Raw genomic sequence first — 55583 nt, forward strand, 5'->3', positions numbered from 1 at the left:
CCACTGGACCACCCTCACCAACGCCAAAAACACCTACGACCCCACCCACACCCTCACCCCCGGCCAAAACATCTTCCCCTAACACACAAAAAACAAGCTGAAGAAGAGAAAACGAGACCCGGGATTCGGAAAAATGGACACCAGTCCGTCAATCCGAGCCGGAAACCCGGGCCCTGGGAAGAGAAGAAGAGCACGCACCGCACGAAGACTAAAAGCGCGAATGAGCCGGGCACTTCACGTGCTTCCGGCTCATCGCGCTATCCGTCCGAACTCGCGGCCCCGTACAGGCGCCGGAGCCTCACGCCCCTCGACGTAGGCGGCCCACTGTTCACGTTCCATGGCGATCGCGCGCTCGTCCGCGGGCCATGCGTGGTAGAGGTCGGGGCGACGGTGAAGTCGGCATCGCGGCACTGGAATTAGTGGGATACGCCGTCGACGGTGGTGAGCCCCTTGCGCGGACCGTCGTACCAGTCAAGCTCGACGTACACGGGCTCGAAGCCCACTACTCCGGCGCCCCGGTCGATCCGGCATCCCGGAGGCGCCCGCCGGTGCTCCCTGGCATTATGCGGTCCGCGGCCGGGAACCAGCACCGGCTGCAACGGGCAGGTGTCGTGGGGTGGGTGAGGGCGCGATGGGTGTCGGGACGGGGCCGGTCATCAAGCCGGGCAGGCGGGCGGCGCGGCTCCGGGCGGCGGGGCGGGTGCTGATCGTGCTGGCGGGGCTGGTGCCCGTCGTGGCCGGGTTCCTTCTCTTCGTGCGCACGTACGACGTGACGGTGGCGTACCGGACGGCCCCGGCGTGCGGGACGTCGGCGGCCGGGGCGAGTGCGGACTGCCTGCGGCTGGAGAGCGGGCGGGTCGTGAAGAAGAAGGTGGACACCGACCGGGAGAACGACCTCAGTTCGTACAAGTTGGTCGTCGCGCGCGAGACCGCGGGCGGCGACGAGTACGACGTGGGCGAGCCCTTCTTCCAGGACGTGGAGGTCGGTACTGCGATCGACGTGGGGGTCTGGAAGGGCGAGGTCGTGCAGATCTCGTACCGCGGCCACCGGGCGGTGAAGCCTCAGCTGCCCTGGCTGCCCGTCCTCGGGGTGGCGCTGCTGATCAGCGTCGGCAGTGCGGCGGTCGTCCACGGTCTGCACCGGTCCCGGGAGGGTCTCAGGGACGTGGTGCAGGTCGGGAGCATCGTGTTCACCGTCGGGTCGTTCGCCGGTTCCCTCGTCCTCATCGGGGCGTTCCAGTGGTCGTTCCCCGTGACGATCACCGTCGCCGTACTGGCCTGGTTGAGCACCGTCGCGGCCTGTGCGGTGGTCGGCCGCCTGTCCTTCGGGCCGGCCCGGGCCGGTGCGTGACCGGAGGGTTCGGGAATCGGCTTGCACTGACGCAGGATTGTCAGGTTATCGCCATGGGAAGGGAGCAGGCCACAGACCGTTCCCTCCGGGAGGACCCCCGTGCACCGCACCACCGTCAGAACCGCCACCGCCCTGCTCGCCACCGTACTCGCCGGTGCGGTGCTGGGGGCCGCGCCCGCCGGGGCCCGTCCGGCGGGCGACAACCGTCCGGCGGGCGACAAGCCGTCGACACGTCAGGTGGAGGTGTCCGCCGAGGACGGCGGCATCTCCCGGGCCCAGGCCCCGGCCGTCTCCCCCTATCTCGCTGACCGCGCCCAGGGCGTGGCCCCGATGCGGGGCGACGGCGACGTGACGGCGCTGGTCCGCAACGGGGAGCCGGCCGCCAAGCTGGACGTGGTGGTGATCGGCGACGGGTACACCGCGCAGGAGCAGGACAAGTTCCGCGCGGACGCGGCCCAGAAGTGGCGCGAGATGACCGCCGTGGAGCCCTACGCCAGCTACCGCGCGCTGTTCAACGTCTGGGCGGTGTCCGCGATATCGCCGGAGTCCGGGGTGACCGGGGATCCGGACCAGGGGACGGTGCGGCACACCGCGCTGGGCTCGTACTTCTGGTGCGACGGCGTGGAGCGGCTGCTCTGCGTGGACGAGAAGGCGGTCGAGTCGTACGCGGCGAAGGCCCCGCAGGCGGACCTGGTGCTCGTGGTGGCCAACAGCGCGAAGTACGGCGGTGCCGGCTACAACGACGTCAAGTCCCCGCTCGGCTACGAGGGGATCGCCACCGTGGCGGGCGGCAACGCGAGGTCCGGGCAGATCGCGGTGCACGAGACCGGGCACTCGCTGGGCAAGCTGGCCGACGAGTACGCGTACGACGGCCAGGGGACGTACCAGGGCAGTGAGCCCACCGAGGCCAATATCAGCACCCTGACCGCCGACCGGATGCGGCAGCAGGGCACCAAGTGGTCGCGCTGGCTGGGCCAGGCCTCGCCGGACGGCGGCACGGTCGGCGCGTACGAGGGCGGCGGCTACTACCCGACCGGGCTCTACCGGCCGACCGAGAACTCGATCATGCGCTCGCTCGGACGGGAGTTCAACCTGCCCGGGCGCGAGGCGATGATCGCGGGCTTCTACCGCCACGCCACGCCGCTCACCAGCCCCACCGCGAACGGCAGTCGGCTCACCGCCGCGGACCGCCTCACCGTCGATCTGCCGGTGGCCGGCACCCGGCTGCGCTGGTACCTGGACGGGAAGGAGCTGCCCCGGCTGGGCGGCCGCACCGCACTGGACCTGGACGGGCTCAAGCTGACCGGGCCGCGCTCCCGGCCGCACGTGCTCACCGCGGTCGCCACCGACCCGACCCCGGCCGTCGCGGACCCGGCACTGCGCGCGAAGCTGACCGCGAGCCTGTCCTGGACGGTGACGCGCTAAGCGCGTTAAAGGCGCCGGAACGCGCCGGGAGGCGCTAACACGACAGGATGCCGCCGTCCCGCCCGCTGGTCGACAGGGGCGGGACGGCGGCGGCGCGTTCGCCCCTGCCAGCGCGGCCCGCCCCTACTCCTCCTCGTCGAGCCTGGCGAGGCGGGTCGTCACATCGTCGGCGAAGCGGGCGAGGAGCCGGACGAGGTCGTCTCGGTCCTGCCGGGGCCAGTCGCCGAGGGCGTCGGTGAACCAGCCGAGCAGGAAGGCGAGGTAGCGGTTGACGGCCTCGGCGCCGGCCTCGGTGGGTTCGATGAGGCGGGCCCGGGCGTCGTACGGGTCGGGGATGCGGCGGGCGAGGCCGTGCTTCTCCAGGATCTGGACCTGGCGGGTGATGTGCGGGCCGACGACCTGCATGCGGTCGGCGATCTCGCCGATCCGCAGGGGTCCGTCGGCCGTGCGCAGGGTGACGAGCACGCCCACCGCGGGCCGGTCGCGCCCCAGGCCCGCCTCCTCGACGGCGCGTTCGACGAGGCGGCCCCGGGTGAGGGCGGCGCTGAGCCGGGAGATCCGGGTCAGCGCGGCGAGGAGGTCGGGCCGCGGCTCCCCCGGTTCGCGGGTCTCGGGGGAATCGGAAGCCTTGAGGGGGTCGGACGCCTCGGGGAACCCGGGGTCCTCGACGGGCTCAGGAGCCGCGGCGGGCATGGCACCTCCATTTGCATACCTAAGTTAGGTATCTGTATCGTGGGGGGTGGCCACCGCCCGCGAGGGCGACGTGTGACCTCCATAAAGATACCTGAGGTACGTATCTTTCCGCTCGTCCAGGTGCGTACCACCGACGTGCCGGCGGGGATGCCCGCCGGGAAGGAAGTGAGAGGCCATGAACACCGTGTCACGCCCCGCCCGTCGCGTCCTCGTCTCCGGGGCCAGCATCGCGGGGCCCGCGCTCGCGTACTGGCTCGACCGGTACGGATTCGAGGTGACCGTCGTCGAGAAGGCCGCCGCCGTGCGCGGGGGCGGCTACGCCATCGACGTCCGCGGGCCCGCCCGCGAGGTCGTGGAGCGCATGGGGCTGCTGCCGCGCCTGCGCGCCGCCCACGTCGACAGCCAGCGGATCACCTTCGTTGATTCCGTCGGGCGGACCGTCGGCTCGCTGCGCCCGGAACAGCTGACCGGCGGCGCGGCCGGCCACGACCTGGAGGTCCGGCGCGGCGACCTGGCCGACGCCCTCCAGGAGCCGCTGCGCGGCCGGGTCGAGTTCCTCTTCGAGGACTCGATCGCCGCGCTGGAGGACGACGGGGAGGCCGTCCACGTGCGGTTCGACAGCGGCGCCAGCCGCAGCTTCGACCTCGTGGTCGGCGCGGACGGCCTGCACTCGAACACCCGCCGGCTGGTCCTCGGCCCCGAGGAGGCCTTCCACCGCTACCTCGGGCACGTCTTCGCCGGCTTCACGCTCCCGAACGAGTTCGGCCTCGTCCGCGAGGCCGTCGTCTGGAACGACGTCGGCCGCGGCGCGGTCCTCAACGCGCACGAACCCGCCGACCGGCTCCACGGCTTCCTCACCTTCACCCGCGACGACCCGCCCTTCGAGGCCTTCCGCGATCCGCGGGCCCAGCGCGAGCTGGTCGCCGCGCGGTTCCCGGAGCGGGTCTGGCACCTGCCGCGCCTGGTGGCGGCGATGCGGGACGCCGAGGACCTCTTCTTCGACGTCGTCAGCCAGATCCACCTGCCCAGCTGGTCGCACGGGCGGGTGGTCCTCGCGGGCGACGCCGCGCACGCCACGTCGTTCCTGTCCGGCCAGGGGTCCAGCCTCGCCCTGGTCGGCGCGTACGTCCTGGCCGGCGAACTGGCCGCGCGCTCCGACCACACCGCCGCCTTCGCGGCCTACGAGCGCCGGATGCGCCCCTTCGCCGAGCGCAACCAGGCGCTGGCCACCGGAGGCGGCACGTCGGTGGCGCCGAGGACACGGGAGCAGTTGGAGGCCCGCAACGCCGTGGTGCGCGATCCGGAATCCGCCGCGAGCGAGCTGGCGACGCCGAGTGCCCGGACGGCCCGGGCCGCCCACTCGGACCTGCGGCTGCCGGACTACGCCGGACGGCTGTGACGGTCAGGGCGATCGGACGACGGACCACCGGACCACCGGTGCCGGCCTCCCCAGAAACGGGGAGACCGGCACCGTCGGCCTCGGCCGTTACGGCAGCGGGATGCGCACCACCTGCGGGTCGTGGTCGCTGAGCTGCGTGCTGAACTCGCTGTTGATGTGCACGATGTCGTAGCTGTACGACGTGGCCGCGAGCGCGCCGGAGATCAGGATGTGGTCCAGCACCTGCGAGTTGCCCTCGTACACGTAGGTGTAGCGCTCGGGCAGCGGCAGGGTGCGCGGCAGGTCGGTGAGCGAGCCGCCGGCGGTGAGGATGTCGGCGGTCTGCGAGAACTCGAAGTCGTTGAGGTCGCCGAGCACGATGACCGAGGCGTTCGGGTCCACGGCCAGGATCTGGTCGGTGAAGCCCTTCACCGCCGTCGCCTGGGCGTGGCGCTGGGTCTCCGAGGGGTGGGCCGGCGGCTGGTAGCGGCCGAAGAGGGGCTGGTCGCCGCCCTTGGAGTTGAAGTGGTTGGCGATCACGAAGACCGGCTTGCCGTTCCAGCGGAACTCGCCGGCCAGCGGCTTGCGGCTGGAGTTGAACGCCGAGTTGGTCGGGTCGATCCGCCCGGGCGAGTAGGCGAGCTGCGGTGTGCCGCCCGCGTTCACCACGGAGTCGGCGGTGGTGGATCCGGCGCCGGGGCGGTCGGTGAAGGAGAGGCCGCGGTCGGTGCGGAACAGGAACACCTGGCGGATGTTGCCGCCGGGCTGCCCGCCGTCCTGGCCGTCCACCGGGTCGATCTCGCGGTAGGAGTAGGAGGGGCCGCCGGCCGCGGTGATGGCCGCGGTGAGCTTGGCCAGGGTCTGGGTGGCGCTGACCGTGCCGTCGTCGGTGGCGCCGCTGTTGTCCTGGATCTCCTCGAGGGCGACCAGGTCGGGCGAGCGCAGGTTGGTCACGATGCCCGCCGCGAGGCCGTCGAACTTGCTCTGCGGGTCGGAGGGGGCGAGGTTCTCCACGTTGAAGGTGGCCGCGGCGAGCTGCCCGGCCGTCGGTGCGGCGGTGGTCTCGGGCGCGATGCCGCCGGAGGTGACCGCCGGGGTCGCGGTGACCTGGAGGGTGAAGTTGCCGAAGGCGTAGTCGAGCACGCCGACGGTGGCGCCGGTCAGGGTGTCGCCGACGTTGGCGGTCGGGGTGGGCGCGAGCGCCTTCCCGAGGACGACCCGCTCCGGGTTGCCGTCGTTCGCCTGGAGCAGGATGCCGCCCCGGTTGGTGCGGGTGGTGCTGCCCGGCGGGACGACGGCGAGCTCGCCGTACTTGTTGGTCGGGCCGACCACGGCCGCGTTGTCGATCTCGACCCGCATGCCCTCCAGCGACCTCCAGAAGTCCAGGCCGTCGGTGCCGGGCTGGAAGTTCCCGGCCGCCTCGACGTCGCCGGAGGTGACGCTGGAGATGACCGCGGACGGGGGCACCCGCCCGCCCTGGCCGACCACGGTGGCGGCGGGCAGCGCGACGTTGTGGGCGACCACGGTGACGGTGGGCGCGGTCAGTTCGGTGATCGACAGGTTGGTGGTGCCGCCGGTGCCGCCCGGGCGGTACTGGGTGACGGTGGCGTTCACCGTCACCGAGTCGCCGACCGCGACCGAGGGCGCGCCGGCGGTGTAGACGTAGATGCCCTCGCTGGTGCCGGGGTCGTTGTCGGGCTGCGGGTCCTGGTACCAGAAGCCGTTGGGGCCGACGGCCGTCACCACACCGGGCACGGCGCTGACCGCGCTGCCCGCCAGCGGGGAGGTGCGGGCGGCGCCCTGGATGTCGTGGATGCGGGTGCCGGTGGGGTTGCCGCCGGTGCCGGTGGAGGAGGAGTTGCGCGGCACGGGCGCGGTGATCGCGAAGTCCGCCGCGTTGTTGTCGGTGTCGGTGGCGCCGCCGCCGGTGCGCAGGGCGGCGGTGGAGTTCGACAGGTTGCCGGTCGGCGTCCCCTCGGCGGAGCTCGCGCCGCTGCCGTAGCCGACCAGGTCCTTCACCCCGGACTGGCTCGCGCAGCCCGAAGTGCAGGTCAGCGCCGTGCCGTTGGTGACGAGGGCGACCTTTCCGGAGGTCGCGGACATGGCGATCGTGCCGGTGGCGTCCGGCGTCGGCAGCGCGGCGCCCGTACCGGCTCCGGCGGCCTCCTGGACGAGGAAGTAGCGGCCGGGCGCGATCGTCCCGGAGAGGGTGGTCCGCGACCAGCTCCCCCCGGCGGCCGAGGCGTACTGCACCGTCCAGCCGGTGACGGACACCGGCGCGGTGCCGCGGTTGTACAGCTCGACGAAGTCGTTGGCGTACGGGGCGCCGGAGTTGCCGCCACCGCCGTACACCTGGCTGATCACGATGTCGGGCGACGCGGCCTGCGCCACGCCGCCGGGCAGCGCCACCAGCGCCGCCACCACGGCCGCGGCGGAGGCCGCCGCGAGCGTCCGGCGCCGGAACCGCGGCGCTCTCGGGTTGATCCGGGGGTTCGGGGTGCTCCGCATGAGGCTGACTCCTGACCACCGTCCGGGCGCGCGGCCCGGCGGTTGTGACCACGGATGGGAAAGTGGGGCGCTGAGGTTCTAGCAGTGCCACCAGATCCCTACCGGTCGCGTCGGGCAACGGCCAGACGTACGGCGGAAGAACGTTTCTACGCGCGACAAGTGGGAGACTCTGCTCCGGATTCAGGCGGTCAACTGCCGTCTTTTGAACGTTTGTTGATTCACCGAAACAACAGGAACAACACGGAGCCCGGGTCCGGCAGCGCCCCCGCTGCCGGACCCGGGCCGGTCCTCGTCGTCCGTGTCGCCCTCGCCGCCCGTCCCGGCTCAGCCGGGGCGGTGCTGCGCCGCCCCCGGCACCGGCCGGGGCGGACGCCGGCGCAAGGGCGCCAGTTCGCGTTCCAGGGCCCGCACGTCCAGCGCTATCCGGGACGCGGTCTCGCGCGGGCCGGTGCCGGCGGGCAGCCGTCGCGACCACGAGCGGGGCTTGGCCGGGCCGTCCTGGACCATGTGGAAGTTGAGCCGCAGCACGTCGGCGACGTCGACCAGGCTCACCAGGATCCTGGTGTCCGCGAGGTCGATGCAGACTTCGTTCCCGATGCACGAGCAGGCCACCAGGCCCTCGATGGCCTCCTCCGCCAGATATCTGGCCAGGGGTACCGCCTTCCCCCGCACCAGAAACGGACGTTCCACCGGAGTCACCGGAACCGCCTCCTCCCCAGCAGCTGTACGGTGCTCGGCCGCGGCGCAAGCGCACCGCAACGGACCGGGCCCGGCCTATGCTCCACCACATCGGACCGGTTCGCCAACTCGGTGTCTCACCAAGTGAATTGGGAGAACGCACCGGACCGGCGCACCGGCGCACGCCCCAGCGCACCGGGCCGGCCCCGGCAGCCCGGCCACGACGGCGGGCGCACGGCCCCGGAACGCGCGTGTGCCCGCCCGCACGAGGCGGACGGGCACGGCGGCGCTGCGCGGAACCGGGCGGGCCGGGGCTCAGCGGCCGCCGCGGCCGTGCAGCACCAGGGAGCGGGTCAGCGCGAGCAGACCGCCGGTGCAGAGCGCGGTGCGGAGCATGTTGACCGGCACCCAGCTGTCCGCGAACTTGGCCCGCACGGCGGCGAAGTCGTGGATCTGCGACGGGTCGCCGGCCGCCGCCAGCTCGTTGTTCAGCGGGATATTGACACCCATGGTGACGATCAGCGCCACCACGTACAGCGCCGTCGCCAGGCCCGCCCAGAGCGCCGCCTGGCGCCGGCCGGCCTTGTGCAGCAGCCAGGCCGCCAGGCCGGTCGCCGCGAAGGCCCCGACGAAGACCAGGCCGAACAGCCCGTTCTCGATCGACTTGTTGATGTGCTGCATCGCCGTGACGTAGGTCCGGTCGTCCCCGGCCGCCAGGCCCGGCATCACCGACACGTCGAAGGCGAAGAACAGCCCCGCCATCAGGCCCATCGCCACGGTGGAACCCACCAGCAGCGGCCCCGCGGCCTTGCTCTGTCCGACAGCCCGCACCGAACTCCCCACCCCCGCACTCCCGATGGCCGACGGCGCCGTGTACGACAGCGGAACCGCGGTCTGATCCGAACGCATCCCAGGACCCTCTCAATCTTCCGGCCCCGCGGAGTGCGGCGCCGACGAACGTGGAACTCTCGACACCGCCCACCGTGCGGCGCGCCGCGCAACGGAACCGCGACAACCGGAACCCCGGCCCCCGGCAGGGCACTTGCAGCACCCGGCGGTGCCGCGCCCGGCCGGGGCCGGCCGGGGCCGGCGCACCTCACCGCCCCGGCGAACACGGCGAAGAGGCCGGCTCAGAGCACCGCGCCCAGCCCGCGCCGGTACCGCCGGTCCAGGACCGTCCGCCCGAGCAGCCGTACCGGGGCCGGGATGGTCGCCGAGACCGCCCGGACCGAGGCCGCGTCCGCGCCGTCGAACATCCAGGGCTGGAGGTAGGTCATCACCTGGGTCGGCGCGCTCCCGATGATCCGGCGCTCGACCCGCAGGTACTCGTCCACCGACAGGCCGGCCAGCGCCGGGAAGACCACCGGCTCCTCGTGCCGCAGGTGCTCGCGCACCAGGCTCTCGAACGCCCGGGCGGCCTCCGGGAGTTCGGCGCGCAGTCCGGAGCCGAGCACCCCGGCGACCCGGCGCATCGAGGCGTCCAGCGCCTCGTGGTCCTCCTCCAGGACCCCGCTGCCGTCGAAGCCCGCCACCCGGCCACGCAGGTACGGCCAGAGGATCTCGTCCTCGCTGTGGTGGTGCCAGTCGATCACCGAGCGCAGCCGCCCGAACCACTCCGCGAGCGCCGCGGCGGAGCCCGCCGAGCCGCGCTGCGCGGCGGCGGTCAGCCGTGCCGCGTCCCGGCGCATCGCGACGTGCATCAGGCCGAAGCCCTTGAGCTGCTCGGGCAGGGCGCGCAGCCCCTGCTCCGTCGACCAGACCGTTGTGCCGTCCGTCATGACCAGACCTCCAGTGTCCGTTCGGATTCCCTACCAGCGCCCGCCCGGAGACGGGCGGTCGGAGCCGCCCCGGACGGGTCGGCTCACGCGTTCCACACGCCCGAGGCGGCGGCCTCGCGGGCGTAGTCGGCGAAGTCCCGCGGCTCACGGCCCAACGCCCGCCGCACCCCGTCGCCCAGCGACGCGTTGCGGCCGTCCAGGATCACCGAGAACAGCTCCGCGAAGTCCGCCGGCAGCCCCGCCGCCTCCAGCACCCCCCGGTACGACTCCTCCGACACCGCCTCGAACCGCACCTCACGCCCCGTCGCCGCCGACAGCTCCACCGCCACGTCCGAGAACGACAGCAGCCGCGGCCCCGTCAGCTCGTACACCTCCCCCGCGTGCCCCGCCTCCGTCAACGCCGCCACCGCCACGTCCGCGATGTCCTCCGCGTCCACGAACGGCTCCACCGCACCACCCACCGGCAGCGCCAACTCCCCCGCCAGCACCGGCTCCAGGAAGAACGACTCACTGAAGTTCTGGTTGAACCACGCGCACCGCACCACCGTCCACGCGGCCCCCGACTCCATCACCGCCTTCTCCCCCGCCTCCGCGGCCTCCTCACCGCGCCCCGACAGCAGCACCAGCCGCCCCACCCCGCGCTCCGCCGCCAACCGCGAGAACGCCCCCACCGCCTCCACCGCACCCGGGAACGCCAGATCCGGGTAGTACGTCAGATACGCCGCACTCACACCCTCCAACGCCCCCTCCCACGTCCCCTCGTCGTGCCAGTCGAACGGCACCGCACCCGACCGCGACCCCACCCGCACCCCGTACCCCAGGGCCGTCAGCCGGTCCGCCACCCGGCGACCCGTCTTCCCCGTCCCACCGACCACCAGCACGACACCGGACTCGACCGCGAGATCCACCACACCAGCCATCACACACACCCTCATTCCAAGACTCGGAGGAATCACCGACGACCGGTCCTTCGGAGGCGCCGGTTGCGCCCGATCGGTTCGTCGTCGTGGCACCAATTCAAATCCCCCCTGGCCCGGCGATCCATAGCCGCCGCTCTCAGTTCCATGCGCGAGCGTCTACGCCACCGGTACGTCACCGACCAGCGGCGCTCCGCCCACCCACGGCCGTCGAGCCGTCCGCGGCCAGGGCTCCCCTGCCACCCACCACAACACACCCCACCCCCGGCAGAAAGCCCTTTCCAGCACCTCTCGACCCCTCCTCGACCGCGTGGGGCAATCACCGCGCGGTGCGTCCGCAAAGGGCCGAGGGGAAATCGGGGGGAACCGCGTCGGTCGGCCGGATCCGCATTCCCGTCACGCCGGGACCGCGGAATCCGTCGCCGTCGCCGATCGCCCCACGGTACGGGCCCGTACGAATATCGTCCGGGCCGGGCGGCCCTGTTCCGCCCCGGATGCGGCCCGCCGCCCCGCCGACCCCCCTTCGGCCCCGCTCGGGCGTCGAGGCCGCGCCGACCTGCCCGAATACCCCCGTGGCCCCGGGGCCGGGCGATTGGCTGGGACCTGTCGAATCCTTGAACCGGTCTACCCGACGGATCATCAGACTTGTTGTGAGTTAGGGAGATTGTCCGTGCACGGGCTCCCGTTCCATGGCTAGCATCGGAAATCCATTCTGTTCGAGCGCTAATCGCCTGGGAGGGGCGGCGCCGGACAGACCGACAGGAGACTTCTTCATGCGCGTGTCCAAGCACGTCCACCCCGTCAGCAGCCGCCCGACCGCGGCCGATGTCGCCCTGCCACCGGCACTGCCCTACCCCGACGGCTGGTCCGCACTCGCCTTCTCCGCCGAGCTCAGGCCCGGCACCGTCCTCACCCGCCAACTCGCGGGCGAGGACGTCGTGCTGTACCGGCTGCGCAACGGCCGCCTCCGCGCGATCCGCCCGTACTGCCCGCACCTCGGCGCCCACCTCGGCCTGGCCGCGGTCGAGGGCGACCACCTGGTCTGCCCCTTCCACCGCTTCGCCTTCGACGCCGAGGGCCGCTGCGTGCGCACCGGGTACGGCACCCCGCCGCCCAAGGCGGCACTGACGCCGCTGCCGGTGCGCGAGGTGAACGAGGCCGTCTTCGTCTGGCGCCACCACGACGGCCGGGAGCCGGACTGGGAGATCCCCGCCTGGCACCGGATCGACGACGGGCGGCAGCCCCTGCGGTACACCTCCTTCGAGATGCCCGGCTACGCCCAGGACGTCATGGAGAACTCCTTCGACCTGGGCCACTTCGTCACCCTGCACGGTTGGCCGCAGGGCGAGTTGGTGAAGCCCGTGGAGTTCGACGGCACCACCTTCCACATCTCGATGCTGGTCCGGGAGACCTTCCCGCTGCTCGGCCTGCGCGAGGTCCAGGTCGAGGTGGACGGGTACGGCCTCACCGCCCTGCACACCGACGTGCACACGCCCTCGCTGGGCCTGGAGATCTGCTCGCTGGTCATGGCCACCCAGGTCGCTCCCGGCCGGATGCAGCTGCGGCAGGCGAGCCGCTTCGTCATGTCGGAGCCGTCCGGACTGCCGCCGGTCGTCGCCCGGACAGTCAGCCGGGCGGTCACCAGGCTGCTGGCGGGCCCGATGTTCAAGCGCAACCTGGAGTTCACCGCGGCCGACTTCCCGATCTGGTCCACCAAGCGGTACATGTCGCCGCCGAAGCTCGCCCCGGGCGACGGGCCGATCGGCGCGATGCGGCACTGGGCCCGGCAGTTCTACCCGCCGGACCACCAGGCGCACCTCCCGGGGCCGGCCGCCCTCACCGACCGGGACGGGCCCGGCGCGAACGGGAGCAGCACGCCCGACGGCGCTGCGAACGGGCACGGCCCGAACGGGAGCGGCACGCCCGACGGTGACGCCGCCCCGAGCCGCACCCCGGCGGAGGCCCCCGGCACCGCCCCCAGCGGAGCCGCCCGGAGCTGAGCCGGCCCGGCCACCCGCCGCCCCTCTCCGCCCAGCTCCGTCGTCCTGACCTGGAAACGGGCGTACCGGCTCCGGAGAGCGAGAAACCTCCTCGGCGCCTGGCAGGGCACCCTGGGCAGCCAACAGACCTTCGTCAAGCCGGACTTCGCGATCACCATCGCCCAGGGCCGGACCAACGACCCGGTCGCGCAGATCCACAACAACGAGGCAGGAAGAAGCACCCCCTGTTCCGCGCACGGCGGGGCGGCCCCCACTCCTCGGGGGCCGCCCCGCCGCTTCCGGCTGCCCGGAAGCCCCCACCAGAGCGCCCGGAACCCCGCTCGACGGGCACTTGAGGAATCCGGCCGCCCCTCCGTGGCGCCGCTAGGGTGCGACGCATCCACCCCACCATCCCCCTGATTCGAACACGCTTCCGCACCAGCAGCGCACAGTTCACCGGACCCACGAATCCACGGGCTCACGATCCTCCGAGCCCCACTCACCCGCACGAGAGGAGAACCGCCATGCACCTCAGGGTCCTCGGCCCCCTCACCGCCGACCTCAACGGCATCTCCGTCGTCCCCACCGCCGCCAAGCAGCGCCAGATCCTCGCCCTCCTCGCGCTCTACCCGAACCGGATCCTGCCCACGGCCACCCTGATCGAGGAGATCTGGGGCGACGACCCGCCAAGACAGGCGCTCACCACGATGCAGACGTACATCCTGCAGCTGCGCCGCCGGATCACCCAGGCCCTCGGGCCGACCCCGCACGCCACCGCCAAGGACATCCTCACCACCCGGCACGGCGGCTACCAGCTCACCACCCACCCGGACAACCTGGACGTCCACACCTACAACCTGCTGACCACCCAGGGCCAGCACGCCTTCAACCACGGCCAGGACCACCAGGCCGCCACCCAGTTCCGCCAGGCCCTCGCGCTCTGGCACGGCCCGGCCCTGGTCGACGTCCGGCCCGGGCCGATCCTCACCATCGAGATCATGCGCCTGGAGGAGAGCCGGCTGATCACCCTGGAACGCCGCATCGACACCGACCTGCGGCTCGGCCGGCACAACGAGCTGATCCCCGAGCTCACCCACCTGACCCACCAGCACCCGCACCACGAGGGCCTGCACGCCCAGGCCATGGTCGCGCTCTACCGGGCCGGCCGGCAGACCAGCGCCCTGACCACCTACCACCACCTGCGGCACCGGCTGACCACCGAGCTCGGCATCCAGCCCTCGCCGCACCTCCAGCACCTCCAGCACGCGATCCTCACCCTGGACCCCACCCTCAACACGCCCACCACGGCCCACCCGACCACCTACAACCTGTACTCGGCCTGAGCCCCGTCCGGACGGCCGTCCCCGCCGACCTCTCCCAGCTCCCAGCCCTCACCCACAGGACGCGTCATGACCACCGCACCCGAGAAACCCCTCGCCCTGATCACCGGCGGTACCCGCGGCATCGGCCTCGCCATCGCCCGCGAACTCGGCAGCCGCGGCCACCGTGTCTTCATCTGCGCCCGCACCGCCCGGGACATCGACCAGGCCCTCGCCACCCTGCGCGACGAGGGCCACCAGGCCGACGGCCTCACCTGCGACGTCCGCGACCCCGTCCAGGTCGCCGAACTGATCCGGCACGCGGTGGCCGAGTACGGCCCTATCACCGTCCTGGTCAACAACGCCGGACGCACCGGCGGCGGGCCGACCGCGACCACCACCGACGACCTCTGGTACGACGTCATCGACACCAATCTGAACGCGGTCTTCCTGGTCACCCGGGAGACCCTCCGACACGGCCACATCACCAGCACCGCTCACCCGCGGATCATCAACATCGCGTCCACCGCCGGGAAGCAGGCCGTCACCCTGGGCGCCCCGTACACCGCGAGCAAGCACGCCGTGATCGGCTTCACCCGGGCGCTGGCCAAGGAGCTGGCGCCGACCGGCACCACCGTCAACGCCATCTGCCCGGGGTACGTCCAGACCCCGCACACCACCAGGATCCACCACGAGTACGCGACCGCCTACAACACCACCCCCGAGACCATCCACCAGCACTTCCAGCAGCACATCCCGCTCGGCCGCTACACCACGCCCGAGGAGGTCGCCTCGCTGGCCGGCTACCTCACCAGCCCCACCGCGGCCAGCATCACCGCCCAGGCACTGAACGTCTGCGGCGGGCTCGCCACCCAGTAACCCCGGCGCGATCCCGGCCGGCCACGGGAAGGATGAGGGCTCCGGTGCCCGCTGATCAGCCATGACGAACCGTCAGTTCTCCAGCGCACCCGTCACCTTGCTGGTGGCCGGCGCTCCCGCGCCCGAGCCCTGCCTGCCCGCCGGCCGTCCGCCCGGGCCGCTGGACGCCGGGGCGGTGCGCGCCGCGCTGGCCGGCGCCGCCCCCCGGCCCCGGCGGGCCCCCGAACGGCCCTCCCGGACACCGGAGTTCGTCCTGGTCGAGCTGCACCAGCGATACCCGCCGGAGGCGCTGCGCGCCGCGCTGCGCAGCGTCCTCGCCGACGACCCCGCCGGGCCCGCGGCGGACCTGCTCTGGCAGCGGACGGTGGACGGCCCGGACGGGCTCGACCGGGTGCTGGTGGAACTGGGGCGCAGCCTGGCCGACGGCCCCCGGCTGCGGGCCGTCCTGGTCGAGGAGGCGCGCGACGCCACCGGGGACGGCGGGCGCCACGACTCCGGGAGCGGTGCACCGGACGGCGGGCGGCGGCTGTTCGTCGGCGTCGCCCAAGGCCCGCTCGCCCGCGCCGCCGGGGTGCTGGAGGAGCTGCGCGAAGCACTGGCGCACCCGCCGGAGCCGGTCACCGTACCCACCAGCGCCCTCCAGCGGGAGCTGCTGCGCCAGGTGATCGGGGAGTCCGAGCCCGGCGGGCGGCACGTCGAGCAGCTGTCCTGGAACTGGCACGGGCCGCTGGACACCGAGCGCTTCACCGCGGCCTGGCAGTCCGTCTTCGACCACGAGACGGTGCTGCGCGCGGCCTTCGACTGGGACGAGCACGGCCCCGACGACCCCTGGATGGTGCTGCACGAGCACGCCGTCCCCGAGGTGACCCGGCACCGCCACGGCGCCGCCGAGTGGGAGGACCTGCTCGCCGCCGACCGCCGGCGCGGCTTCGACCTGCGCCGCCCCGCCCTGCTGCGCGCCACCCTCGTCGACGCGCCGCCGGACGCCGGGGAGGGGCCCGCCACCCGGGTCCTGCTCACCTACCACCACGCGATGCTGGACGGCTGGAGCGTACGGCTGCTGCTCCAGTCCTTCTACCGCGCCTACCTGACCGGCGGCGTGCTGGCCGGCGGCCAGCGCCGCCCCGACCTGCGCGACCACGCCCGCTGGCTGTCCGGCCAGAGCACCGACGCGGCACGGCAGTTCTGGTCCACCCGGCCCCCCGCCACCGCCGTCCTGCCGCTCGCCCCCGACCCGCGCCGGCGCGGCAGCGGCCGGGCCCGGCGCCGGCTCACCCCGTACGAGGCGGTCCGGCTGCGCGGCTGGGCGGCCGCCTGGGGCGCGGGCGAGAGCAGCGCCCTCCAGGCGGCCTGGGCGCTGCTGCTGTACCGCGCCGAGCAGACGGACCGGCCCCGCCGCCCGGCCCGCGCGGTGCGGGTCGGCTTCGCGGTGACCGTCTCCGGCCGGGGCATCCCGCTGGACGGCGTCGAGCGGCTGCCCGGCGCCCTGCGCAACCCGCTGCCGATCTCCGTCCGGGTGCAGCCGGGCACCACCGTGCCGCAGCTGCTCGCGGCGCTGCGCGACGGGGTGCTCGACCTCGCCGCGTACGAGTGGGTCTCCCCCGGCCAGGCCCACCGCTGGACGCCCGGCGCGCGCGGGCAGCGGCCGAACAGCCTGGTCGTCCTGGAGCACCAGCCCGCCGCGGCGCACCACCTGCGGCTGGAGACCGACCTGGCCGCGCACGGCATCCACGTGGAGGGCCCGGCCCCGGCCGGCACCCTCACCTCGTACCCGATCACGCTCGCCGCCCACTACGACGCCACCGGCGGGCTGGTCCTCACCACCACCCACGACCGTGCCCTGCTCGCCGACCGGGACGCCGCCGAACTCCTCGACCAGAGCGCCCACCTGCTGCGCAGCTTCCCCGACCTGCCGAGCGGGCTGGGCACCACCGAGGTGCTGCGCTCCACCCTGGCCGGACAGCCGGCGCCCCGGCTGGGCGAGCCGGCGGCCGGCGCCGCCGAGGGCACCGAGCCGGCCGCCCCGGCGGTGCGCCTGGACGTGCTGCGCCGGGCCGCCCACCCGGGCGCGGGCTGGGTCCTGCTGCTGCCCCCGCCCGACGCCCCGCACACCCGCTACCCCGGCGCCGCGCGCGACTGGCCCGGCCCGCAGGCCCTCGGGGTGCTGCGCCCCGCCGGGGACGACCCGCCCCCGGCCGCGTACCGCCCGGTGCTCGGCCCGCTGCTGGAGTCCCGCGCGCCGGTCGCCCTGGTCGCCCCGCCGGGACTCGGGGCCACGGCGTGCGGGATCGCCCGGCTGGGTTCGCCGGCGCACCCGCCGCTGGTGGTGCTGCTCGACGGGGGCGGCGACCTGGCGGCGGTGGCGGGCCTGCTGGGGGGCCTGCCGCGGCGCCGCTAGGGCCACCGCGCGGCTTGGATAGGGCCTAGGGTGGCGACCGTGGCCCGCTTCGTCCTGATCCGCCGTACGCCGCTGCCGCCCGCCGAGTGCTGGGAGCGGCTGACGGCCTGGCCCCGGCACGGGGACCGGGTGCCGTTCACCCGGGTCCGCGTGGTCCGGGGTTCCGGCCGGGAGGCGGGCGACGTCGTCCTGGCCCGGACGGCCCTCGGGCCGTTCCGTTTCGACGACCCGATGGAGCTCACCGAGCTGGTCGTTCCCGGCCCCGGCCGGGACGGGCGGTGCCGGCTGGTCAAGCGCGGCCACCCGGTGCACGGCTGGGCCGAGCTGCGGGTCCGGGCGGTGGGCGGCGGCAGCGCGGCGGTCTGGACGGAGGAGCTGACGGTCGCTGGCCTGCCCCGGACGCTCGGTCCGCTGATCGATCCAGTCCTGGCGCGGTCCGGGCGCCTGGTCTTCGGCCGGGTCCTGGACCACCTGCTGGGGCTGTAGCGGCCCGGCCGCTCAGGACGGCAGGAAGCGGGCGCCCGGGCCCGGGCTGCGGTAGACGGAGTCCGGGGGCAGGTGGGTGTGGCCGCCCGCGCATTCCAGCACGAGGGTGACCGGTTCGTCGCAGCCGTGCTCCTCGCCGCCGCCGTGCCGGACGACGACCGACGGGCCCTCCTCGTCGGCGAGGTACTTGTCGCCCCACTCCAGCAGGGCGATCACGGTGGGCCGCAGGTCCCTGCCCTTCTCGGTGAGGTGGTACTCGAAGCGCTGCCGGTCGCCGGGCTCCTGGTACGGCACGCGGCGCAGCACGCCCGCGGCGACGAGGCCGTCGAGTCGGGTAGACAGCAGGTTGCTGGCGATGCCGAGCCGGGTGCGGAACTCCCCGAAGCGGCCGACGCCGTCCAGCGCCTCCCGCACGATCAGCAGCGACCAGCGTTCGCCGACCGCCGCGAGGGCGCGCCCCATCGAACAGTTCACCGGGTCGATCCGCCGCCGCTGCTCCGCCATGGATCGATCCTAGCCCGTCCGACCCACCTGGGTTGACAATCCGCACTCAGCCCGGGCTAGGCTCCGGGCCACCTGAGTTGAGAAAGTAAATCCAGGAGGCGACGGCCATGCCGATGCTCGACGTCCACATCCCCGACGGCGCCCTGCGCCCCGAGGCGGAAGCGGCCCTGCTCAACCGCATCACCGAGATCCTGATCCACCACGAGGGCTTCGACCCCGCCGACCCGGTCACCCGCTCGGTGTCCTGGCTCTTCCTCCACCGGCCCGCCGCCGTCTACGTCGGCGGCGAGCTCGCGGACGCGCCGCGCTACAAGGTCGTCCCGTCGGTGCCCGAGGGCCAGCTCGACGCCCGCAAGCGCGCGGGCGTCATCGCCGACGTCACCGAGGCGATCCTGGACGCCGAGGACGGCGCCTGGCCGCGCGACCCCGGCCGGATCTGGGTGTTCCCCACCGAGATCCCCGAGGGCCACTGGGGCGGCTTCGGCAAGGTCAGGCCGCTCGCCGCGATCCTCGCCCGGCTCACCGGCAACGACCGCGCCCGGGCCCGCGACCTCGCCGCGCGGCGGATCGCCGAGAGCCGCGCCGAGCACGCCCGGCTGCCGTAGGGCGCACCCGACGCCCGGTGACCGACGCCGGTGACCGGCGCCGGGCCCCCGGGTCAGCCCCCGTCGCGGCGGCCGCGCCGCGGGTCGGCGGAGGCCCGGCGCCAGTCCAGGTACTGCTGGCGGACGTACGAGCGCGCGTCGTCGTCGGTGGCGGCGGTGACGCCGTCGTGCTCGCACAGGTAGCCGGCCGAGATCCGCGCCCACACCACCTGCTCGCGGTCCGCGTCACCGCCCGCCAGCGCGATCCGGTCGGCCTGGGCGGCGGCGCGCAGCAGGTGGGCACGCCGCTTGCGGGGCGGGCTCTTGGCGGTGCTCCGGCCGGCCGCCAGGTACGCCTCCTCCTCCGCGACGCCCGGGGCGGCCGCGTACGCCTCCGCCGCCGCGGGCACCGGCCCGGCCGGCACGCTCCGCACCGCCGGGGGCGGCGTCGGCGGCAGCCCGCGGGTGTGGAGCACGTCGTCGGCGAACTCCGGCCGGTCGACGGGCAGCCCGTGCCGGCCGAAGAGGGCGAACAGCTCGGCCAGGGCGCGCGGTTCGAGGCCGCGCGGCCGGTCGTCGTCGGTGACGTCGAACCGGCCGAGCAGCGGGCCCCAGAACCGGCCAGGCGGGTCCACCAGGCGCAGCCGGAGGGTGACCCGGTGGACGCTGGTCTCCTCCTCCTCGTCGAACTCCATGGCCAGGCCGCGGATCTCCGACCAGGCGTAGCGGCGCGGTACCAGCAGCCGGACCACGGTGAGGCCGTCCGCCTCCTCCCGCAGCCAGAAGGTGTGCGGCACTCCGACGGCCACCGCGCCGGCGACCACGGCGCCGACGAGCACGGCCGTCCCCGGGTCGGCCAGACCGGACTCCCCCAGCACGATCACCGTCACCAGGGCCAGCAGGCAGCCGACGCCGATGATGTCCACCCGCCGCCGCATGTACGACAGCCGTACCGTCCGCATCCCGCCCCCTGGTGTCCCCTGCGTGTGGGCTCCACGCTCCCGGCAGCGGCCGGGCCCGGGCAAGCACCGGCGGGCAGCTGTGACGGCCCCGTGACGAACCCGGCCCACCACGCTCCGGACAGCGCTACCGCCCGCGCAGCCGCCGGACGAGGTCGCGGGCGGCCTCGGGCCAGCTCGGGTGGTCGAAGGTGAAGCCCGCGTCGAGCAGCCGGGTCGGGACGACGCGGCGGCTCTTCAGCAGCAGTTCGGTGTCGGAGCGCAGCGCGAAGGCGCCCAGTTCGGCCATCCAGCGGGTGGCGGGCAGGGCCAGCGGCATGCCCCAGGCGGTGCGCAGCTCGCGCATGAACGCGCGTTGCGGCAGCGGGTTCGGGGCGGCGAGGTTGACCGGGCCGGTGAGGTCCTCGCGGGCGATCAGGAACTCGACGGCGCGGGCGAAGTCGCGCTCGTGGATCCAGGAGACGTACTGGGCGCCGCCCGCGACGGGGCCGCCGGCGCCGAGCCGGGCCAGCCAGGAGAGCGCGTCGAGGGATCCGCCGCGCTCGGGGCCGAGGACGGCGGCGGTACGCAGGGCGACCCGGCGGGTGTGCGGGGTGTCGGCCTCCGCCTGGGCACGCTCCCAGGCCTGGGCGACGTCGATGCTGTGCCGCCAGGCGGCCGGGGCGTCGGGCTCGCTGCCGCCGATCAGGCCGTCCAGCTCGCCGTTGGGGGCGTCGTGGCGGTGGGCGTAGACGGTGGCGGTGCTCATCTGGAGCCAGTGCGCGGGCGGGCGGCGGGCGGCCGCGACGGCCTCGCCGACGACCCGGGTCGACCGCACCCGCGAGTCCATCATCTCCTGCCGGTTCGCCTCGGTGGAGCGGCAGTTGACGCTGCGCCCGGCGAGGTTGAGCACGACGTCGGCCCCGTCGACCTCGGCCGCCCAGGCGCCGAGGGTCCGTCCGTCCCAGCCGACCTGCCGGGGCCCGGCGGGCCTGCGGCTCAGCACCACGACCTGGTGTCCGGCGGCGGTCAGGCTCCGGTCGAGCAGCGCCCCGAGTGCCCCCGATCCGCCGGGAATGACGACCTTCATGGCTTCCCCCTCCTGCCCCCGGTTCCTGGGAGCCCAGCCTAGCCCAAGCTTCTGAACGCGTTCAATTACACCGTCCGCGCCACCGCCCGGACGACTGAAACCACGGTGAAACCGCACTGAAGGCGGGCCCCGGCAAGCTCCGGGGCATCGAAAGCCGCACAGCCGTGTGACGAAGGAGAGACCCGCCATGACCACCACCCCCGTCCGGCTCACCCCCGAGGACGTCGAGAACCCCGTCGGCGCCTACGCCCGCTTCCGCGAGCAGACCGGGCTGCCCCGGGTCGTCCTGCCCGGCCTGGACACCCCGGTCCGGCTGGTCACCCGCTACGCCGACGTGAAGGCCGCGCTCACCGAGCCCCGGCTGGTCCGGGACCGGGCGGGGCTCGCCGCTCCGGCCGACGCCGGATCCGACCCGCAGGACGAGCTGCTGGCCGCCGCCTTCGACAGCTTCCCCGCCGAGTACGCCGGCTACCTCTCCGGCCACCTGGCGCTGTTCGACGGCGAGGAGCACGCCCGCCGCCGCGCGCCCCTGACCCGCGCCTTCACCGCCCGCCGGATCGCCGCCCTGCGCGGCTTCGTCGAGCGCACCGCCGCCGAGCTGCTGGCCGGCCTCGCCGCCCGGGACGAACCGGCCGACCTGCTGGGCGAGTTCGCCTACCCGCTGACCACGCAGGTGATCTGCGAGCTGGTCGGCGTCGAGGAGGCCGACCGGCCCCGGGTCTGCGGCTGGATCCGCGACTTCGCGTACGGCGACGGCAGCCGCACGGTCGAGGGCCTGGTCGGCATCGTCGACCACGTCAAGGAGCTGATCGCGCGCCGCCGCGCCGAACCCACCGGGGACCTCATCTCCACCCTGGCCCACGACACCCGCGAGGGCGAGCAGCCGCTGGACGAGGACGACCTGGTCGCGGCCGTCTTCCTGCTGATCAACACCGGCATCACCCCGCCCGCGCTGTTCCTCGCCCACGGCCTGCTCGCCCTGTTCGACCACCCCGACCAGCTGGCCCGGCTGCGCGCCGAGCCGCAGCTGCTGGAACGGGCGGTGCCCGAACTGCTGCGGTACATCACCCTGGTGCGGGTCGGCGCCACCCTGTACGCCGCCGAGGACTTCACCTTCGCCGGGACGGCGCTGCGCACCGGCGACCCGGTCACCGTCGCCCTGCTGGCCGCCGACCACGACCCGCGGGAGTACGGCGAGGCGCCCGAACGCCTCGACATCGCCCGGGAGTTCGGGCGCGGCGACGGCCACCTGGCGTTCGGCCACGGCGCGCACTACTGCCTGGGCGCGGCCCTCGGCCGGCTGGTCACCTCGGTGGTGCTGGACCAGGTGCTGATCCGGCGGCCGGAGGCGGCGCTCGGGGTCGCGCGGGACGGGCTGGAGTTCGGCCGCTGGCCGGCCGACGGCTTCCACCTGCTGCGGCTGCCGGTGCGGCTCTGAGCGGGCGGCGGCATGCCGGGGCCCGTTCTGGGTTCTGCGCTCAGCCGCCCACCAGCCGGCGCGCCTCGGCCGCCAGGGTGGACCGGTCAGGCGCCGCGTACGCGGCCACCGCCCGGCGGTACTCCGCCGGGTCGGCCCGCTCCGCGTCCGCCCGGGCCGCCGCCGAGCCCATGGTCGGCTGGAAGGTGCGCAGGCAGCGGAACCGCTCGGCCAGCACGACCAGCCGTACGCCCGTCCGGGTCCGCTCGGGATCGCCCTCACGGCCGCCCCGGTCCAGCGCCACCAGGCCGAGCGCGAGCAGCAGCGCCCCCGCGAGCGGGCCCTCCACCAACGCGGCCGGCCGGACCAGCAGTTCGACCAGCCGCCCCGGGAGGGAAGCCGCCAGGGCGGCCACCCGCTCCGACTCGCCGTACCGGGCGTGCGCGGCCACGCAGGCCGCCATCGGCTCCAGCGCCCAGGACGGCTCGGCGGGCGGCTCCGCAGCGCGGGCGAGCAGCTCGGCGGAGCGCCGCCACAGCGCCAGACCGGCATCCACCTCGCCCCGGGCGAGGGCCAGTTCGGCCCGCACGCCCAGCTCGGGGGCGGGCAGCTCAGCGGCCTCCGCGGGCTGGTGCCGCACCGCCAGCTCCAGCCAGTGCTCGGCGCCGTCCGGGTCCCTGGCCTGCAAGCTGCCGATCACCATGCCCCAGCGCAGGCCCAGCATGTCGTTCCAGTCGCCGAGCCGGTCCAGCTCCGCCATCGCCGCGCCGAGCAGCGGCAGGGCCTCGGCGCCCCGCTCCCCCTGTAGATGCAGCTCGCCGAGCCGGGCGAGCGCCAGCACCCGCAGCCAGGGCACCGGCAGCGTCTCGAAGGCCGCCAGCGTCCGCCGCGCCGAGGCGGTCGCCCGCTCCATCTCCTGCACGGCCTCCCAGCGGTAGCCGGCCACCGCCTCGGCCACACCGGCGAGCAGCGGTTCGGGGGCGGCGCACAGGGCCGCCAACAGCCCGCCATCCGGGTCGCCGTCCGCTCCGCCGTTCGGGCCGAGCACCTCGGGGACGGCCGCCATCACGGTGGCGATGGCCCGCACCGGGGTGTCCGGCGCGGCCGGGGGCAGCCGCCGCAGGGCGGCGAGCAGCCGCAGCGCACCGGTGCCGGTGCCGAGCCCGCCGCCTGCGGCGAGCAGGGTGTTGACGGTACTCAGGGCGGAGAGGGTGCGCACCGGCTCCAGCAGTTCGGGCCCGGGCCGCAGCCGGGAGACCGGGCCGCCGGTGTCCTCGGCGAGGGCGAGCAGCCGGACGTAGTTGCCCTCGGTGGTCCACAGCCCGGCGAGGACGGCGGCGATCGCGGCGACGGCGGGCCCGTCCCCGGCGGCGAGGGCCAGCCGCAGCGCCCGGACCAGGTTGTCCTGCTCGGCGCGGACCAGCCGCCACTCCGGTACGGCCGCCGGGCCGAACGGGCCGTCGTGGTGGTCGATGCCGAACTCCCGTGCCCAGAGCAGGAACCGGGCGGTGACGGCCTCGTCCTCCGCCGCCTTCGTCCGCTCGGCCGCGCCGAACTCGCGGACCGTCTCCAGCATCCGGAACCGTCCCCCACTCGGGGTGTCGGCCAGGCGCAGCAGCGACTGGTCGACCAGGTCCTCCAGGACGGTCAGGACGTCGGGGTCGTCGAGCAGTCGCCCGGCGGCGCGGGCGGTGAAGCCACCGGGGAAGACGGAGAGCGCGCGCAGGGCGGCCCGGCCCGGCGGGTCCAGCAGGTTCCAGCTCCAGTCGACCACGGCTTGCAGGGTGCGGTGGCGCTGCGGCGCGTCCCGGGGCCCGCCGCGCAGCAGGGCGAAGCGGTCGGCCAGCCGGTCGGCGATCTCGGGCACCGCCAGCACCCGTACCCGGGCCGCCGCCAGCTCCAGGGCCAGCGGGAGCCCGTCCAGCCGGGCGCACAGCGCGGCGACCGGGCCGGCCGGCAGCTCGACGTCCGGGCGGGCCGCCCGAGCCCGCTGGGTGAACAGCTCGACGGCGGACGCCCGGTCCAACTCCGGGAGCAGGTACACCGATTCGGCGGAGATCCCGAGCGGGGTGCGGCTGCTGGTGAGCACCCGCAGGTCAGGGCGGGCGGCCACCAGCGCGTGCACCAGGTCGGCGACACCGCGCACCACCTGCTCGCAGTTGTCCAGTACCAGCAGCACCGGCCCGGCGGCGAGCACACCGGCGATCCCCGCCCGGTCGCCGGCGCCGAGGGCGGCGGCCACCGCCCCGGCCACGTCCTGGTCGGCCGCCACTCCGGCCAGCGGCACCAGGTGCACCACCCGCTGCGCCGCCCCGCGCGCCACGGCGGCGACGACCCGGGTCTTGCCGAGCCCGCCGGGGCCGACCACCGACACCACCCGGGCGGCGCCCAGCAGTTCCGCCACGGCGGCGAGATCGGCCTCCCGGCCGACCAGCGGGTTCGGCTCGTGCGGCACCCCGCGCCGCACCGGAGCCGCCGCACCGTGCAGCAACTCCTGGTGCAGCAAGCGCAGTTCGGGCCCAGGGTCGGCTCCCAGGGCATCCCGCAGGCCGCGGCGGTAGCGGTCGTACCGGCCGAGCGCGGCCGCCGCCCCGGCCGTCCCGGCCTCGCAGCGCAGCAGCTCCAGCAGCACATCCTCGTCCCGCGGCTGCCCGGCGGCCTCCTCGGCGAGCGCTTCGACGGCCGCCGCGTGCCGCCCGGTGCGCGCCAGCGCGAGCGCCCGGGCCCGCCGCAACACCCGGTGGGTACGGGCCCGTTCGGCGCGCAGCGCGGACACCGGGTCCGTCCCCTCGGGCTCCGCGGGCGCGGTGTCCCCCTCCCAGAGCTCCAGCCCCGCCTCGGCCTCGGCGAGCGCCCCGGCGTGGTCCCCGGCCCGGGCCTTCTCGGCGCAGGCGGCGGCGTGCAGCAGCACCGCCGAGGCGTCCACCCGTTCCTCCCCGAGCCCCAGCCGGTACCCGGTCGGCGTGCTGACGATCAGCTCCGCCCCGAACTTCGCCCGGGCCCGCGACACCAGCACCTGCAGCGCCTTCTCCGGCCGTTCGGGCCGGCCCTCCGGCCACAGCCCGTCCACCAGCCGCCCCCGGCCGCACCCGGCCCGCACCTCCCCGGCCAACAGGGCGAGCAGCCCCCGCAGCCCGGGCGCGGTGACCTCCTCACCCCGGCAGGAGACCGTGGACAGCACGCGCAGCTCGATCGTCACCGCGCCAGGGTAGCGATCACCGGACCGTACGTCCGTTCTGATCCCCGGTCAGCGGACGTGAGCCTTGTCCCTCGTCCCTTGTCCCGCAAGTCGGCAGCGCCTACCCTCCCGAGCTATCGATCCGCTAGCTCGCGTCCCCGGGGCCGGTCGACCCCGGGCGGACGCCCGCGCGCTGTGCACTCGGCACAGCCCGCCGACCACGAGGAGCCACGATGACGGGGACCGACCACAGCACGGAGCACCACCGGGATGCCACCCGCGGCCACGCGCCCACCGGACAGGTGCCGGCGCAGGACGAACGACGGCTGCACAGCTCGTCGTTCGGCCGGGCAGCGGTCGCCTACGCCGAGCACCGCCCGGACTACGCGCACGCCGCGGTGCACTGGGCGCTCGAAGCCGCGCCCGGCCCACGGGTGCTCGACCTCGGCGCCGGAACGGGCAAGCTCACCGCCACGCTGGTCGCACTGGGCCACCAGGTCGTCGCTGTCGAACCCGACCCGGCGATGCTGGCCGAACTGCGCGGCACACTGCCGGACGTCCGCTCACTGGAGGGGAGCGCCGAGGCGATCCCGCTGCCGGACGGGTCGGTCGACGCCGTGGTGTCCGGCAACGCCATGCACTGGTTCGACATGGCCGCCGCAGGCCCCGAGATCGCCAGGGTCCTCGCGCCCGGCGGCGTCCTGGCCGGCCTGTGGAACGTCTTCGACGACGGCGTCGACTGGGTGGCCGGCCTCGCCAGGGTCACCGGCCCCGCCGCCATCGGCCCGCGCGACGTGCCCGGCAGCTGGCGCACCGAGACGGCCCGGATGCACCTGCCCGCGTCGGGCGGCGCCGACGCCTGGTTCGACTCACCGGAACAGGCGGAGTTCCCCCACGGCCAGCGGCGCACCGCCGACTCCCTCGCCGCGACCCTCGCCACCAAGGCCGGCGTCCTGGTCATGCCCGAGCAGGAACGCGACGCCCTCCTGGAGGCGACCCGCACCTACCTCGCCGCCCACCCGGAGACCGGCCACGGCGAGTTCACTCTCCCGATGCTGACCAGCGTCCTGCGCGTCCGCCGGATGTGACGCCCGTCCGACGCCCGCCGCCCCTACAGCGTCCCGGCGTCCGGCCGGTTCGACCGCCGTGCGGCTGGTCGCGGGCTGGTGGAGAGCCGTTCAATCGGCGTGGAGGGCGCGTTCCGTGATGTTGCGGGCCATGCCTCCGAAGACGGCGCTGTGGAACGGGGCGATGGCCCACCAGTAGGCGTGTCCGGCCAGGCCGTGCGGGTGGAACAGGGCCCGTTGCCGGTAGCGCGCCCCGCGCTCGCCGTCGGGTGTGACGGAGAGTTCGAGCCAGGCAAGCCCGGGCAGGCGCATCTCGGCCCTCAGCCGGAGCAGCCGACCGGGTTCGATCTCCTCCACCCGCCAGAAGTCGAGGGAGTCCCCGACCCGCAACCGGGCCGGGTCACGGCGGCCCCGGCGCAGTCCGACGCCGCCGACCGCGCGGTCGAGCCAACCGCGCAGGGCCCAGGCGAGGGGGAAGGAGTACCAACCGTTGTCACCACCGATGCCTTCGATGACCCGCCAGACGGCGGCGACCGACGCGGTGACGGTGCGTTCCCGGATGTCCTGGTAGAGGCTGCCGCCCGCCCAGTCGGGGTCCGTGGGCAGGGGGTCGCTCGGGGCGCCGGGCAGGGAGGCGGAGGACCAGCGGGTGGCGACGTCGGCGTCCTTGATGCGGCGCAGGGCGAGCGTGACGGCCCGGTCGAAGCCGGTCAGCCCGTTCGGCGGGTCCGGAATCCACCCGGCGATGTCGTGCTCGCCGCAGACGACCTCGTGGCGCAGGGACTCGACCAGGGGGCGGGCGATGGAGTTCGGCACCGGGGTCACCAGGCCGACCCAGTGGCTGGAGAGGCGGGGGGTGAGGACGGGCACGGGGACGATCAGGCGGCGGCGCAGTCCGGCCGCGCGCGCGTATCGCCGCATCATCTGCTGGTAGTCGAGGACGTCGGGGCCGCCGATGTCGAAGGTGCGGTTCACCTCGGGTGGCAAGTCGGCGGCGGCGGCGAGGTAGCCCAGGACGTCGCGGACGGCGATGGGCTGGATACGGGTCGACACCCAGCGAGGGGTGACCATCGCGGGCAGGCGTTCGGTGAGGTAGCGGAGCATTTCGAAGGAGGCGCTGCCGGAGCCGATGATCACGGCGGCGCGCAGCTCGGCGGTCGGGACGCCGCTGGAGCGCAGGATGCGTCCGACCTCGGCGCGGGACCTCAGGTGGGGTGACAGGTCCGCTTCCGGCACCGCGGTGGGCACGAGGCCGCCGAGGTAGACGATCCGGGTGACGCCGGCGGCCGCGGCGGCGGCCCCGAAGGCTCGCGCGGCTTCCCGGTCGGTGGTCTCGAAGGAGGGTCCGGTGCCGAGGGAGTGCACGAGGTAGTAGGCGGCGTCGACGCCGTCGAGGGCCGCCGTGAGGGTTTCGGGCCGGGTCACGTCGCCGGGGACGACGTCGACGTCGGCCCGCCACGGCTGGTCCCGCAGCCGGTCGGGGTCGCGCACCAGGCAACGCACGGAGTGCCCGCGCGCGAGCAGTTCGGGCACCAGACGGCCGCCGATGTAGCCGCTCGCGCCGGTCACCAGGCAGCGCTTCGAGTCGGGGCGCAAGGCGTTCATCTCGGCTCCTCGTCCGACGTCAAGGGTGTCGGGTCCGGCCGGTGCCCGGACCGACGGGACCAGGATCCCGCCTTGCTTCCGGAGCCCGCGACCGGGTGGACCGGCGGGCCCGGCGGCCGGTCCTGGCGTTCGCCCGCGCGGAGGACCGGCCGGCCGTGCTGGAACCGGGCCGTGAGGTCCTCGGGCGCGACGATCGGGGGCGGGTAGTCTCCGTCGAGGAGCCAGGGGCGGTGGATGGACGGCCCTGGCAGGTGGGCCAGTTCGGGCACCCATCGGCGTACGTAGTCGCCCGTGGGGTCGTAGCGGTCGGCCTGGCGCAGCGGGTTGAGCACCCGGTTGGGGCGGGTGTCGGTGCCGGTGCCCGCGACCCACTGCCAGTTGAGCTGGTTGACGGCGATGTCGCCGTCGACGAGCAGGGAGAGGAAGTGGGCGGCTCCGATCCGCCAGTCGAGGTAGAGCGACTTGGTGAGGAAGCTTGCCGTCAGCAGGCGGGCGCGGTTGTGCATCCAGCCCTCTTCGGCGAGCTGGCGCATGCCGGCGTCGATGATCGGGTAGCCGGTGCGGCCCTGCCGCCAGGCCTCGGCCTCGTGCTCGTCGTGGTGCCAGCGGTCGTCCCGGGCGCGGTAGTCGCGGTGTGCGGCGTCGGGGCGGGCGGCGAGCACCTGGTGGTGGAAGTCGCGCCAGGCGAGCTGCCGGACGAAGGCCTCCGCTCCGGGCCCGCCGCGCTGGAGCGCGCCTGCCGTGAGCTCGGTGGCCGACAGGCAGCCGAAGTGCAGGTACGGGGAGAGCCGGGAGGTGCCGTCGGCCGCCAGATCGTCATGGACGTCGGCGTACGCGTCGACGTCCCAGCGACGCCGGAGTTCCCGGCCCGCTCTCTCGCCACCGTGCGGCAGGGAAGGCGAGAGCGGGCCCCTGAACACGAGGTTCTCGCTGCCGATGCCGTCCGGCGTGCGGATCACCCGGGGCGCGGCCAGGACGCTGCGGTGGGGGGCCTGCCGCCAGGCGCGGTGGTACGGGGTGAAGACCGCGTAGTGGTCGCGGCCGGCCGGCGCGACACGCCCGGGTGGCAGGACGGTCACGGAGGCGTCGTGGACGTGCAGGCGGATGCCGAGCACGGCGCGCAGCCGTGCCTCGCGACGGTGGGCGAAGGCGGTGACGCCCGCGGCGACGTGGACCGTCCCGGCGCCGGCCTCGGCGGCCACCCTGGCGGTCTGCTCGGCGGTCGCGCCCCGGCGCACGGTCAGCCGGGAGCCGGCCCGGCGCAGCGAGGCGTCCAGGTCGGCGAGGCAGTCGGACAGGAATGCCAGCCGGTTGGGGGCGGCGAAGCCGGCGGCCTCGACGGCGGGATCGAGGACGAACAGCGGCACGACCTGGTCGGCCGCGGTGTGGGCGGCGTGCAGGACCGGGTTGTCGTGCAGCCGCAGGTCCTGGGTGAACAGGGCGATGGAGACGGTCACGGGCGGTGCCTCGCAGGGAGTGCGGTCGGGGTTGTCGGGTGTCGGCGCGTGGCAGGGGCGCGAACCCGCCGGTGCGGGCCGCGGACCCGGCCGGGCGGGGCCGTAGCGCGCCGGGCCGGGCCGTTGCGCGCCGAGCAGGCCCGGGACGGGCGACGGGACGGTGTGCCGGTGGTGGGGCTTCAGGCCGTGACGGCCTGCTCCAGGAGGTCGACGGCGTCCGCGAGGGTGCGAGGGCGGGCCGCGCCGGCCGGGGGCCGGTCGCGGACCCAACCGGGACCGGCGGCCACGACCAGGGCTCCGCCGCGGGCCCCGCGCGGGCCCCACACCCTGTCGCCGACCCTGCGCACCAGCTCGCGGTCCGCGGTGTGCTGGTCCTGGGACCAGATCATCACGGCCGACGGCCCGATCCGGTGGACGGCGTCGAGCAGGGCCCGGGGCGGGACGACCGCGCCCAGTATGCGAAAGGGGACCCCGCGCTCCGCGAGCGCCGCGGCCGTCGCCTCGATGGCGAGGGTGTGCAGTTCGAGGGGCGTCGCCGTCAGGAGGACGGGCCTCACCCGGCGGGCGGCGGGCCCGCCGACGGCCACGCCCCGGAGAGCGCTGGAGACGTGCCAGGACAGCAGGTGCTCGACCTCGACGTACTGCTCGCCGTCCGCCGCCCACTTGCGGCCCGCGGCGCGCAGCGCGGGCATCATGACCCCCGTCCACGCGTCGACCACCCCGAGCGCGTCCACCGCCTCCCTCAGGATCCGGGCGACCTCCGGCCCGTCCAGTCGCACCGCCGCCCTGGTCAGGCCCCGGCATTCGGGGCGCACGGTTCCGACCTGCGGGGCACGGCTTCCGCCCGGACCGTGCCCGAGCCGGCCGCCGCCCCGCGAGTCCGTTCGCGGCTCGGGGAGAGCGCGTCGCGGGCTGTCCTCGGGTACGGAGACGTCGCGCTCGGCCAGGGCCGCCCTCGCCGCCTCGCCCGGAGGCACCCCGCGTGCCGTCAGCCGGCACATCGACTCCAGGACGGCGATGTCCCGGGGGCTCCAGCGGCGGTGGTGTCCGGCCTCCCGACGGGCCGGGCCGATGCCGTAGCGGCGTTCCCAGGAGCGGACCGTCGTGGGTGACACACCCAGCCGCTGGGCCACCCGGCCGGTCGGAAGCCCGGCATCGTCCACCGGCTCGGGTGCCGGGTCCGGGTCTCCGGATCGCACTCCGATGCGCCGGCCGGGGTCTCGGCCGGCCGATGGGGTCACCATCCCGCGGTCCTCCCCGCGGCGAGCCCCGCGCGGCACACCGCCACGGCGGCGATGACCGGCTGCGGGCTCCGGCCCGACCGGGCCGTGTGCGGCTCGGCCCACCCCGGAGTGGAGATGCCCGCGCACCTCGACGCCTCGCGCTCGGGCGTCTGGGCGGGCGGGCTCGCGGGAGCGGGACGCTCCCGGGCGGGAAGCTGTCGGGCGATGGTCACGCGCACAGCCTCCCGGTCGACGGCGCACAGGTCCACCCGCCCTGGATGGAACACCGGCACGGACCGGACCACCGGAGGCCGCCGGCGGCAGGCGACTCCGTACACGGGTGCGGCAACCGCGCGGTGGAGCACCTCGGACGCGCCTTCGTCGCCGGGCGCCGGCAGGTCCAGGAGACGACCCGGGTCCGCGGCGGTCGGCACTTGCCTGCCGCGGGGATCCAGGCCGGAACGGGTTCGGATGAGCGAGGTCACGCGGCCACGGTGCAGCGGTTCAGCACCGATAGCCCATCCGCGTCGTTTGTGCAGCGTTTCCCGGCGGAACCGGACCTGCCGGACGATGGCGAAGCACGACCGCGTCAGCGAGTCCGGCACCCTCGCCGTCCCCGACCGCCGCCGCGCGACGGCCCGCACGACGGCCACCGCCGGCCCCGGCGGAGACGACACCACGGAGTCCCGTACCGCTCGCCCTCGAACGCCCGGCGGACACCACCGCGGTCCGCGATACCCCGGCGGTATCCCAGAACTCTAGGATACCGCCGGCAGCGGCCGACACCCAGCATCAGTACGGACGATCCCGCCGGCGCACGGGCGCCGCGTAAGTGGAGCCAGCTCTGGAGCCGTCCATGACCACCTTGTTCGAGTCCACCGTCCCCCAGCCGGAGCCCGCGGACCACCGGGCCGTCGCGGGCGAGCTGTTCGGGCGGGCACGTGAGACGGCCGAGCTGCTGCGGCTGCTCGCCGACCCCACCGTGCCGGGCGTGCTGCTGCACGGCCTTCCGGGCAGCGGCAAGACCCGGCTGGCGTCCGCGGTCGCCGAGCAGTACCGAGCGGCGGGCCCATCCGCCGGAACTCCCCGCCCGGCTTCGTTGCTGACTGTCGATCAGGTCGAGCCGGACGAGTACCCGGCACTGCTGGCCCGGTGCGCCTCGACCGGGGCGAAGCTGCTCGCGACCGGCCGCCTGCCAACCACCGGCGCCGACGTGGCGTACCGGGTGGACCCACTGGCCGTTCCGGTGGACTGGTCACCGATCGACCTGGACGCCTTCTGCCGCATCCCCTCGGTACAGGTCTTCACGGCCGCCCGGCGGGCCTGGAGCCCGTGCTTCACGGTGACCGCCCGGAACCAGCAGGCCGTAGGCCGGATCTGCGTGGAACTCCGCGGCCTGCCGGGTGCGCTGGTGGTCGCGGCCCGGATGGCGGCACTGGAGGGCATCGGCGCCGTGCTGGCCGCACTCGGCGGGGCGGGAGGAGACGGAGCCGCAGGAAGCGCCCCCGCAGGAGGGGGGCTTCCGGCCGACGGCGGGGTGGAGGCCGATCCGAACCGGCCGGTGGCCCCCTGCCCCGGGCCGCGCGTGCCGCCGGCGGGCCGGCCGGCGGACGGGGCGCCGGGACGAGCGGCGAGGCGACCGGCGGGGCGGAGCGGCCCGCTCGGCGCCGACGAGACGCGGCTGATGTCCTGCGCGCCGCTGTTCGCCGGCGGATTCGGACCCGAGGCGCTCCGGGCGGTATCCGGGATCACGCCGAGCGCCTTCCCGGCGGCGCTCGAAGCCCTGCTCGGCCGGCAGTCGCTGACGCTCGAGGACCGGCCGTCCGGCCGACTGGACGGTGCGGCCGAAACGCGACTTCACGTGCCGTTCGACGGCCTGCCCGAGGCCCGGCCCGCCGACGGCAGGCACACCGTCCTCATGCTCCGCCACGCGCGCTACTACGCCCGGCTCGCGGCCGGGGCCGGCCGTCGGCTGGCCGCCGGTGACCAGCCGACAGCCCTGCTCGCCCTGCGCGTCGAGGAGGCCAACCTCCGATCGGCGGTCGACACCCTGACCGACCACGGGTCCACTGCCGAGGCCCTCGACCTGATGGAGCGGCTGCTCGCCCACGCCCGCGTCGTCGGCCTCGGCCCGGCCTGGACCGACCGGGACACCGCGCTGCCCGGCTCCACCAGCGCCACGGGTGAACGGGCACGCGTCCGGCTGGCGCTGATCCGCGCCGAAGCCCGGCTGCTCGACGGCGACGACGAGTCGGCTACCGCCCTGCTGGGCGAAGCCGAGGCGGCCGCGGACGCGTCGGACCGATGTCGGACCGAACCCGATGCCCCCTCCACGGCGGCCCGTCTCCTGCGACTGCGGGGCCTGACCGGGTGCGACCGTGACCCTTCCCGAGCCCTCGCCGCACTCACTCGGGCGGCAGGGCTCCTCCGCGAAGCCGACGACGAACCGGCGGCCCTGCGCGTCGAGTTGGAGGCCGCCCTGGCCGAGCTTCGGCTCGGTCGAACCGGCCCCGGCAGCGCGCTGGCGGACCGGGTGCTGACCGCCGCGCGGCACCGGGGGGACGCGCTGCTGGCCGGCGCGGCCCTGCTCCACCTGGGTCTGCTCGCCGCCGCCGACGGCGATCCGTCCGCGTCCCGCGCCCGCTGCGTCGAGGGGCTGGCCCGGCTGCGCCCGCTCGGCGCCGTCGCCACGCTCGGCGCGCTGGTCGGCCTGGCCGCGAGTCCGCTGCGCCCCGCACCGGCCCGGGCGACCGACGCCGCCCGACTGCTGGGCAGTTTCTACCCGGGGCGGGCCGGCATTCCCGGCGACCCCGCGGATCCCGACCTGGCCACCGCCCGGCTGCTCCCCGGCATCCGCCGCCGGCTCACCGAGGACGAGTTCACCCACGCACTGGCGGCCGGCGCGGCCACCTCGCTCCCGGACCTGCTCCGCTCCCTCGGCGAGTCGGACTCCACCGGGACACCGTCGAAGCGGAAGTTGACGAACCGCCAGTTCCAGGTCTCGCTGCTGGTGGCCGACGGACTGAGCAACCACCAGATCGCACGTCGCCTGGGCATCTCGGAGTGGACCGTGGTCAACCACCTCCGCGAGGCGATGCGGCGGTTGCAGTGCTCCTCGCGGGTCGGTGTCGCCGGCTGGGTGCACCGCTCCGGCCGGCCGCCGGGCCCCGCTCACGGCGCGAGGCGGGGATGGCACGACGAACCGTTCGAAGCCTCCTGACCCGGCGGGAGCGCCCGCCGCCCGGGCCTCTGCCGAACCGGATTCCAGGTCGGCCGGTCCGGACACCCGCGCCCCGACCGCTCGGGGCGCCTAACGCAGCCCGGTGAGGGTCGCCACCCGGTCGAAGCGGCCGTCGATGGCCTCGTCCCCGTGGTGCACGACGAGCAGGGCGCGCCCCTCGGTCCGCTCCCGGAGCACCCGGAACACCAGCTCCCGGCCGCCGTCGTCGAGGTTCGCGAACGGCTCGTCAGCCAGGTACACGTCCGCGTCCTCGTGCAGGAGCACGGCGACCCCGACCCGCTGGCGCTGGCCGGACGACAGGTCCGAGGGCAGCTGGTCGGCCAGGGCGTCCAGACCCATCGCGGCGCGCAGCCGCTCGTCGGCGACCAGTTCGCGCACCGGCAGCGGAGGCAGGTGCACCGGAGCGGTCAGGCTCGCCACCCGGGGCGGCAGGGTGACCGCCCCGGCGTCGGGGGCGAGGGTCCCGGCCATGACGTGCAGGAGCGTGGTCTTGCCGCAACCGTTGGGGCCGCGGAGCAGCACGCGCTCACCGACGCGCAGGTCGAACTCGTCGATCGAGACCCTGGCCTCCTCGCCGTACCCGACCCGGACTCCGCGGACCCGCACCAGGGCCCCCTCGTCGTAGTACGGGGCCTGCCCGGAGTCCCGCAGGGACTCGATCCGCTTGAGGACCGCGCTGCTCCGGCGGGCCTGCGGAATCATGTTGACGAGGTCGAAGATCCCGGTCACCGCCCGCCACAGCGAGTTCACGAAGGCGAGGAAGCTGCCGAACGACATCCGCCCGGCGAAGACGAAGAAGGCTCCGATGATCATCGAGGCGGTGTCCGACAGGTTCATCACCAGGTCGCTGAGGGCTCGCTGCCGCTGTGACAGACGGAAGTTGACGAAGGTGAGGTCGAGGAACCCGCGCAACGCGTCCCGGTTCACCGCGCGGGTGCCCGGCAGCAGCGACGGCAGTCCGCGCAGGGCGGGGAAGGACTCCAGCGTGCGGGTCAGCGTGTTGATGTACCGCGCCTCCGCCTCGCGTTCGGGCCCGGTGTTCTGCTCGATCCGCCTGCCGAGCCGGTTGCTCACGAGCACCAGCGGCGGCACGATCACCAGCAGGATGAGGCTGGCCTGCCAGGACAGGTAGAACAGCACGCCGAGGAAGGCGACCGACGCGACCGCCTGTCGCGCGATGCGGAGGGAGACGTCGATGGCCGGCAGGACGCCCTGGGAGACGTCGTTGTGGATGCGGCTGACGTACGAGGCGTTTCCCGCCTTCGCCACCTCTCGGCCGTCCAGGCCGAGCGTGCGGCTCAGCAACTCCGTCTCCAGCACCAGTGTGAACGCGTTCTCGAGGCGCTTGCGCCAACAGGCGACGGCGTAGCCCGTGATGTTGAGGGTCAGTCCGAGCAGGAGGTACCCGAGGCCGAGGACGAGGAACCTGCGGAAGTCGGCGGTCAGGATCGCCTGGTCGAACAGGGCCTTGAGCAGCAGGGGGTGCAGCAGGGCCTCGAGCCCGCCCGTGGCGGCCTCGGCGACGAGGACCACCACGAACGGGGCCCGGTGGCCCCGCAGCGTACGCCACAGCCGGTTGTTCACCGCGCCGCCTCGTCCAGCAGGAAGTCGGCGGTGCCTCCGGTGTTCACGCGGTGGAGCACCCGCAGCAGCCCCGCCGACCCGGTCAGGTAGTCGCAGGAGCAGCGCAGCAGCCCCTCGCCGGGAAGACCCAGCAGGGTACGGCCGTCCTGGCGCGGCAGGCCGAAGCGCTCGGCGGGCTCGAACAGGAACACCCTCCGGACGGTGTCGAGCTGCGTCAGCGCCCTGTCGCGGTAGGAGCGGTCCCCGGTGAACTCGGCCGCGTCGAGCAGCGCGTCGGCGATCCCGGTCATGCCGAAGCCGTACCCGGGCAGCACCGAGTAGCGGACGTCCAGTCCGCGCAGGACGGTGCGCGCCGCGTCCAGGTCGCCGTAGCGCAGCAGCACCTGCGCCACGCCGGCGGACCCCACCTCGATGTACGGCTCCATCGTCCCTTCGTGCTCGAACATGACCGGGCCCCCGTCGTTCAGGGGCTTGGCGTGGGCCATCTCCCAGGAAAGCGCCTGCCGTCCGAGCCGCAGGTGGTGATCCTCTCCCGTGACCTGGTGCATGCGCAGCAGGAACATGGCGACGCCGGCCTGTCCGAAGCCGAGGCCGGTCAGCGGCCCCTCGGTGGCGAACTCGTTCACCCAGTGGGCTCGCCCGCCGTCGTGCCGCACCGTGTCGTGCAGGGCCTGCGCGCAGTCCCGTGCCGCGGCGAGGTCGCGCGGGTCGCGGCCCTGCAGGAAGAAGCGCAGGTTCGTCATCCCGACGCCGGCGAGGCCGTAGTAGAAGGTGTAGTCGCCCTTCTCCAGCGCGCGCCTGTTGGCCCGGGCCAACAGGCGCCTGGCCTCGGTCCCGAACCCGAGCGAGTCGGCCGCCCAGGCGATGCCGGCCAGGCCGTTCATGAGACCGTCCGGGTACTCCGCGCTGTCGATGCCGGCCAGTTCGCCGCCCAGCCAGTCGCGCCATTCGGGCCGGATCGCGATGCCGGAGGACTGCAGCGCCCACAGGACGCCGCTCGCCCCGAAGCCGAGGCTCAGCGGGTTGGTGACGTGAGCGAAGGGGTCCACGGGGAAGAGCGTGCCCCGGCCGGGGTCGGCGACGGCCTCGACGAACGCGGCCACTCCGTCCTCCGCCTCCACCAGTCCGAGCCGTTCCTCGACGACCGGCCGCGCCGGGAGGGCCTCGACCTGGTCGAGCAGCTCCGCCTCGTCCTCCAGGGCGTCCAGCACGTCGGTGAGGCCGATCCGGTCCCCGGCCAGGTCGGTGATCAACCGGTGGACGCGCTCCGGCCAGCCCAGGCCCTCGGTGATGTGGATCCGGTACAGGTCGAGGACGTCCTCGCGCAGGTAGGACATCGCCGCGATCGGGAAGACGAAGTACGCCATGGTGGACGCCAGGGCGTACCGGTCGCCCTCCGGCCCGAATTCCCTGAAGCCGTCGCGCGAGAGGCTGAACCCCGGTGTGTAGAGCTCGACGGGCTGCTCCAACTCCGTTTCGCCGCTCCCGCCGCGGCTGTCGGTCCCGGCCAGCCGGCAGGCCTCCAGGTCGACGATGGTCACCTCGTGGGTGTCCGGGTCGACGAGCAGGTTGGAGGCGGTGAAGTCGGCGAGGATCACCCCGCGGTCGTGCGCGGCCTGGATCGCGCGGGCCAGCCCGCGGAAGACGGCGAGGAAGATCCGCAGGTACTCCCGCGACTGCTCGATGTCGAACCCCGGCCGCGCGAGCGGGTTGCGTTCGAGCAGCACCGAGCGGAGGTCGGAGGCGTCGACGAACTCCTCGGCGATGAAGTGGTGCTCCCAGTGGCGGAACTTCGCGATCGGGGCCGGGTACGAGCCGATGTCCGCCAGCCGGTTCAGGAACATCCACTCGCGGTCGAGGATGTCCACGGCGTCGTGGTTCCGACGGGGGTTGATGTTGGTGTGCGGACGGGCCTCCTTGAGCAGCACCGGCCGGTCGTCGTGCGCCGTGTCCTCGGCCGTGTACACGCCGCCGCTGTTGGAGAACTGGATCGCCCCGGTCACCCGGAACCGGCCCCCGACCAGGCCGTCGTCCTCGTCCTCGTCCTCGGGCTTCCAGTCGTCGAAGGGCCAGGGCACCCAGTCGGGCCGGGCGTTCCCCACGCTCCGGTCGTCGGGGACGGGACCGTCCGGTCCGAGGATCCGCGGGTGCCGCCGGCCGAGGACGTCGACGGTGTGGGTGTCGAGGAACTGGCCGTAGCGGAAGTACAGCGCCCTGCTGTCCCGGTAGCGCAGGTCCGACAGGACGTAGGCGCCCTCGTAGCCCTCCAGGAGTCCGGCCAGGTCGGCCAGGACCTTCCTGAACTCGTCGTCACCGCGCGGGTAGACGGTGACGAACTTGCCGCCGCTCCCCCGGGACATGGCCTTGGAGTTGAGCATCTCGAAGACGTTGAGGTCGAGGGCTATCTTGAAATCGGTCCCGCGTTCCGTCAGATATCCGATCACCGAGGCGGCGACCTCGCGCACGTGACGGCAGCTCGCCGACACGTGGATCTTCCAGCCCTGCGCCGGCAGGTCCGGGCTGGACCGATGGCTCCACCAGATGCCGCTGCGGACGAACCGCGCCCTCAGCGGCTCGTCGAGCCCGGCGAGGAAGTGGTCCGCACTCGGTTCGTACGAGACGTCGAGCGGGTCGAAGAACAGCGTGTCGTTCCACGCGAAGAGGAAGCGGTAGACCCATCGTTCGTTGCGCATGTCAGCCTCTGTGATCGTCCGCGGGCAGCCGGTGGGAGCGGCGGGGTCCGTGCGGGGGCGCGGCGCACCCCCGCACGGACCCGTCGGGCTACGACTCGCCGGGCTTCGGCGGGGTGGTGCAGCAGCGGCCGGTGCTGCTCGTCAGGCTGACGATGGCCACGGCGCTCAACTTGACGCGGGCCTCCATGTTCTGGAGCTTGAGGACACTCATCAGGGTCGTCTCCTGGGAGATCACGTGCGCGGGACGCGCAACAAGGGTGGGATGCGCACCGGCCGGCAGCCGGCACGGGCCCGGACCGTGATGCCTCCGCGGCCCGGGTGATGGAGAGTCTCGTCGCGGCGCACCGGGTGCCGGTAGGGGCTGATAGTTGTCATGGCCTTCCGACCGGTTCGGCCGCAGACTGAAGAGTTGTCGTCCTTCCGGGCCTCGGGCACGACGGCGGCGGAGCCCGCGATTCGTCCTCGCGAGCCCCGCCCGGTGTCACGCTGTCACCTGCGTCGGCAGCAGTGCCTGTCGCGGCTGACGAGGGTGTGCCCCTCGGTGCCGCCGCGGCGTTCTGATCAGGGGTCCACCGTCACGGTGATGGTCTCGGGGTTGGCACTGTTGTCCTGGTACACCGGGTCACCGCTGTAGACGGCGGTGACGGTGTGGGTGCCCGCGGTGCGGAAGGCGGTGACCGTCCCGCCGGCGGCGCAGGTGCCGAGGGAGAGGATCAGGCGTCCCGTGCCGAGGGTCGTCCCGGTGGTGGTGTCGGTGAACGTGACGGTTCCGGTGGGCCTGGTCGTGGAGCCCGCGCCGGGGCAGACGATGTCGCTGAGCACGACCGGCGAGCCGGTCCGGGTGCGCTGGGGCAGCGCGGTCAGGGTCGTGGTGATCGGCTTGCCCACGGTGTAGCTGATGACCACCTGGCCGTTGTGGTTCGCCGTCCCGATAGTCGAGGCCGCATAGGACGTCCCGGTGCCCGACGGGGCCGCGAAGCTGCTTCCCCCACCGCCACCGCCGCCGCTCGCCTCCGTGCCGGTTCTGTTGACGGCACCGCTGCCGCCGCCCCCGCCGGCGAAGTACCCGCCGCCACCGCCCCCGCCCGCACCGGTGGCAGTGGCGGCACAGCCGCCGTCGATCGCTCCGCCGGCGCCGCCGGTGCCGATCGTGGTACCGGCGAACCCGCCTCCCGGCCCACCCGGTGTGGCGATACAGGACGGGACGGTGCCGGCGGCCCCGCCCGCACCACCCGTGGTCGTGCTGGTGCTGCCGCCGCCCCCGCCGTGCCCCGCCGCGGCCCCGGGGCCGGTGGCGCTTCCCGTGGTGCCGCCGGTGGCATCGGGCGTCGTCCCGCCGTTGCCGCCGTTGCCGCCCGTCAGGCCGCTCCCGGTGCCCCCGGCGGCTCCGCCGCCCCCGGCGACCACCAGGAAGGAGCCCGCGCTGACGCTGGAAGCCCCGCCCCCGCCCGGCCCTTCCGCCCCGAACCCGGTGGCCGAGATGCCCCCGCCCGGAGCGCCGCCGTTGAACCCGCCGGCACCCCCCGAACCCGTGCCGTTGCAGCCCTTGCCGCCCGTGCCGCCGACGTTGACGGTGACCGTCGTCGGCGCGGTGGTCTGGGGGAGAGTGGTGACGACCCGCGCCCCCGTCCCGCCCGTCCCCGTGACGGAACAGGAGGTGCCGGTGTTGTCGGCACCGCCCGCGCCGTCGGCGGTGATCGTGACCACCGCCTGGGCCGGGATGGTGAGGCTCTGCGGGGCGCCGGTGAAACCGAAGGTGACCACCGGGTCGGCCCCTCGGGTCCGCACCGGGGCGGTGGCCGGCGCGGACCCCGTGGCCGCGGCGGTCGCGGGGCTCAGCCCGGTCCCGGCCAGCGCCACGCACACCCCTGCCACGACCCCGGCCTGCCACCACCGCGCACGGGCCTGGGCGCCTGCCTCTCCCTCGGCGACGGGATGTCCTGGGGCACGGTGTCTGATCACTGCTGTCTCCCGATGTGACGGCTTGAGGTGAGACTTCGGGGTGCTGGATCACGCGCCCCGTGCAGCAGTGGTGTCCCTGCTCCGGAGCGTGATCAACAGGGACAGCGTGACGACCGGACGGCGCTTGTGCCCCGATTGCTCCGACAGCGGCATGCCACACACCATCACACTGGGCGGCACACGAACTCACTGAGCTGGTCACGGGCGGATGACGTCGCGGAGATCGCCGGCCGGGGCGGGCCTGGGCAGCTGGGTTCAGGCCCGGGTGGGGTGGGTGAGGGTGTGCCAGGCGCCGTAGCCGCCGAGGAGGTCGGAGACGTCGGGGTGGCCGTGGTGGCGCAGCAGGCTGGCGGCGATGGAGGAGCGGTGGCCGCTGGCGCAGTGGACGACGAGGGGGTGGTCGGTGGGGATCTCGTCGAGGCGGGTGGGGAGTTCGGTCAGGGGGATGTGGAGGGATCCTTCGATGGTGCCGGTTTCGCGTTCGCCGCAGGTGCGGACGTCGAGGACGGTGGGGGGCTGTTCGGTGGTGAGGGTGGTGCGGAGTTGGTCGGCGGTGAGGCGGCTGGCGGGGGTGAGGTGGTCGGCGAGGGCGGGCAGGGCGTTGTCGGGGTTGCGCAGGTAGCCGGCGATGTGGTCGAAGCCGATGCGGGCGAGGCGGGTGACGACCTCGTCCTCGCGGTCCTGCGGGGCGATGATCGCGATGGTGCTGTCGGGGGTGAGGACGGTGCCGGCCTGTTCGGCGAAGCGGCCGTCGAGGGGGACGTTGACGGCGCCGCGCAGGTGTCCCGCGCCGAAGTCCTGGGGGCTGCGGGCGTCGAGGACGACGGCGCCCGCGGTGCGGGCCTCCTTGAAGCCTTCGGGGCACAGGGGGCGGGTGGCGTTCGTGCGGTCGAGCAGCGGGCGGTCCTGCCGGTTAAGGGCGGCGTCGTGGCCGAAGTAGGCGGGGGCGGCGGACTGGCCGGCGGTGACGATGCGGACGAAGGTGTCCTGGTCCATCGGCTGGCAGGCGTAGTTGGTCAGTCGCTGCGCGCCGATGGTGGACTGGCGGTCGGTGGAGAGGTTCTTGCCGCAGGCCGAGCCGGCGCCGTGGGCGGGGAAGACGAGGGTCTCGTCGGGCAGAGCGAGCAGCTTGCGGTGCACGCTGTCGTAGAGCATCGCGCCGAGTTCGGCGGCGGTGACGCCGACCGAGGCGAGCAGGTCGGGGCGGCCGACGTCGCCGATGAACAGGGCGTCGCCGGTGAGCACGCCGTACGGGATGGTGTCGTCGGGCTGCTCGAAGACCAGGATGCTGATCGACTCGGGCGTGTGCCCGGGGGTCTCCAGGATCTGCAGGACGACATCGCCGAGTTCGATCCGCTCACCGTCGGTGAGGTGGCGGATGGGGTAGTCGGTCTCCGCGCGGCGTCCGTAGCCGATCCAGGCGCCGGTGCGGTCGGCGAGTTCGAGGTGGCCGGCGAGGAAGTCGGCGTGGAAGTGGGTGTTGATGACGCCGACGACGGTCAGGCCGCGTGCCGTGGCGTCGGCGAGGTACTCGTCGACATCCCGGCGGGGGTCGACGATCACGGCCTGGCCGGTGCGCTCGTCGGCGATCAGGTACGAGGCCTGGGAGAGGCAGTCGAGGTAGAACTGGGCGAACTATGTCAACCGATCCGGTAGGGAGATCGTATAGGCGAGGGAGAGGCTGGGGAAGGGGGGCAGGGTGCGGGCCAGGTACGCGATCAAGCCGCTGCCCAGGTATGCACAAGCAGTGCGGAGCATGCGGTTGACACCCCGGACAGGACTATGCTGACCTGCGAAAATGCCTCCCCCGATCTACTGTCAGGGCTGCCGCCTGGCGAACACAGGACGCTCTTGAGCAGCTCGCGCAGGAAAGCTGCGGGCAGGCCTCCGGGCGTCCCATGGCGACTCGGCATGGTCGACGAGTGCTCTCATGTGTCCGCGTGTACAGCAGGGTCTACTCATCCTGATGCTGACCTCTTGCTGACCTTGTCTGATCATGCGTCAGCTCGGGATTCCATTCCGGTTGCCGCGCATCGCGACCTCCCTGCCGACCGCCTTCCCGCCCCCGAGCCACAGCGCCGAGGCCGACGGACGGCATCAGCCCGGGAGTCGCCAACGTACTCCGGCACCGGCCGAACTCCGTTCCGCCGGCTCGGCCGGAGGAGCCATCGGCCTGGCCTGCGGGTTCGACACCGGTGGTGTAGGCGGAGGAAGGTAGGCGGTTGGCGGCCCTCGCCGGACAACGGTCGGCGCGAGGCCCGGCACGGCAGTGAGGAGCGGCAGTGAGCGATCGAAGCGCGATCGAGTGGACGGAAGCGACCTGGAACCCGACCACCGGATGCGACCGGGTCTCCGCCGGCTGCGACAACTGCTACGCCCTGACCCTGGCCAAGCGGCTGAAGGCCATGGGCGCCGCCAAGTACCAGACGGACGGTGACCCTCGAACGTCCGGACCCGGCTTCGGTCTTGCGCTGCATCCGGACGCGCTCGACGTCCCGAAGCGCTGGCACAGCCCCCGGGTCGTGTTCGTGAACTCGATGAGCGACCTCTTCCATGCCCGGGTGCCGCTCCCGTTCGTCCGGGACGTGTTCCAGGTGATCGCCGACACCCCCCAGCACACCTACCAGGTGCTGACGAAGCGCTCCGTGCGCCTTCGCCGGGCCGCCGGCCGACTGAAGTGGCCGGACAACTTGTGGATGGGAGTGTCGGTCGAGGACGAGAGCCAGCTGGATCGCATCGACGATCTGCGAGCCGTCCCGGCCGCGGTCCGGTTCCTCTCCCTGGAGCCGCTGCTCGGACCGCTGCCGGAACTGGACCTCGACGGCATCGGCTGGGTGATCGTCGGCGGCGAGTCGGGCCCCGGCCACCGCCCGATGGACCCCGCGTGGGTCGCCACCGTCCGCGACGCCTGCCAGGCGGCCGGCGTGCCGTTCTTCTTCAAGCAGTGGGGCGGCCGCAACCCCAAGGCTCGCGGCCGTGACCTCAACGGCCGTACCTGGGACGAGATGCCCGTACGGGGGCCGCTCGTGGCGCCCTGATCCAGTGCGCCGTGCACGCCCTCTGTTCGCGCCGTGACGATTGTGTGATCCTGCCTCCGGCAGCGACGGCTCACCGCACCGGGGAGACACATGGCGGCACCGAAGGACGTCATCTGGCCACGCGACCCGCACACCGCCGCCAAGCACGCCCTGCTGCGGCGCTACCTCCAGGCCTGGGCACCGATCATGCTCAGCCGCAACGAGATCATCACCTATGCCGAGGGCTTCGCGGGCCCCGGCGTCTACCGCGACGGCGAACCCGGCTCCCCTGTCGTCGCCCACCAGGTCTTCTCCGGAGCGCTTCGGCGCAGCCCCCGGCGCGTGAAGATGGTACTGGTCGAGGAGGACGCCCGGCGCAGGACCGAGCTGGAACGCCGCATCGAGGCGGCCGCAGGCACCCACGGGCCCCGGAGCGGCCGACTGGACGTGCACGTAGCACAGGGCCGGTGCCATCCCGACCTGCTGCAGCAGCTCGCCCTAGCCGGCAGTCTGAACCACCCCATGTTCGTCCTGCTCGACGGCTTCGGCGGTCCGGAGATCCCGTTCCCCCTCCTGCGACGGATCGCCACCCAGCGCCGCAGCGAGGTGATGGTCACCTTCCAACCCGCCTTCCTCGTCCGCTTCGCCGGCAAGGACGAACGCCACCGCGCGGCCGGCGACGCCTTCTTCGGCGACAGCGACTGGCACGGCGTTTTCCAGCAGCCCTCCTCCGCGAAGGCCGCCTACCTGCGCGACCGCTACCGCGAGTCCCTCGGACGCGCCGGGTTCCAGCACACCCTGGTCTTCGAGATGATCGACGAGGCCGGCCACCTCCTCTACCTGATCTTCGGCACCCGCCACGAGCGGGGCGTGGAGAAGATGAAGGAGGCCATGTGGGTCGTCGACACCACCTCCGGCGTGCGCTACCGCGACCCCAAGGACCCCAACCAGCAGGCCCTCGACCTCGAACTCGAACCCGACACCGGCCCCCTGCGCCGCATCCTGCTCGACCACCTGCGCACCGCCCCCGCCGCCCGCAGCGTCGACCAGCTCAAGAAGTACGCCCTCCTGGAGACCGTCTACCGCCCCACCCAGGTCATACCGCTCCTCAAGAGGATGCGCGACGACCGGGACATCGACGTCTCCCCGGGCCGGATCACCGGAGCCAGCACCGTCACCGCGCTCCGCCAGGCCGCCCTGTTCTGAAAAACGGTCTCGGCGCGGCCCGACGGCGTCGCCACGGTCTCCTGAGCCAGGGCCCGACGGCGTTGCGCCTGCCGCCCCCGCAGCCACGGAGGGACGGCGCCGACCCCGCTCTCCGGTCACGGTCGGGCTTACGGCCACTCTCGTACGCCTGCCCGGACCGGCTCCCGGACACACCCTGCCGTCCGGGTTTGCCGGTCCGGTGCCTGGCTAGCCGCTCTGGTATGGAAAACACACCCCTGCGCACCCGCCGGTGGTCCCGCCGACTGCGCCAAGCCCTGGACGCACCGGAGCACTGGGACCTCCTCGACGCTCCGGCCCGCCCTCTCGCCAAGGCGGTCGAGGCCCTCCCGCTCGGGCCCTACCGAGACGCGCTGCACGGCGTGTGGCTGGGCCACCCGCTCCACCCCGCGATGGTCCAGCTGCCGATCGGCTTCTGGACGTCCGCCGCAGTACTGGACTACCTCCCCGGCGGGCACCGGTCCGCCGACACCCTGGTGGCGGCCGGGCTGCTGACCGCCGGGCCCACCGCCCTCACCGGCTGGGTGGACTGGGCCCGGCTCGACCCGCCGCGCCGCCGCACCGGCCTGGTGCACGCGCTGGGCAACACCACCGGTGTGCTGCTCTACGCCGGCTCGCTCGTGGCCCGCTGCCGGGGGCACCGGGCCCGCGGCCGGCTGCTCGGCCTGGCCGGGGCGACCGTCGTCTCAGCCGCCGCCGCGCTCGGCGGGCACCTGGCCTACCGGCAGGCCGCCGGCCCCGACCGGGCCGCCGCCGTGCCTCGCCTGGCGCCCGCGGACTGGGTCTCCCTCGGCGCGGTGGAGGACTTCCCGGAGGGGAAGCCCGTGCGGGCGACGGCCGGCGAACTGGCCGTGGTCGTGGTCCGCGAGGGCGACCGCTGCCACGTGCTGGCCGAGCGCTGCGCCCACCTGTCCGGGCCGCTCTCCGAGGGCTCCCTCGTGGAGGGCTGTCTGCGCTGTCCCTGGCACGGCAGCACGTTCCGGCTCCGGGACGGCGAAGTGGTGCACGGCCCGGCCACCGCACCCCAGCCGGTCATGGAGGCCCGAGTACTTTCCGGGCATCTGGAGATCCGGCTCCCCGCAGCCGGCTGACCATCTTTCCCGGTCGGACCGCGCGAGGTCGCGGGCGGGCCCGGCTCAGCCTGTGCCGTCCGGGAGGGGTGAGCGAAGCGAGCTGCGTCCGGCCCGCCAGTGGTCGAGCAAGTGGTTCGCGAAGCGCCCGCCGACCACCCCGGCCGCGGCCACGCCGAACGCCACGTCCCTGGCGAACTCGGGCTCGGCCGCGACCAGTTCCTCGATGACCCCGCGGCGCACGAGTTGCTCGTGGACGGCGTCCGCCTCGACGTGCTCGCGGTAGAAGAGGGTGCCGTCCGGGCCGCCGCCGAGCCGTTCCAACGCCGCCGCCAAGCGGGCGGAGCCGGGCGAGGAAGTGATCTCGACGGTCGCGAAGTGCCCGACGGCCGCCCCGCGCATCGCCCGGTGCAGGCCGAAGAGCGTCATCAGGTTGACCACGGCCAGGGTCGGCGCCGGCACGAAGTCCAGGTAGTGCCCGTAGCCGGGGTCGAGGCCGAAGGCGGCCATCATCCGCTCGAAGAGCCGGGCGTGGGCCCGCTCCGGCCGTCCGGCGCCATACTCGTCGTAGAGGATCGCCGTCAGCACCGCCTGTGCGGGCCCATGGATCCTCGGCAGCATCCACAGCTGCGGGTCCGCCTCCTTGAGGTGGTAGACCGATCGGTGCACCAGGTACTCGCGGGCGTTCCGGCGCTCACCCTCGGCGAGCAGGAAGTGCGACGGGCCGGTGCCGTCGGGCGGCTCGGTGAGCAGTGCTTCGAACGCGTCCCGCAAGGGCGGCGCGGGCTCCGCCTCCGCACGCACCGCGGCCAGGAATGAACGCTCCAACCCCTGGCGGAATCTCAGGAGTTCGGGATCCCACTCCCAGTCGTCCAGGACCCCGGGCAGCCCGCGGTCGTGGAGCTCGTAGCAGAGGTGCAGGGCCAGCTGGTGGTCCTCGCCCCACGGCTCGTCGAACGGGCCGGGCGGTGTGGGCAGACAGCCCGCTCCGGGCGGTCCGGAGGTGAGCAGGGCCGTCAACGCCGCCGACAGCGGACCGCGCGACGCGGGCAGCGCATTCACCCTTCCTCCTGGCGGCCGTCGGCGCAGGCACAGAGCACCGCGAAGGCGATGGTCAGGGTCAGCGCCCAGCAGCCCGTGAAGACCCACAGAAACGGCGCCTCGGACGTCCCCAGGCCTGCCCCGAGCAGGCCCAGCAACAGCAGGGCGAGCGCCAGCACGGTCCGCGGCCGCACGCCGCGCAGCACGTCCCAGGCCCGGCCGCGCAAGCGGAACCCGACGACGCGAAGCCTCAGCTCCAGGACGTGGTCCCGGCGCAGCCCCCGCTCGATCCCGCGCAGCTCCACCCGCTCACGCCGATCCATCCGTCCGCCTCCTCACGCCGCCGTCCCCGTGGTCCGCCGCTGCGGCTACCCGGGTTCCGCGTTCGCTAACGCCCCGGCCCCACCCAAAGCCGGACGGCCAGCAGACAGGCTCAAGGGCGGGCGGCCTGAAGCCGCACGCCGGAACCGCGGCTCGCCTGGTCGGCCTCAGCCGACTCCCTCCGGCTCCGGTCCGTCGGCCCAGCCGTCGGCGTCCAGGTCGTCCAACTGCTCGCGCAGCAGGGCGAGGGTGGCACTGAGCAGCCGGGAGACGTGCATCTGGGAGACGCCGATCCGCTCCGCTATCCGGGACTGGGTGCAGCCGTCCCAGAACCGCAGCTTGAGGACGGTCTGCTCGCGCTCCGGCAGGCGGGCCAGCAGCGGGCGGACGGCGGTGCGGAAGTCGGCGAGTTCGATGCCGGGGTCGCAGCCGCCGAGCCGGTCGAGCAGGGCGCTGCCGGTCTCTTCGGTCTCCTGGTCGCGCAGCGCGTCCAGGGAGCTGGGGCGGCAGGCCCGGCCCGCCAGCAGCCCCTCGGCGGCCTGCTCGACGGTGAGGTGCAGGTCCTCGGCGATCTCCTCGGGCCGCGGTTGCCGGCCGAGTTCCTGCTCCAGGCGGTCGGAGCCGCGGACGACGGCGAGGTAGAGCTCCTGCGTACCGCGCGGGACGCGCACCGGCCAGGAGGTGTCGCGGAAGAACCGCTTGATCTCGCCGGTGATGGTGGGGATCGCGTAGGTGACGAACTCCAGGCCGCGCCGCGGGTCGTAGCCGTCGACCGCCTTGATCAGGCCGATCGTGCCGACCTGGAGGATGTCCTCCATGTCCTCGGCCCGGTGCCGGTAGCGGGCGGCGATGAAGCGCACCAGCGGCATGTTGAGTTCGATGATCGTGCCGCGGACGTAGCTGTAGGCGCGGCTCTCGCGGGCCAGCCCGGCCAGCCGCCCGAACAGCGCGTCGCTCAGCTCCCGCGCCTCGGACTTCCCCATACGGCGGAGTTCGGCCGCCGTGGGCCGTCGCGGCAGATCGGGCGGCAGACCCGCAGGGACGGCTTCGCGATCGGTGGTTTCCACACGGATAGACACTGGATCTCCAGGGCATCGGCATCACGCCCGGCGACACGTGTGGGGCTCACACCCCATGCGTCGCGGACTCCTTTCCCAGAACCTGTGCCCGGCTTCTTCAAGCGCGGTCCCGGTGGCACCGTCCACGGTGCTGCGGCAGCCGGACGGATCACGGCCGCTCTCTGAGGCTTCTACCCCGGAATCGGTTCCCGACTCAGGATCCGAGCTCTCTCTTGCCGAGCCGACCTCGGATGGCCACCCAGCATCCCGGGCCCGGTCCTCAGGCCGAGCACTCTCGGTGGTTCGGCGGACCCGGCGGGAACCCAATCTCCAGCCAGACCACCTTGCCCCCGCCCTCGGGCGCGCAGCCCCAAGACCCCGCAAGTCGCTCCACCACACGGAGACCGTGTCCGCCCGGTCGGCCCGGGTCGGCGTGCGGGCGCAGCTCGGGCGGCACCGGGCTGGTGTCCGTGACCTCCGCCCGCAGACGGCGCCCGTCCCAGCTCAGCCGCAGTTCGCCCGGCCCACCGGAGGTGTGCAGGCAGGCATTGGCGACCAGTTCGGCGACCATCAGCAGAAGGTCCTCGGCGACCCCCAGCCGTTCCTCGTCCGCGGTCGGCAGCCAGGACCAGGACCGCAAGGCCTCCCGACTGAAATCACGGCCCGCCTGCACGGCGCCCTCCCGACCGGAGAACACGAACCGCTTGGTCTCCCCCGCGCCCGGAGCCCCCGGGTTCACCGGGACTCCGACCGGGCCTGCCGTTCCGATCGGCCCTGTCAGCGGCACTTGCCGGAAGCGGTCCATGCCTGGCCTCCTCTCCTCGGCCCGGTCCAGCCATGCCCAGCGCCTGCCCGAGCGGGTCGCGGCTACACGTCCACGGGACGGAACGCGCGCCGCTGATCACCGCCCGGCCCCGCGAACGACTCCTGACCTGGAGGGGGTCGGACCGGCGGCTGATCGTAGCCGGCCGCCAGGCAGGTCAACTGCCCCTCCGTCAGCTGGTCGTGTGGATCGGCACCGGTCGGGACCGACCGCACCACGGCCGGGGGTTCGGGTGCCGCCCGGGGTCAGTGCGGCCCGCCCGGGGTCAGGAAGTCCCGCATCCGCTCGGCGGCTGAGCGCTCGGGGGACGGCAGGCGGTCCGCCGGGCGTGCGGTGGGCGGTTGGTGGCGGGGCCGGCCGGTGGAGGACTCCTTGGTCTCCCGCGCCCTGATCGCGAGGTCGCGCAGCTCGGCCTCGCTCGACACTGCCCGTACGGCCGGGAAGAGTCGAGCCTCCTCGTCGCCGGCGTGCCGGGTGACCTCCTCGATCAACCGGGCGACCAGCCGATCGAAGCGGGGCGAGGTGACATGGGTCGGGCGGAGCTCCTCCAGCAACGCTTCCACCCCTCGGTGGTCGGCGAGTTCGCGTTCCACCAAGGCCTGCCCGTCGGCCAACCGGTCACGGGCGAGCGGATAGAGATGCTGCTCCTCGGCCCGGGTATGGCGGACCAGTTGATCGGTCACGAGGTCGGCCAGGTCCTTGCGCTGCGGGTCCCCACTGGGGATGCCGCTGAGTTCGCTGAAGTGGACCAGCACGGACCGGTGGTCGGCGGTCAGCTGCTCCAGTAGGTCTTCGTCGTGGTGCACGGCGGACGCTCCGTTCTCTGGCCTTGCCGGTTACGGGGGTCAGCCCGACGGTGCGGTGAAGCCCCCGCCTCCGTCGGGCGGGTTTCCATCGCCCCTGCGTGTCCCCGGGAGCCCCGGAGCCAAACAGTCGTCGCACGTGGCCCGCGCTCAGCGCGCGCCAGCGGCCCCGGCCGGGTGCGCAGCGCGGCATCGACTCCCCGGAGGAAGTGTTCGCGGTCACCGGGGTTGCGTGAAGTCACCAGCCGCCAGTTGCCGGCGTCGTCCGTGACCAGCGGTTCGTCGGCCCGGGTGGGGGCTGCGATGTCGACGTGGACGCCGTTCTCGCGCAGGTGCCGTACGGGGACGAGCAGTTCGTCCTGTTCGACGCCGTAGTTCGTCACGATTGCCAGGGCCCTGCCGTGCTGGGTCATTTCTCCTCCTGGTCCGCGGGATGCCTCGGGTGCGCGAACGCGCGCCCCGGGCTCGGCGGGTACCCGCCGCACCCTGGGCCACGCCTGATCAGCCGTTTCCGATCCAACGTCACCGCGGGGCGTGGACCGGCCGCCGGGCGGGTGTCCCGGCGGCCGGTGGCGCGGACGATCGGAAGCGGGTTCAGCCAGGGCTGATCCGGCCCCGCCAGCCGCCCTCCTCCCGGCCGCGTTCCTCGATGAACGTCTTGAACCGCGTCAGGTCCCCCTTCACCCGGCGGTCGACCACACCCGTGACATCGGCGGCCCGCTCCGCCACGCCCTCGGGCCGGAAGTCGATGGCCATGGCGACCCGGGTGTGGTCCTGGTCGAGCTGCCGGAAGGTCACCACGCCCTTCTGGTCGACGTCGCCGCCGGTGGTCCGCCAGGCAATCCGCTCGTCGGGCTGCTGGTCGACGATCTCGGTGTCGAACTCACGGGTGACGCCGCCGATGCTGGTCCGCCAGTGGTTGTGGCGGTCGTCCAGCTGGGTCACCGAGTCGACCCCCTCCATGAAGCGCGGGAACTCCTCGAACAGCGTCCACTGGTTGTAGGCGGTGTGCAGGGGGACGTCCACGTCCACGGACTCCTTCACCATGCTCATCCGGTCCTCCTCCCACGGTACGGCCGGGGATTTCCCGGCCGACCGTGCGCCTGCCCGTCCGCTGCCGGCTCAACCGTCCCGCCCGGATGGTCATCCTCCGTCGGGGCGCGGGGCGGGAAGCGGGCGGTGCCGCAAGGCGTCCTCGACGGTGGGGTGGACGGGGAACAGCGCGGCGGTCCCGGTGAGCTCCAGCACCCGCAGCGTCCGCCCGGAGGGGGCGACCAGCACGAGGGGGATGCCGATGTCCAGCGCGCGCCGACGGGCGGCGAGGAGCAGGTTGAGCCCGGTGCAGGTGAACAGCTCCACACCCGCCAGGTCGACCGCGAGCAGGGCGGGACGCCGGACGAGCGCGGCATCGAGTGCCCGGGCGGCGACGGGCTCGCTGTCCAGGACCATGTCCCCGGTGAAGGAGCACACGAGGGCGTCACCGGCCCGGACGGTCTCCGCCCTCAGGCAGGGCGGAACGGCCCACTCCTCGGGCCGGGAGCCGCACCGCACGGCCGCGCCGGCCCCGCCGTCGACAGCGGCCCGCCCGGGCTGGACGGACGCGATGCGTTCGAGGTCCTGCCACAGGTCGAGGGCCCGCTCGTGAAGCCCCGCCGCGGTGCGGCTGCCCTCTTCGAGGGCCGTCAGGTAGGCGTCGACGCCGGTGACGGCGTGGCGCACCTGCCGGCACAGCGGCTCCCCGCAGGTGCGGGGGTCCCGACCGCCCTCACGGGGCGGCCCCAGGCAGTCGACCAGCCGGGACCTCAGCCGTTCCAGCCCGTGCCTGCTCATCGGGTCCATGGAACCATCTCCAGAAGCAGAGCCGCCGGGGAATCCGCGGCGAAGCACTGCGGAGTGCGGCCCTTCCACTCTTCGCCCATCCGGCAGACATGTCAACCATTGCACGAATCTTCTGTCGTGTATCGGCAGTCGTGAAACAGGAGTCCTATCGTGGAGGAATGGACAACGGTACGACGACCGAACGGCAATGGACCTTCCTGACCAACCACGCCCGCGTACTGGTCCAGATCGCCCGCGACCCCGGCATCCGCGTGCGCGACATCGCCGCCCGCTGCCTGCTCACCGAACGCGCCGTCCAACGCATCATCGTCGACCTCGAACAGGCCGGATACCTCAGCCACGAACGCCGCGGCCGCACCAACCACTACCGCGTCGTCACCAGCAAGCAACTGCGTCACCCCGCCGACGCCGGCCCCACCATCGCCGAACTCCTCGCCACCCTCCTGCGCTGAACCCGTCCCGGCACGGAGAGCCGGCGGCAACGCCGAGGCGGCCGGACGGCCGCGGACAGGGCGTGAGCTTCTTGAGAGACGGGGCGGCGCAGCGCACACAGATGGCCAGACTTGATCACGACGGGGCCGGATGTCGGGCCACGGTCAGCGACTGATCGGCGCGAAGCCGAGAATCCAGCCCAGGGCGCGGGCCGCGCCCGCCGCACGGACGTGCTCGGGGCCCGAACGGTCACGGTCGCGCGAGAGCTCGATCGCCGCACGCTCCTCCACCGCGAGGTCGGCGTCGGCCGGCGGGCCGTCCAGGATACGGCCGGTCACCGGCGCCGGCCCCACGTCAGTGCGCGAAACCGGCGGTAGCTCTTTCCTGGGCGCCATGCCGACCAGCCCATGACGGCACGGGCCCTCCAGGCGATCCTGAGGAACGCCGGCATCGCGCCCGGCACCGGCCGCGCCCAGGTGCTGCGCCGGTTCGGCGCCCACACACCGCCGCCTGTCGCCGCGAAGGCACTCGGCTACACCGACTTCACCACCGAGCAGGCCGCGACGGACAAGGGGTCACCTGGAGCCGGTACGTCGCCGGAGACCCCCAGCGCTGACGGGCCCCCTGGGCGTGCCGGTGGAACACGGGAGCCGGTTCTGACGGCCGGGGTGGTTGCGGTGGTTCCCGGCCTCGTCAGGCCGGCCGGTGGTCCGTCGGCGCGGTTGGGTGACCGTCCGGATCGGGGGCGGGCAGTGGCCAGTTGGGGTGGGCGAGGTGGTGGCGCAGGGCGTCGAGGCGGGCGAGGTGGTGGTCGAGGGCGGCGTTGACGGTGCTCGTGGTGGCGGCCACTCGTGCTTCGAGGCCGTGGATCCGGTCCAGGAGGTCCTGCCAGCGCCTTTCGGCGGCGGCGACAGGGTCAGGCGCGGCGTCGGTCGCTGTCATCGCGGATCTGGGTGGTGTGGTGGGTGAGGGCGTCGAGGCGGGTGGCGAGGTCGCCGTGGCCGGCGCCGAGGTGGGGGCGGATGGCGGCGAGGGGCTCTATGAGGTCGGCGGGGTCGGCGGCGCCGAGGGCGGCGGTGAGGGCGGCCTGGGCGGGACGGGCGCCGGGAGCGAGTGCGGCCGTGGTGATCTGGGCGGCGAGGACCCGCAGCTCGGCGGCGTGGTCGCGGGCCCAGACGGTGACCGATCGGTCGGCGGCCCGCCGGTCGCGGACGGCCTTGACCCGTTCCGCGCCGGTACCGGACCGCGAAACTTCGGTGGCGGGCTTGAGGCGCAGGTAGCGGTTCTCGGCGGCCTGGCGGCTGGCCACGCCCATCGGGTGGGCGAGGTCGGCCCAGGTGGCGCCGGCCTCCCGGGCACTCTCCACCAGGCCCGCCTCCCAGCCGGCGAGCTGGCCGCGCAGCTCGCGCAGCAGGACGAGTGCGGCCAGGGCCTGCTCAGGGCCACCGTGCTCGTCAGGGGTGGTCGGGGGCCGGGACGCGGGATTCTGGGCGGCGCGGACCGCGTCGTCGATGGCGGCCAGCGCCGCCGCGGCCGCCAGGAACGAGACGGGCTCGACCGGCGGGGAGGCATCGGGGACGGCGCTGCGGGACTTCTCGCTCATGCCGTCACTCTATAGGCGACGCGGCAACTTGTCATCGGATGGATGACGCGCTAGAAAGGAGTCAGGTGAAGCGCACTGGCACCCATTCGACCCATGGAGGTGTTTCGCAATGCTGCTGCGCACTGACCCGTTCCGCGAGCTGGACCGGCTGACCCAGCAGTTCCTCAACACGACCGGCACCTGGTCGCGTCCCACGCCGATGCCGCTGGACGCCTACCGGGCCGGCGACGAGTACGTGATCTGCTTCGACCTGCCGGGGGTCGACCCGGAGGCGATCGACATCGACGTCGAGCGGAACATGGTGACCGTCAAGGCCGAGCGCCGCCCGCGCCAGGAAGGCGAGGGCATCAAGTGGGAGCTGTCCGAGCGCCCGCTCGGTGTGTTCTCCCGCCAGGTCATGCTCTCCGACACCCTCGACCCCGCCGGTATCACCGCTGACTACGACGCCGGCGTGCTGACCCTGAAGATCCCGGTCGCCGAGAAGGCCAAGCCCCGCAAGATCGAGATCAGCCACAGCGGAAGCCGCAAGCAGATCCAGGCCTGACCCGTTCCCCCGATGCCGTTCCGGCCGCCCCCGATCTCTCCCCCTCGATCGAAAGGGGCGGCCGGAACACCCCTCGACCGCCGGGCCGGCCCCGTCCGGACCGGCCTACCCGCACACGACGCGGAAACGCCATGAACGGTCACAGCAACCAGCCCTTCATCGTGCGAGCCCACGGCGAGATCGACCTCGACGCCGCACCCTCGCTACGCCGTGCCCTGGCCACCGCGCTCGAGTCGCACCGGGAGGTGGTGCTGGATCTGTCGCAGGTGACGTTCATGGACTGCGCGGGCCTGGGCGCCCTGGTCCAGGCCCTCAACCAGGCCGACCGGTGCGATGCCCGCCTGGTCCTGCGCGGGGCCGGCCGCCGCGTGATGCGGCTGCTCAAGCTGACCGGGCTGCACCGGCGCCTGGCCGTCGAGCCTTGAGGCCACCCGGGCGCGCCGGGCCTCGGGACGGAGGAAGAACCGCAATGACGCTTCGATGGGAGACGTTCCTGGAAGAGGTCCGGGAGCGCGGTGAGTACGACAGCCCGCAGGAGGCCGAGCGGGCCGCCCGGGTGGTCCTGGCGCTGCTCGGCGCCCACCTGGTCGGCGGGGTGCGGGCCGAACTGGCCGCCCGACTGCCCGAGACCATGGCCCTGATCCTGCTCAACCCGCTGCAGGCCGCCGAGCCACTCAACGCCGAGCGTTTCGTGCGCGCGACCGCGGCCTGGATCGAGGGCGCCACTGAAGCCACGGCCCTGTGGGACGTCGGCGCCGTCCTGTCCACGGTGGCCGACGCCGCCGGCGACGACCTCATGGACCAGGTCCTGCTCCAGCTGCCGCCCGGCTACGACCTGCTGTTCGGCCGCCCGACCGCAAGGACACGACCCTGACCCCGACCACCCCTCACACACCGCCGGCCCGCCCGGCGGTCGGCCCCAGGAAGGCCCCACCGTCATGACCCGCTACCGCCACCTCCTCCAGCAGGTCCGCGACCTCGGCCGCTACCCCACCGACGAGGAAGCCGAACGCGCCCTCGACGCCGTCCTGACCCTCCTCGGCTCCCAGCTCACCGGCGACGAACGCTGCGACCTCGCCGCCGTCCTGCCCGAACGGGCCCGCGCCGTCCTCGCCGCCCAGATCCCCCTCCCGTCGCCCGTCACCGCCCCCGCCTTCGTCGAAAGCCTCGCCCACACCCTCGGCACCAGCCTCACCGCCGCCCGCTGGGACGCCTCCTCCGTCCTGGCCGCCCTCACCACCCTCACCGACGACAACCTCACCGACCGCCTCCTCACCCACCTACCCCGCGGCTACGCCCTGCTGTTCGGCCGCGCCGACCTGGCCGCCGTCGCCTGAAACAGCGGGCCCGACCTGACATCGCCGGCTGCACGTGCATCCTCACGCCTGTGCGCACAGGGTAGTAGGACGAGCGGAACTCGCTACTTCACTGAACGCGACCTCACCAGACCCGAAACACCCGGCACCGGAGATCGTC

The 55583-nt window shown here is 74.0% G+C and carries 48 protein-coding genes and 2 pseudogenes; 21 read left to right on the plus strand and 29 right to left on the minus strand.

Annotated features, from left to right (window positions below):
• The 3 genes from ACFVXH_RS28290 to ACFVXH_RS28300 all read left to right on the plus strand — a co-directional run.
• On the plus strand, positions 1–82 hold an 82-nt coding region (locus ACFVXH_RS28290; protein ID WP_375873872.1), incomplete at its 5' end, for a hypothetical protein.
• A 549-nt stretch (positions 83–631) separates the two neighbouring features.
• A complete protein-coding gene (locus ACFVXH_RS28295) occupies positions 632–1351 on the plus strand; it encodes a hypothetical protein (RefSeq protein WP_387828404.1) in 720 nt (239 codons plus the stop codon).
• A 99-nt stretch (positions 1352–1450) separates the two neighbouring features.
• Positions 1451–2776: a M64 family metallopeptidase gene (locus ACFVXH_RS28300; protein ID WP_387828407.1), complete on the plus strand. Its 1326-nt coding sequence runs from the start codon at positions 1451–1453 to the stop codon at positions 2774–2776.
• A gap of 123 nt (positions 2777–2899) precedes the next feature.
• Here the strand turns inward: ACFVXH_RS28300 and ACFVXH_RS28305 are convergent, their stop codons facing one another.
• Entirely contained in the window at positions 2900–3469 is a 570-nt protein-coding gene (locus ACFVXH_RS28305) for a MarR family winged helix-turn-helix transcriptional regulator (RefSeq protein WP_387828410.1), read from the minus strand.
• 175 nt (positions 3470–3644) lie between these two features.
• Here ACFVXH_RS28305 and ACFVXH_RS28310 point away from each other — a divergent pair, with 175 nt between their 5' ends.
• Positions 3645–4868 (plus strand): FAD-dependent monooxygenase, encoded by a 1224-nt coding sequence (locus ACFVXH_RS28310; RefSeq protein ID WP_387828412.1) that lies wholly within the window; start codon positions 3645–3647, stop codon positions 4866–4868.
• Positions 4869–4955: 87 nt separating this feature from the next.
• On the opposite strand, the gene ACFVXH_RS28315 is transcribed toward ACFVXH_RS28310, so the two are convergent.
• The 5 genes from ACFVXH_RS28315 to ACFVXH_RS28335 form a co-directional block, all read right to left on the minus strand.
• Entirely contained in the window at positions 4956–7355 is a 2400-nt protein-coding gene (locus ACFVXH_RS28315) for a lamin tail domain-containing protein (protein ID WP_387828414.1), read from the minus strand.
• A gap of 324 nt (positions 7356–7679) precedes the next feature.
• Complete coding sequence (locus ACFVXH_RS28320; protein ID WP_143204557.1) at positions 7680–8045, minus strand: hypothetical protein; 366 nt, start codon at positions 8043–8045, stop codon at positions 7680–7682.
• Between the two features lie 303 nt (positions 8046–8348).
• Positions 8349–8864: a DUF1772 domain-containing protein gene (locus ACFVXH_RS28325; protein WP_380782852.1), complete on the minus strand. Its 516-nt coding sequence runs from the start codon at positions 8862–8864 to the stop codon at positions 8349–8351.
• A gap of 299 nt (positions 8865–9163) precedes the next feature.
• Positions 9164–9811, minus strand: a complete 648-nt coding sequence (locus ACFVXH_RS28330; RefSeq protein ID WP_387828416.1) for a hemerythrin domain-containing protein — start codon at positions 9809–9811, stop codon at positions 9164–9166.
• An 83-nt stretch (positions 9812–9894) separates the two neighbouring features.
• Positions 9895–10731, minus strand: a complete 837-nt coding sequence (locus ACFVXH_RS28335) for an NmrA family transcriptional regulator (RefSeq protein ID WP_181970918.1) — start codon at positions 10729–10731, stop codon at positions 9895–9897.
• Positions 10732–11501: 770 nt separating this feature from the next.
• On the opposite strand from ACFVXH_RS28335, the gene ACFVXH_RS28340 reads away from it, so the two are divergent.
• The 5 genes from ACFVXH_RS28340 (at position 11502) to ACFVXH_RS28360 (ending at position 17789) form a co-directional block, all read left to right on the plus strand.
• Positions 11502–12728, plus strand: coding sequence for a Rieske 2Fe-2S domain-containing protein (locus ACFVXH_RS28340; protein ID WP_387828418.1), 1227 nt, complete (start codon positions 11502–11504; stop codon positions 12726–12728).
• A gap of 503 nt (positions 12729–13231) precedes the next feature.
• Complete coding sequence (locus tag ACFVXH_RS28345) at positions 13232–14050, plus strand: AfsR/SARP family transcriptional regulator (protein WP_049653285.1); 819 nt, start codon at positions 13232–13234, stop codon at positions 14048–14050.
• Positions 14051–14116: 66 nt separating this feature from the next.
• Entirely contained in the window at positions 14117–14905 is a 789-nt protein-coding gene (locus tag ACFVXH_RS28350) for an SDR family NAD(P)-dependent oxidoreductase (RefSeq protein WP_387828422.1), read from the plus strand.
• 61 nt (positions 14906–14966) lie between these two features.
• A complete protein-coding gene (locus ACFVXH_RS28355; protein WP_387828425.1) occupies positions 14967–17303 on the plus strand; it encodes a condensation domain-containing protein in 2337 nt (778 codons plus the stop codon).
• A gap of 39 nt (positions 17304–17342) precedes the next feature.
• Entirely contained in the window at positions 17343–17789 is a 447-nt protein-coding gene (locus tag ACFVXH_RS28360) for an SRPBCC family protein (protein WP_387828428.1), read from the plus strand.
• 12 nt (positions 17790–17801) lie between these two features.
• Here ACFVXH_RS28360 and ACFVXH_RS28365 read toward each other — a convergent pair whose 3' ends face one another.
• The gene (locus ACFVXH_RS28365) at positions 17802–18293 is read right to left on the minus strand and encodes a winged helix-turn-helix transcriptional regulator (protein WP_387828431.1); all 492 of its coding nucleotides are present in this window, start codon (positions 18291–18293) and stop codon (positions 17802–17804) included.
• Between the two features lie 107 nt (positions 18294–18400).
• On the opposite strand from ACFVXH_RS28365, the gene ACFVXH_RS28370 reads away from it, so the two are divergent.
• A complete protein-coding gene (locus tag ACFVXH_RS28370) occupies positions 18401–18898 on the plus strand; it encodes a hypothetical protein (protein WP_049658900.1) in 498 nt (165 codons plus the stop codon).
• A gap of 53 nt (positions 18899–18951) precedes the next feature.
• Here ACFVXH_RS28370 and ACFVXH_RS28375 read toward each other — a convergent pair whose 3' ends face one another.
• Both ACFVXH_RS28375 and ACFVXH_RS28380 read right to left on the minus strand, forming a co-directional pair.
• Positions 18952–19839: a hypothetical protein gene (locus ACFVXH_RS28375; RefSeq protein WP_387828434.1), complete on the minus strand. Its 888-nt coding sequence runs from the start codon at positions 19837–19839 to the stop codon at positions 18952–18954.
• A 124-nt stretch (positions 19840–19963) separates the two neighbouring features.
• Positions 19964–20905: a TIGR01777 family oxidoreductase gene (locus ACFVXH_RS28380; protein ID WP_387828437.1), complete on the minus strand. Its 942-nt coding sequence runs from the start codon at positions 20903–20905 to the stop codon at positions 19964–19966.
• Positions 20906–21092: 187 nt separating this feature from the next.
• Here ACFVXH_RS28380 and ACFVXH_RS28385 point away from each other — a divergent pair, with 187 nt between their 5' ends.
• Positions 21093–22343, plus strand: a complete 1251-nt coding sequence (locus tag ACFVXH_RS28385) for a cytochrome P450 (RefSeq protein WP_387828439.1) — start codon at positions 21093–21095, stop codon at positions 22341–22343.
• A 40-nt stretch (positions 22344–22383) separates the two neighbouring features.
• Here ACFVXH_RS28385 and ACFVXH_RS28390 read toward each other — a convergent pair whose 3' ends face one another.
• The gene (locus tag ACFVXH_RS28390; RefSeq protein ID WP_387828442.1) at positions 22384–25521 is read right to left on the minus strand and encodes an ATP-binding protein; all 3138 of its coding nucleotides are present in this window, start codon (positions 25519–25521) and stop codon (positions 22384–22386) included.
• 212 nt (positions 25522–25733) lie between these two features.
• Between ACFVXH_RS28390 and ACFVXH_RS28395 the strand changes: the two genes are divergently transcribed.
• Positions 25734–26588, plus strand: a complete 855-nt coding sequence (locus tag ACFVXH_RS28395) for a class I SAM-dependent methyltransferase (protein WP_387828445.1) — start codon at positions 25734–25736, stop codon at positions 26586–26588.
• A 90-nt stretch (positions 26589–26678) separates the two neighbouring features.
• Here the strand turns inward: ACFVXH_RS28395 and ACFVXH_RS28400 are convergent, their stop codons facing one another.
• From ACFVXH_RS28400 to ACFVXH_RS28410, 3 genes are all read right to left on the minus strand, one after another.
• Positions 26679–28172, minus strand: coding sequence for an SDR family oxidoreductase (locus tag ACFVXH_RS28400; RefSeq protein WP_387828448.1), 1494 nt, complete (start codon positions 28170–28172; stop codon positions 26679–26681).
• A complete protein-coding gene (locus tag ACFVXH_RS28405; protein ID WP_387828451.1) occupies positions 28169–29629 on the minus strand; it encodes a cryptochrome/photolyase family protein in 1461 nt (486 codons plus the stop codon). The genes ACFVXH_RS28400 and ACFVXH_RS28405 overlap by 4 nt, the downstream gene beginning before the upstream one ends.
• 179 nt (positions 29630–29808) lie before the next feature.
• Complete coding sequence (locus ACFVXH_RS28410; protein ID WP_387828454.1) at positions 29809–30873, minus strand: MerR family transcriptional regulator; 1065 nt, start codon at positions 30871–30873, stop codon at positions 29809–29811.
• An 835-nt stretch (positions 30874–31708) separates the two neighbouring features.
• On the opposite strand from ACFVXH_RS28410, the gene ACFVXH_RS28415 reads away from it, so the two are divergent.
• The gene (locus ACFVXH_RS28415; RefSeq protein WP_074002989.1) at positions 31709–34072 is read left to right on the plus strand and encodes a LuxR C-terminal-related transcriptional regulator; all 2364 of its coding nucleotides are present in this window, start codon (positions 31709–31711) and stop codon (positions 34070–34072) included.
• A 90-nt stretch (positions 34073–34162) separates the two neighbouring features.
• On the opposite strand, the gene ACFVXH_RS28420 is transcribed toward ACFVXH_RS28415, so the two are convergent.
• From ACFVXH_RS28420 to ACFVXH_RS28440, 5 genes and pseudogenes are all read right to left on the minus strand, one after another.
• On the minus strand, positions 34163–35677 hold the full coding sequence (locus ACFVXH_RS28420; protein ID WP_198959372.1) for an ABC transporter ATP-binding protein: 1515 nt from the start codon (positions 35675–35677) through the stop codon (positions 34163–34165).
• Positions 35674–38370: a class III lanthionine synthetase LanKC gene (lanKC, locus tag ACFVXH_RS28425; protein WP_074002990.1), complete on the minus strand. Its 2697-nt coding sequence runs from the start codon at positions 38368–38370 to the stop codon at positions 35674–35676. Before lanKC ends, ACFVXH_RS28420 begins: the two co-directional genes overlap by 4 nt.
• 88 nt (positions 38371–38458) lie before the next feature.
• The gene (locus ACFVXH_RS28430) at positions 38459–38581 is read right to left on the minus strand and encodes a class III lanthipeptide (RefSeq protein ID WP_198959373.1); all 123 of its coding nucleotides are present in this window, start codon (positions 38579–38581) and stop codon (positions 38459–38461) included.
• Between the two features lie 350 nt (positions 38582–38931).
• Positions 38932–40245, minus strand: a complete 1314-nt coding sequence (locus ACFVXH_RS28435; protein ID WP_387828459.1) for an Ig-like domain repeat protein — start codon at positions 40243–40245, stop codon at positions 38932–38934.
• A gap of 342 nt (positions 40246–40587) precedes the next feature.
• Positions 40588–41967: pseudogene (locus ACFVXH_RS28440) on the minus strand (rhodanese-like domain-containing protein); the annotation flags it as partial.
• Between the two features lie 647 nt (positions 41968–42614).
• Between ACFVXH_RS28440 and ACFVXH_RS28445 the strand changes: the two are divergent.
• The 3 genes from ACFVXH_RS28445 (at position 42615) to ACFVXH_RS28455 (ending at position 45664) form a co-directional block, all read left to right on the plus strand.
• Positions 42615–43370: a DUF5131 family protein gene (locus ACFVXH_RS28445; protein ID WP_074002993.1), complete on the plus strand. Its 756-nt coding sequence runs from the start codon at positions 42615–42617 to the stop codon at positions 43368–43370.
• 90 nt (positions 43371–43460) lie between these two features.
• Positions 43461–44555 carry a three-Cys-motif partner protein TcmP gene (locus tag ACFVXH_RS28450; protein WP_380743998.1) on the plus strand — a complete coding sequence of 365 codons (1095 nt, stop codon included), beginning with the start codon at positions 43461–43463 and terminating at the stop codon, positions 44553–44555.
• A gap of 221 nt (positions 44556–44776) precedes the next feature.
• The gene (locus tag ACFVXH_RS28455) at positions 44777–45664 is read left to right on the plus strand and encodes a Rieske 2Fe-2S domain-containing protein (protein WP_387828463.1); all 888 of its coding nucleotides are present in this window, start codon (positions 44777–44779) and stop codon (positions 45662–45664) included.
• Between the two features lie 45 nt (positions 45665–45709).
• On the opposite strand, the gene ACFVXH_RS28460 is transcribed toward ACFVXH_RS28455, so the two are convergent.
• The 8 genes and pseudogenes from ACFVXH_RS28460 to ACFVXH_RS28495 form a co-directional block, all read right to left on the minus strand.
• Positions 45710–46705: an iron-containing redox enzyme family protein gene (locus ACFVXH_RS28460; RefSeq protein ID WP_387828466.1), complete on the minus strand. Its 996-nt coding sequence runs from the start codon at positions 46703–46705 to the stop codon at positions 45710–45712.
• Positions 46702–47007, minus strand: coding sequence for a hypothetical protein (locus ACFVXH_RS28465; protein ID WP_387828469.1), 306 nt, complete (start codon positions 47005–47007; stop codon positions 46702–46704). The genes ACFVXH_RS28460 and ACFVXH_RS28465 overlap by 4 nt, the downstream gene beginning before the upstream one ends.
• Before the next feature lie 165 nt (positions 47008–47172).
• A complete protein-coding gene (locus ACFVXH_RS28470; protein WP_387828472.1) occupies positions 47173–47988 on the minus strand; it encodes a SigB/SigF/SigG family RNA polymerase sigma factor in 816 nt (271 codons plus the stop codon).
• A gap of 355 nt (positions 47989–48343) precedes the next feature.
• Positions 48344–48868, minus strand: a complete 525-nt coding sequence (locus tag ACFVXH_RS28475) for an ATP-binding protein (RefSeq protein WP_074002997.1) — start codon at positions 48866–48868, stop codon at positions 48344–48346.
• A 263-nt stretch (positions 48869–49131) separates the two neighbouring features.
• Entirely contained in the window at positions 49132–49692 is a 561-nt protein-coding gene (locus tag ACFVXH_RS28480; RefSeq protein ID WP_387828475.1) for a hemerythrin domain-containing protein, read from the minus strand.
• A 215-nt stretch (positions 49693–49907) separates the two neighbouring features.
• Positions 49908–50102: pseudogene (locus ACFVXH_RS28485) on the minus strand (hypothetical protein); the annotation flags it as partial.
• Positions 50103–50283: 181 nt separating this feature from the next.
• Positions 50284–50742, minus strand: a complete 459-nt coding sequence (locus tag ACFVXH_RS28490) for an SRPBCC family protein (RefSeq protein WP_049649659.1) — start codon at positions 50740–50742, stop codon at positions 50284–50286.
• A 90-nt stretch (positions 50743–50832) separates the two neighbouring features.
• On the minus strand, positions 50833–51519 hold the full coding sequence (locus ACFVXH_RS28495; protein ID WP_387828479.1) for an STAS domain-containing protein: 687 nt from the start codon (positions 51517–51519) through the stop codon (positions 50833–50835).
• Between the two features lie 167 nt (positions 51520–51686).
• Here ACFVXH_RS28495 and ACFVXH_RS28500 point away from each other — a divergent pair, with 167 nt between their 5' ends.
• Entirely contained in the window at positions 51687–51980 is a 294-nt protein-coding gene (locus tag ACFVXH_RS28500) for a helix-turn-helix transcriptional regulator (RefSeq protein ID WP_387828482.1), read from the plus strand.
• 144 nt (positions 51981–52124) lie between these two features.
• Here the strand turns inward: ACFVXH_RS28500 and ACFVXH_RS28505 are convergent, their stop codons facing one another.
• From ACFVXH_RS28505 to ACFVXH_RS28515, 3 genes are all read right to left on the minus strand, one after another.
• Entirely contained in the window at positions 52125–52460 is a 336-nt protein-coding gene (locus ACFVXH_RS28505; RefSeq protein WP_387828485.1) for a hypothetical protein, read from the minus strand.
• 193 nt (positions 52461–52653) lie between these two features.
• A complete protein-coding gene (locus ACFVXH_RS28510) occupies positions 52654–52902 on the minus strand; it encodes a hypothetical protein (protein ID WP_387828487.1) in 249 nt (82 codons plus the stop codon).
• Positions 52877–53563, minus strand: coding sequence for a type III effector protein (locus ACFVXH_RS28515; RefSeq protein WP_387828489.1), 687 nt, complete (start codon positions 53561–53563; stop codon positions 52877–52879). Before ACFVXH_RS28515 ends, ACFVXH_RS28510 begins: the two co-directional genes overlap by 26 nt.
• Before the next feature lie 109 nt (positions 53564–53672).
• Between ACFVXH_RS28515 and ACFVXH_RS28520 the strand changes: the two genes are divergently transcribed.
• From ACFVXH_RS28520 to ACFVXH_RS28535, 4 genes are all read left to right on the plus strand, one after another.
• The gene (locus tag ACFVXH_RS28520; protein ID WP_049649656.1) at positions 53673–54107 is read left to right on the plus strand and encodes an Hsp20/alpha crystallin family protein; all 435 of its coding nucleotides are present in this window, start codon (positions 53673–53675) and stop codon (positions 54105–54107) included.
• A 131-nt stretch (positions 54108–54238) separates the two neighbouring features.
• Positions 54239–54532 carry an STAS domain-containing protein gene (locus ACFVXH_RS28525; protein ID WP_387828492.1) on the plus strand — a complete coding sequence of 98 codons (294 nt, stop codon included), beginning with the start codon at positions 54239–54241 and terminating at the stop codon, positions 54530–54532.
• A 44-nt stretch (positions 54533–54576) separates the two neighbouring features.
• A complete protein-coding gene (locus ACFVXH_RS28530; protein ID WP_387828495.1) occupies positions 54577–54981 on the plus strand; it encodes a DUF2267 domain-containing protein in 405 nt (134 codons plus the stop codon).
• Between the two features lie 64 nt (positions 54982–55045).
• A complete protein-coding gene (locus ACFVXH_RS28535) occupies positions 55046–55444 on the plus strand; it encodes a DUF2267 domain-containing protein (RefSeq protein WP_387828498.1) in 399 nt (132 codons plus the stop codon).
• Positions 55445–55583: the final 139 nt, after the last annotated feature.

Origin of the sequence: Kitasatospora sp. NPDC058184 (assembly GCF_042883725.1) — a bacterium.
GTDB lineage: Bacteria > Actinomycetota > Actinomycetes > Streptomycetales > Streptomycetaceae > Kitasatospora.

What these genes read in the sequence shown, in the direction of transcription:
- ACFVXH_RS28295 (WP_387828404.1), top strand. Translation starts at nt 632, where the DNA reads ATGGGTGTCGGGACGGGGCCGGTCATCAAGCCGGGCAGGCGGGCGGCG.
- ACFVXH_RS28305 (WP_387828410.1), bottom strand. Translation starts at nt 3,469, where the DNA reads ATGCCCGCCGCGGCTCCTGAGCCCGTCGAGGACCCCGGGTTCCCCGAG.
- ACFVXH_RS28310 (WP_387828412.1), top strand. Translation starts at nt 3,645, where the DNA reads ATGAACACCGTGTCACGCCCCGCCCGTCGCGTCCTCGTCTCCGGGGCC.
- ACFVXH_RS28315 (WP_387828414.1), bottom strand. Translation starts at nt 7,355, where the DNA reads ATGCGGAGCACCCCGAACCCCCGGATCAACCCGAGAGCGCCGCGGTTC.
- ACFVXH_RS28330 (WP_387828416.1), bottom strand. Translation starts at nt 9,811, where the DNA reads ATGACGGACGGCACAACGGTCTGGTCGACGGAGCAGGGGCTGCGCGCC.
- ACFVXH_RS28335 (WP_181970918.1), bottom strand. Translation starts at nt 10,731, where the DNA reads ATGGCTGGTGTGGTGGATCTCGCGGTCGAGTCCGGTGTCGTGCTGGTG.
- ACFVXH_RS28340 (WP_387828418.1), top strand. Translation starts at nt 11,502, where the DNA reads ATGCGCGTGTCCAAGCACGTCCACCCCGTCAGCAGCCGCCCGACCGCG.
- ACFVXH_RS28345 (WP_049653285.1), top strand. Translation starts at nt 13,232, where the DNA reads ATGCACCTCAGGGTCCTCGGCCCCCTCACCGCCGACCTCAACGGCATC.
- ACFVXH_RS28350 (WP_387828422.1), top strand. Translation starts at nt 14,117, where the DNA reads ATGACCACCGCACCCGAGAAACCCCTCGCCCTGATCACCGGCGGTACC.
- ACFVXH_RS28355 (WP_387828425.1), top strand. Translation starts at nt 14,967, where the DNA reads ATGACGAACCGTCAGTTCTCCAGCGCACCCGTCACCTTGCTGGTGGCC.
- ACFVXH_RS28365 (WP_387828431.1), bottom strand. Translation starts at nt 18,293, where the DNA reads ATGGCGGAGCAGCGGCGGCGGATCGACCCGGTGAACTGTTCGATGGGG.
- ACFVXH_RS28370 (WP_049658900.1), top strand. Translation starts at nt 18,401, where the DNA reads ATGCCGATGCTCGACGTCCACATCCCCGACGGCGCCCTGCGCCCCGAG.
- ACFVXH_RS28375 (WP_387828434.1), bottom strand. Translation starts at nt 19,839, where the DNA reads ATGCGGACGGTACGGCTGTCGTACATGCGGCGGCGGGTGGACATCATC.
- ACFVXH_RS28380 (WP_387828437.1), bottom strand. Translation starts at nt 20,905, where the DNA reads ATGAAGGTCGTCATTCCCGGCGGATCGGGGGCACTCGGGGCGCTGCTC.
- ACFVXH_RS28385 (WP_387828439.1), top strand. Translation starts at nt 21,093, where the DNA reads ATGACCACCACCCCCGTCCGGCTCACCCCCGAGGACGTCGAGAACCCC.
- ACFVXH_RS28395 (WP_387828445.1), top strand. Translation starts at nt 25,734, where the DNA reads ATGACGGGGACCGACCACAGCACGGAGCACCACCGGGATGCCACCCGC.
- ACFVXH_RS28400 (WP_387828448.1), bottom strand. Translation starts at nt 28,172, where the DNA reads ATGAACGCCTTGCGCCCCGACTCGAAGCGCTGCCTGGTGACCGGCGCG.
- ACFVXH_RS28410 (WP_387828454.1), bottom strand. Translation starts at nt 30,873, where the DNA reads ATGGTGACCCCATCGGCCGGCCGAGACCCCGGCCGGCGCATCGGAGTG.
- ACFVXH_RS28415 (WP_074002989.1), top strand. Translation starts at nt 31,709, where the DNA reads ATGACCACCTTGTTCGAGTCCACCGTCCCCCAGCCGGAGCCCGCGGAC.
- lanKC (WP_074002990.1), bottom strand. Translation starts at nt 38,370, where the DNA reads ATGCGCAACGAACGATGGGTCTACCGCTTCCTCTTCGCGTGGAACGAC.
- ACFVXH_RS28430 (WP_198959373.1), bottom strand. Translation starts at nt 38,581, where the DNA reads ATGAGTGTCCTCAAGCTCCAGAACATGGAGGCCCGCGTCAAGTTGAGC.
- ACFVXH_RS28450 (WP_380743998.1), top strand. Translation starts at nt 43,461, where the DNA reads ATGGCGGCACCGAAGGACGTCATCTGGCCACGCGACCCGCACACCGCC.
- ACFVXH_RS28455 (WP_387828463.1), top strand. Translation starts at nt 44,777, where the DNA reads ATGGAAAACACACCCCTGCGCACCCGCCGGTGGTCCCGCCGACTGCGC.
- ACFVXH_RS28465 (WP_387828469.1), bottom strand. Translation starts at nt 47,007, where the DNA reads ATGGATCGGCGTGAGCGGGTGGAGCTGCGCGGGATCGAGCGGGGGCTG.
- ACFVXH_RS28470 (WP_387828472.1), bottom strand. Translation starts at nt 47,988, where the DNA reads ATGGGGAAGTCCGAGGCGCGGGAGCTGAGCGACGCGCTGTTCGGGCGG.
- ACFVXH_RS28475 (WP_074002997.1), bottom strand. Translation starts at nt 48,868, where the DNA reads ATGGACCGCTTCCGGCAAGTGCCGCTGACAGGGCCGATCGGAACGGCA.
- ACFVXH_RS28490 (WP_049649659.1), bottom strand. Translation starts at nt 50,742, where the DNA reads ATGAGCATGGTGAAGGAGTCCGTGGACGTGGACGTCCCCCTGCACACC.
- ACFVXH_RS28495 (WP_387828479.1), bottom strand. Translation starts at nt 51,519, where the DNA reads ATGAGCAGGCACGGGCTGGAACGGCTGAGGTCCCGGCTGGTCGACTGC.
- ACFVXH_RS28500 (WP_387828482.1), top strand. Translation starts at nt 51,687, where the DNA reads ATGGACAACGGTACGACGACCGAACGGCAATGGACCTTCCTGACCAAC.
- ACFVXH_RS28510 (WP_387828487.1), bottom strand. Translation starts at nt 52,902, where the DNA reads ATGACAGCGACCGACGCCGCGCCTGACCCTGTCGCCGCCGCCGAAAGG.
- ACFVXH_RS28515 (WP_387828489.1), bottom strand. Translation starts at nt 53,563, where the DNA reads ATGAGCGAGAAGTCCCGCAGCGCCGTCCCCGATGCCTCCCCGCCGGTC.
- ACFVXH_RS28520 (WP_049649656.1), top strand. Translation starts at nt 53,673, where the DNA reads ATGCTGCTGCGCACTGACCCGTTCCGCGAGCTGGACCGGCTGACCCAG.
- ACFVXH_RS28525 (WP_387828492.1), top strand. Translation starts at nt 54,239, where the DNA reads ATGAACGGTCACAGCAACCAGCCCTTCATCGTGCGAGCCCACGGCGAG.
- ACFVXH_RS28530 (WP_387828495.1), top strand. Translation starts at nt 54,577, where the DNA reads ATGACGCTTCGATGGGAGACGTTCCTGGAAGAGGTCCGGGAGCGCGGT.
- ACFVXH_RS28535 (WP_387828498.1), top strand. Translation starts at nt 55,046, where the DNA reads ATGACCCGCTACCGCCACCTCCTCCAGCAGGTCCGCGACCTCGGCCGC.